The 55,904-nt window shown below is 71.9% G+C and carries 53 protein-coding genes (2 of these 53 cut by a window edge); 34 read left to right on the forward strand and 19 right to left on the reverse strand.

The genetic code is table 11. The features are described 5' to 3' along the window. Together ACM9LD_RS06330 and rfbA are read right to left on the reverse strand one after the other, a co-directional pair. Positions 1-51 carry the 5' end (the start) of a dTDP-4-dehydrorhamnose 3,5-epimerase family protein gene (locus ACM9LD_RS06330; RefSeq protein ID WP_415675888.1) on the reverse strand. It extends 522 nt beyond the left edge of the window, so only the first 51 of its 573 coding nucleotides appear in the window; it begins with the start codon at positions 49-51; its stop codon lies off the left edge, out of view. Next, entirely contained in the window at positions 48-917 is an 870-nt protein-coding gene (rfbA, locus tag ACM9LD_RS06335) for a glucose-1-phosphate thymidylyltransferase RfbA (RefSeq protein WP_415675889.1), read from the reverse strand. The genes ACM9LD_RS06330 and rfbA overlap by 4 nt, the downstream gene beginning before the upstream one ends. A gap of 65 nt (positions 918-982) precedes the next feature. Here rfbA and ACM9LD_RS06340 point away from each other — a divergent pair, with 65 nt between their 5' ends. The 16 genes from ACM9LD_RS06340 to ACM9LD_RS06415 all read left to right on the forward strand — a co-directional run bounded on the left by ACM9LD_RS06340 (position 983) and on the right by ACM9LD_RS06415 (position 17,003). Beyond that, positions 983-2,047, forward strand: a complete 1,065-nt coding sequence (locus ACM9LD_RS06340; protein WP_415675890.1) for an alpha/beta hydrolase family protein — start codon at positions 983-985, stop codon at positions 2,045-2,047. Continuing rightward, on the forward strand, positions 2,044-3,216 hold the full coding sequence (locus ACM9LD_RS06345) for a saccharopine dehydrogenase family protein (protein ID WP_415675891.1): 1,173 nt from the start codon (positions 2,044-2,046) through the stop codon (positions 3,214-3,216). Before ACM9LD_RS06340 ends, ACM9LD_RS06345 begins: the two co-directional genes overlap by 4 nt. Next, positions 3,201-4,040, forward strand: coding sequence for a PaaX family transcriptional regulator C-terminal domain-containing protein (locus tag ACM9LD_RS06350; RefSeq protein ID WP_415675892.1), 840 nt, complete (start codon positions 3,201-3,203; stop codon positions 4,038-4,040). The genes ACM9LD_RS06345 and ACM9LD_RS06350 overlap by 16 nt, the downstream gene beginning before the upstream one ends. 9 nt (positions 4,041-4,049) lie before the next feature. Further along, positions 4,050-5,051 carry a dTDP-glucose 4,6-dehydratase gene (rfbB, locus tag ACM9LD_RS06355; RefSeq protein ID WP_415675893.1) on the forward strand — a complete coding sequence of 334 codons (1,002 nt, stop codon included), beginning with the start codon at positions 4,050-4,052 and terminating at the stop codon, positions 5,049-5,051. 144 nt (positions 5,052-5,195) lie between these two features. After that, positions 5,196-5,819, forward strand: a complete 624-nt coding sequence (gene kstR, locus ACM9LD_RS06360; protein ID WP_415675894.1) for a cholesterol catabolism transcriptional regulator KstR — start codon at positions 5,196-5,198, stop codon at positions 5,817-5,819. Between the two features lie 128 nt (positions 5,820-5,947). Next, positions 5,948-6,766 carry an MlaE family ABC transporter permease gene (locus tag ACM9LD_RS06365; RefSeq protein WP_224645323.1) on the forward strand — a complete coding sequence of 273 codons (819 nt, stop codon included), beginning with the start codon at positions 5,948-5,950 and terminating at the stop codon, positions 6,764-6,766. Next, positions 6,766-7,629, forward strand: coding sequence for an MlaE family ABC transporter permease (locus ACM9LD_RS06370; RefSeq protein WP_415675895.1), 864 nt, complete (start codon positions 6,766-6,768; stop codon positions 7,627-7,629). The genes ACM9LD_RS06365 and ACM9LD_RS06370 overlap by 1 nt, the downstream gene beginning before the upstream one ends. A 10-nt stretch (positions 7,630-7,639) precedes the next feature. Next, positions 7,640-8,671 carry an MlaD family protein gene (locus tag ACM9LD_RS06375; protein WP_415675896.1) on the forward strand — a complete coding sequence of 344 codons (1,032 nt, stop codon included), beginning with the start codon at positions 7,640-7,642 and terminating at the stop codon, positions 8,669-8,671. Between the two features lies 1 nt (position 8,672). Beyond that, complete coding sequence (locus tag ACM9LD_RS06380; protein ID WP_415675897.1) at positions 8,673-9,677, forward strand: MlaD family protein; 1,005 nt, start codon at positions 8,673-8,675, stop codon at positions 9,675-9,677. After that, on the forward strand, positions 9,674-10,666 hold the full coding sequence (locus ACM9LD_RS06385; protein WP_415675971.1) for an MlaD family protein: 993 nt from the start codon (positions 9,674-9,676) through the stop codon (positions 10,664-10,666). Before ACM9LD_RS06380 ends, ACM9LD_RS06385 begins: the two co-directional genes overlap by 4 nt. An 8-nt stretch (positions 10,667-10,674) precedes the next feature. After that, positions 10,675-11,751, forward strand: coding sequence for an MlaD family protein (locus tag ACM9LD_RS06390; protein WP_415675898.1), 1,077 nt, complete (start codon positions 10,675-10,677; stop codon positions 11,749-11,751). Next, positions 11,751-12,776: an MlaD family protein gene (locus ACM9LD_RS06395; protein ID WP_415675899.1), complete on the forward strand. Its 1,026-nt coding sequence runs from the start codon at positions 11,751-11,753 to the stop codon at positions 12,774-12,776. The genes ACM9LD_RS06390 and ACM9LD_RS06395 overlap by 1 nt, the downstream gene beginning before the upstream one ends. After that, on the forward strand, positions 12,773-13,852 hold the full coding sequence (locus ACM9LD_RS06400) for an MlaD family protein (protein ID WP_415675900.1): 1,080 nt from the start codon (positions 12,773-12,775) through the stop codon (positions 13,850-13,852). The genes ACM9LD_RS06395 and ACM9LD_RS06400 overlap by 4 nt, the downstream gene beginning before the upstream one ends. Before the next feature lie 19 nt (positions 13,853-13,871). Beyond that, positions 13,872-15,962 carry an acyl-CoA dehydrogenase family protein gene (locus ACM9LD_RS06405; RefSeq protein WP_415675901.1) on the forward strand — a complete coding sequence of 697 codons (2,091 nt, stop codon included), beginning with the start codon at positions 13,872-13,874 and terminating at the stop codon, positions 15,960-15,962. 44 nt (positions 15,963-16,006) lie between these two features. Beyond that, complete coding sequence (locus ACM9LD_RS06410; protein WP_415675902.1) at positions 16,007-16,792, forward strand: 2-keto-4-pentenoate hydratase; 786 nt, start codon at positions 16,007-16,009, stop codon at positions 16,790-16,792. A 22-nt stretch (positions 16,793-16,814) separates the two neighbouring features. Next, the gene (locus tag ACM9LD_RS06415) at positions 16,815-17,003 is read left to right on the forward strand and encodes a ferredoxin (RefSeq protein WP_013128373.1); all 189 of its coding nucleotides are present in this window, start codon (positions 16,815-16,817) and stop codon (positions 17,001-17,003) included. Between the two features lie 165 nt (positions 17,004-17,168). Here ACM9LD_RS06415 and dmpG read toward each other — a convergent pair whose 3' ends face one another. Continuing rightward, entirely contained in the window at positions 17,169-18,218 is a 1,050-nt protein-coding gene (gene dmpG / locus ACM9LD_RS06420; RefSeq protein ID WP_415675903.1) for a 4-hydroxy-2-oxovalerate aldolase, read from the reverse strand. Beyond that, positions 18,215-19,123, reverse strand: coding sequence for an acetaldehyde dehydrogenase (acetylating) (locus tag ACM9LD_RS06425; protein ID WP_415675904.1), 909 nt, complete (start codon positions 19,121-19,123; stop codon positions 18,215-18,217). The genes dmpG and ACM9LD_RS06425 overlap by 4 nt, the downstream gene beginning before the upstream one ends. A gap of 150 nt (positions 19,124-19,273) precedes the next feature. Here ACM9LD_RS06425 and ACM9LD_RS06430 point away from each other — a divergent pair, with 150 nt between their 5' ends. The 3 genes from ACM9LD_RS06430 to ACM9LD_RS06440 are packed head-to-tail and all read left to right on the forward strand — an operon-like array spanning position 19,274 to position 21,845. Continuing rightward, on the forward strand, positions 19,274-20,491 hold the full coding sequence (locus ACM9LD_RS06430) for a cytochrome P450 (protein WP_415675905.1): 1,218 nt from the start codon (positions 19,274-19,276) through the stop codon (positions 20,489-20,491). Positions 20,492-20,496: 5 nt separating this feature from the next. Continuing rightward, the gene (locus tag ACM9LD_RS06435; RefSeq protein ID WP_415675906.1) at positions 20,497-21,069 is read left to right on the forward strand and encodes a TetR/AcrR family transcriptional regulator; all 573 of its coding nucleotides are present in this window, start codon (positions 20,497-20,499) and stop codon (positions 21,067-21,069) included. A 23-nt stretch (positions 21,070-21,092) separates the two neighbouring features. Beyond that, entirely contained in the window at positions 21,093-21,845 is a 753-nt protein-coding gene (locus ACM9LD_RS06440; protein WP_415675907.1) for an IclR family transcriptional regulator, read from the forward strand. A 49-nt stretch (positions 21,846-21,894) separates the two neighbouring features. On the opposite strand, the gene ACM9LD_RS06445 is transcribed toward ACM9LD_RS06440, so the two are convergent. Genes ACM9LD_RS06445 through ACM9LD_RS06455 form a run of 3 tightly spaced genes read right to left on the reverse strand, consistent with a single transcriptional unit; the run spans position 21,895 to position 24,251 of the window. After that, complete coding sequence (locus ACM9LD_RS06445) at positions 21,895-22,584, reverse strand: nuclear transport factor 2 family protein (protein WP_415675908.1); 690 nt, start codon at positions 22,582-22,584, stop codon at positions 21,895-21,897. Then, positions 22,585-23,358 (reverse strand): glucose 1-dehydrogenase, encoded by a 774-nt coding sequence (locus tag ACM9LD_RS06450; RefSeq protein ID WP_415675909.1) that lies wholly within the window; start codon positions 23,356-23,358, stop codon positions 22,585-22,587. It lies immediately after the preceding gene. Positions 23,359-23,360: 2 nt separating this feature from the next. Next, positions 23,361-24,251 (reverse strand): 3-oxoacyl-ACP reductase, encoded by an 891-nt coding sequence (locus ACM9LD_RS06455; protein ID WP_415675910.1) that lies wholly within the window; start codon positions 24,249-24,251, stop codon positions 23,361-23,363. A 121-nt stretch (positions 24,252-24,372) separates the two neighbouring features. Here ACM9LD_RS06455 and ACM9LD_RS06460 point away from each other — a divergent pair, with 121 nt between their 5' ends. The 4 genes from ACM9LD_RS06460 to ACM9LD_RS06475 are packed head-to-tail and all read left to right on the forward strand — an operon-like array spanning position 24,373 to position 29,846. Next, on the forward strand, positions 24,373-25,554 hold the full coding sequence (locus ACM9LD_RS06460; RefSeq protein ID WP_415675911.1) for an acyl-CoA dehydrogenase family protein: 1,182 nt from the start codon (positions 24,373-24,375) through the stop codon (positions 25,552-25,554). Positions 25,555-25,571: 17 nt separating this feature from the next. Beyond that, positions 25,572-26,654, forward strand: coding sequence for an acyl-CoA dehydrogenase family protein (locus ACM9LD_RS06465; RefSeq protein ID WP_415675912.1), 1,083 nt, complete (start codon positions 25,572-25,574; stop codon positions 26,652-26,654). Further along, positions 26,651-28,294: a GMC family oxidoreductase gene (locus ACM9LD_RS06470; protein WP_415675913.1), complete on the forward strand. Its 1,644-nt coding sequence runs from the start codon at positions 26,651-26,653 to the stop codon at positions 28,292-28,294. The genes ACM9LD_RS06465 and ACM9LD_RS06470 overlap by 4 nt, the downstream gene beginning before the upstream one ends. A gap of 1 nt (position 28,295) precedes the next feature. Further along, entirely contained in the window at positions 28,296-29,846 is a 1,551-nt protein-coding gene (locus ACM9LD_RS06475; RefSeq protein WP_415675914.1) for an AMP-binding protein, read from the forward strand. Here the strand turns inward: ACM9LD_RS06475 and ACM9LD_RS06480 are convergent. After that, complete coding sequence (locus tag ACM9LD_RS06480; RefSeq protein WP_415675915.1) at positions 29,832-31,349, reverse strand: ATP-dependent DNA ligase; 1,518 nt, start codon at positions 31,347-31,349, stop codon at positions 29,832-29,834. The genes ACM9LD_RS06475 and ACM9LD_RS06480 overlap by 15 nt on opposite strands. A gap of 108 nt (positions 31,350-31,457) precedes the next feature. On the opposite strand from ACM9LD_RS06480, the gene ACM9LD_RS06485 reads away from it, so the two are divergent. Together ACM9LD_RS06485 and ACM9LD_RS06490 are read left to right on the forward strand one after the other, a co-directional pair. Continuing rightward, the gene (locus ACM9LD_RS06485; RefSeq protein WP_336670918.1) at positions 31,458-32,474 is read left to right on the forward strand and encodes an ATP-binding cassette domain-containing protein; all 1,017 of its coding nucleotides are present in this window, start codon (positions 31,458-31,460) and stop codon (positions 32,472-32,474) included. After that, positions 32,471-33,292 (forward strand): ABC transporter permease, encoded by an 822-nt coding sequence (locus ACM9LD_RS06490; protein ID WP_415675916.1) that lies wholly within the window; start codon positions 32,471-32,473, stop codon positions 33,290-33,292. The genes ACM9LD_RS06485 and ACM9LD_RS06490 overlap by 4 nt, the downstream gene beginning before the upstream one ends. 40 nt (positions 33,293-33,332) lie before the next feature. On the opposite strand, the gene ACM9LD_RS06495 is transcribed toward ACM9LD_RS06490, so the two are convergent. After that, a complete protein-coding gene (locus tag ACM9LD_RS06495; RefSeq protein WP_415675917.1) occupies positions 33,333-36,560 on the reverse strand; it encodes a BTAD domain-containing putative transcriptional regulator in 3,228 nt (1,075 codons plus the stop codon). Positions 36,561-36,612: 52 nt separating this feature from the next. Continuing rightward, positions 36,613-38,193 (reverse strand): succinic semialdehyde dehydrogenase, encoded by a 1,581-nt coding sequence (locus ACM9LD_RS06500; protein ID WP_224645347.1) that lies wholly within the window; start codon positions 38,191-38,193, stop codon positions 36,613-36,615. A gap of 45 nt (positions 38,194-38,238) precedes the next feature. Between ACM9LD_RS06500 and ACM9LD_RS06505 the strand changes: the two genes are divergently transcribed. Then, on the forward strand, positions 38,239-39,258 hold the full coding sequence (locus ACM9LD_RS06505; protein WP_415675918.1) for an LLM class F420-dependent oxidoreductase: 1,020 nt from the start codon (positions 38,239-38,241) through the stop codon (positions 39,256-39,258). A 3-nt stretch (positions 39,259-39,261) separates the two neighbouring features. On the opposite strand, the gene ACM9LD_RS06510 is transcribed toward ACM9LD_RS06505, so the two are convergent. From ACM9LD_RS06510 to ACM9LD_RS06520, 3 genes are read right to left on the reverse strand one after another with little or no spacing between them, the layout of a single operon-like run. After that, a complete protein-coding gene (locus tag ACM9LD_RS06510) occupies positions 39,262-39,948 on the reverse strand; it encodes a hypothetical protein (RefSeq protein WP_415675919.1) in 687 nt (228 codons plus the stop codon). Between the two features lie 9 nt (positions 39,949-39,957). Then, positions 39,958-40,455, reverse strand: a complete 498-nt coding sequence (locus ACM9LD_RS06515) for a pyridoxamine 5'-phosphate oxidase family protein (RefSeq protein ID WP_415675920.1) — start codon at positions 40,453-40,455, stop codon at positions 39,958-39,960. Positions 40,456-40,459: 4 nt separating this feature from the next. Next, positions 40,460-41,563: an NAD(P)H-dependent flavin oxidoreductase gene (locus tag ACM9LD_RS06520; protein ID WP_415675921.1), complete on the reverse strand. Its 1,104-nt coding sequence runs from the start codon at positions 41,561-41,563 to the stop codon at positions 40,460-40,462. 117 nt (positions 41,564-41,680) lie between these two features. Here ACM9LD_RS06520 and ACM9LD_RS06525 point away from each other — a divergent pair, with 117 nt between their 5' ends. Further along, positions 41,681-42,475, forward strand: a complete 795-nt coding sequence (locus ACM9LD_RS06525; RefSeq protein ID WP_326481207.1) for a crotonase/enoyl-CoA hydratase family protein — start codon at positions 41,681-41,683, stop codon at positions 42,473-42,475. Between the two features lie 74 nt (positions 42,476-42,549). Here the strand turns inward: ACM9LD_RS06525 and ACM9LD_RS06530 are convergent, their stop codons facing one another. Beyond that, positions 42,550-44,103, reverse strand: a complete 1,554-nt coding sequence (locus ACM9LD_RS06530) for an AMP-binding protein (protein ID WP_415675922.1) — start codon at positions 44,101-44,103, stop codon at positions 42,550-42,552. 162 nt (positions 44,104-44,265) lie between these two features. On the opposite strand from ACM9LD_RS06530, the gene ACM9LD_RS06535 reads away from it, so the two are divergent. From ACM9LD_RS06535 to ACM9LD_RS06545, 3 genes are read left to right on the forward strand one after another with little or no spacing between them, the layout of a single operon-like run. Continuing rightward, positions 44,266-45,195 (forward strand): Zn-ribbon domain-containing OB-fold protein, encoded by a 930-nt coding sequence (locus ACM9LD_RS06535; RefSeq protein WP_415675972.1) that lies wholly within the window; start codon positions 44,266-44,268, stop codon positions 45,193-45,195. Further along, positions 45,192-46,271, forward strand: coding sequence for a thiolase domain-containing protein (locus ACM9LD_RS06540; protein ID WP_415675923.1), 1,080 nt, complete (start codon positions 45,192-45,194; stop codon positions 46,269-46,271). The genes ACM9LD_RS06535 and ACM9LD_RS06540 overlap by 4 nt, the downstream gene beginning before the upstream one ends. Further along, positions 46,271-47,443, forward strand: a complete 1,173-nt coding sequence (locus ACM9LD_RS06545; RefSeq protein ID WP_415675924.1) for a thiolase domain-containing protein — start codon at positions 46,271-46,273, stop codon at positions 47,441-47,443. Before ACM9LD_RS06540 ends, ACM9LD_RS06545 begins: the two co-directional genes overlap by 1 nt. Here the strand turns inward: ACM9LD_RS06545 and ACM9LD_RS06550 are convergent. The 3 genes from ACM9LD_RS06550 to ACM9LD_RS06560 all read right to left on the reverse strand — a co-directional run bounded on the left by ACM9LD_RS06550 (position 47,440) and on the right by ACM9LD_RS06560 (position 50,616). After that, entirely contained in the window at positions 47,440-47,934 is a 495-nt protein-coding gene (locus ACM9LD_RS06550; protein ID WP_415675925.1) for a GNAT family N-acetyltransferase, read from the reverse strand. The genes ACM9LD_RS06545 and ACM9LD_RS06550 overlap by 4 nt on opposite strands. Positions 47,935-47,996: 62 nt before the next feature. Continuing rightward, entirely contained in the window at positions 47,997-49,136 is a 1,140-nt protein-coding gene (locus ACM9LD_RS06555; protein ID WP_415675926.1) for an MFS transporter, read from the reverse strand. A gap of 256 nt (positions 49,137-49,392) precedes the next feature. Further along, entirely contained in the window at positions 49,393-50,616 is a 1,224-nt protein-coding gene (locus ACM9LD_RS06560) for a cytochrome P450 (RefSeq protein ID WP_415675927.1), read from the reverse strand. Positions 50,617-50,862: 246 nt separating this feature from the next. Here ACM9LD_RS06560 and ACM9LD_RS06565 point away from each other — a divergent pair, with 246 nt between their 5' ends. Further along, positions 50,863-52,023: a steroid 3-ketoacyl-CoA thiolase gene (locus ACM9LD_RS06565; RefSeq protein WP_415675928.1), complete on the forward strand. Its 1,161-nt coding sequence runs from the start codon at positions 50,863-50,865 to the stop codon at positions 52,021-52,023. Between the two features lie 4 nt (positions 52,024-52,027). Next, positions 52,028-53,014 carry an NAD-dependent epimerase/dehydratase family protein gene (locus ACM9LD_RS06570; protein WP_415675929.1) on the forward strand — a complete coding sequence of 329 codons (987 nt, stop codon included), beginning with the start codon at positions 52,028-52,030 and terminating at the stop codon, positions 53,012-53,014. A gap of 90 nt (positions 53,015-53,104) precedes the next feature. Here the strand turns inward: ACM9LD_RS06570 and ACM9LD_RS06575 are convergent, their stop codons facing one another. Both ACM9LD_RS06575 and ACM9LD_RS06580 read right to left on the reverse strand, forming a co-directional pair. After that, complete coding sequence (locus tag ACM9LD_RS06575) at positions 53,105-54,010, reverse strand: SDR family oxidoreductase (RefSeq protein WP_415675930.1); 906 nt, start codon at positions 54,008-54,010, stop codon at positions 53,105-53,107. A 28-nt stretch (positions 54,011-54,038) separates the two neighbouring features. After that, the gene (locus ACM9LD_RS06580; protein ID WP_415675931.1) at positions 54,039-54,836 is read right to left on the reverse strand and encodes an SDR family oxidoreductase; all 798 of its coding nucleotides are present in this window, start codon (positions 54,834-54,836) and stop codon (positions 54,039-54,041) included. A gap of 105 nt (positions 54,837-54,941) precedes the next feature. On the opposite strand from ACM9LD_RS06580, the gene ACM9LD_RS06585 reads away from it, so the two are divergent. Together ACM9LD_RS06585 and ACM9LD_RS06590 are read left to right on the forward strand one after the other, a co-directional pair. Then, entirely contained in the window at positions 54,942-55,748 is an 807-nt protein-coding gene (locus tag ACM9LD_RS06585) for an enoyl-CoA hydratase family protein (protein WP_415675932.1), read from the forward strand. Next, a protein-coding gene (locus tag ACM9LD_RS06590; RefSeq protein ID WP_415675933.1) for a CoA transferase subunit A crosses the window boundary here: on the forward strand, positions 55,745-55,904 show its 5' portion. 710 nt of this gene lie beyond the right edge of the window; only the first 160 of its 870 coding nucleotides appear in the window; it begins with the start codon at positions 55,745-55,747; its stop codon lies off the right edge, out of view. Before ACM9LD_RS06585 ends, ACM9LD_RS06590 begins: the two co-directional genes overlap by 4 nt.

Raw genomic sequence — 55,904 nt, forward strand, 5'->3', positions numbered from 1 at the left:
GATCGGGTCCAGGACGAAGGCGCCGGCGATGGGCAGCGGCGCGACGTTCATCGGCCCTCCTCGAGCAGTCCGTGCAGGTAGGTGCCGTAGCCCGACTTGACGAGGCGATCCGCATGGTCGCGCAGCTGCGCGTCGTCGATGAAGCCGCTGCGCCACGCCACCTCCTCGGGGGCGCCGATCTTGGTGCCCTGCCGCTGTTCCACGGCGCGCACGTAGCCGGTGGCGTCGGCGAGGGCGTCGAAGGTCCCGGTGTCGAGCCAGGCGGTGCCGCGCGGCAGCACCTCGACCGTCAGCCGCCCCTCCTCCAGGTAGTGCCGGTTGACGTCGGTGATCTCGAGTTCGCCACGCGGCGAGGGCTTCAGATTCCGCGCGACCTCGACCACCGACGGGTCGTAGAAGTACAGGCCGGGCACCGCGTACGGGGACCGCGGGTACTCCGGCTTCTCCTCGAAGCCCACGGCACGCCCGGCACCGTCGAACTCGATGACGCCGTAGGCGCGCGGATCGGCGACCCGGTACGCGAAGACCGCGCCGCCGTCGATCCCGTCGAAACGGCGCAGCTGGGTGCCGAGCCCCGGGCCGTAGAAGATGTTGTCGCCCAGGATCAGCGAGACCGTCTGGTCCCCAATGAAGTCCGCGCCGAGGACGAAGGCCTGCGCCAGCCCCTCGGGGCGCGGCTGCACCACGTACTCGATCCGGATCCCGAACTGCGAGCCGTCGCCGAGGAGCCGCCGGAACTGGTCGGCGTCGCCCGGCGTGGTCACGACCAGCACCTCGCGGATGCCAGCGAGCATCAGGGTCGAGAGCGGGTAGTAGACCATCGGCTTGTCGTAGACGGGGAGCAACTGCTTGCTGACGCCGACGGTGATCGGGTGGAGCCTGCTGCCCGTGCCGCCGGCCAGGATGATCCCTCGCATGCTGCGACTCTATCGGATCACATAACTATCTTTTCAATAACGGTCGTTCTTGCTACGATAGTTTTATGAGCAAGAAGACCTGGGCCCTCGCGGCCGTCGCACTCGTCGCCGCCCTCGTGGTGCCCCTGGGCGTCCGCATCGCGGTGGCGAACACCTTCGCCGTCGACGAGCACGCGGTGAGCATCCCCGTCACCGACGCCGTCGCGGCCGGCGGAACCGCGCCCGACGCGCACACCGGCGGCCGCCTCGACGGCGTGCTCACCACCCCGAAGGGGAGCACCGGCCGCCACGGCCTCGTCGTCTTCGTCCACGGCGACGGACCCGCGAACGCTTCCCGAGACGACGCCTACCGCCCGATCTGGGAGGCGTTCGCCCGCGCCGGCTACGCCACCCTGTCGTGGAACAAGGCCGGGGTCGGCGGCGCGCCGGGCAACTGGCTCGACCAGTCCCTCGCCGACCGCGGGGCCGAGGTCGCCGCAGCACTGGACTGGGCCCGCACGCGGCCCGAGATCGACACCGGCCGCATGGGCGCGTGGGGCGTCAGCCAGGGCGGCTGGGTGCTGCCGCCCCTGGCGGCACGCCGCCCGGATCTCCGCTTCCTCGTCCTCGTCGGCGCGGCGATCAACTGGCTCCGCCAGGGCGAGTACAACCTCCGGTCGGACCTGCGCGACGCCTCCGACGAGGAGAAGCAGCGCGCCTTCGCCCGCCGCACCGCGAACATCGCGCTGCTCGAGCGCGGCGCCACCTACCAGGAGTACCTCGCGGCGAAGGTGGACGAGAAGCCGATGACCGAGGAGCGCTACGGCTTCGTCCTGCGCAACTTCCGCGCCGACGTCACGCCCGACCTGGGACGCATCGCCGTGACCACCCTGCTGCTCCTCGGCAGCGCTGACCGCAACGTGGACACCACCGAGACCGCACGCGTCTACGCCGCGCGGATGCGCCCCGGCCTGCTCACCGAGCACACGTTCCCGGGCGCCACGCACAGCCTGACCCGCGACGACATCGAGTACCGCCCGGACGACCCCCGGGTCATCGCCCGGGCGGTCCTGGCGCCGCGCGACATCTACGCGCCCGGCTACCTCGACGCGCTCACCGACTTCGCGTCCCGGCAGGCGGCCGCGCGATGAGGGTCGCCGTCCTGGGCGCGGGCGCGATGGGGGCCCGCGCCGCCCGGACCTTGGCCGGCCTGCCCGGCGTGGAGGCGCTCGTGGTGGGCGACCTCGACGGGGACGCGGCTGCGCGGGTGGCGGCGGGGCTCCTCCCCGGGGCCACCGCCCGGCGGATCGACGTCACCGACGGGCCGGCCCTGCGCGGCGCGCTCGCGGGCGTCGACACCGTGCTCACCACCGTCGGGCCCTTCTACCGGTTCGGCGCCGGCGTCCTGCGCGCCGCGATCGAGACCGGGACGGACTACGTCGACATCTGCGACGACTGGGAGCCCACGCTGCAGTTGCTCGAGCTCGACGGTGCCGCCCGCGCGGCCGGGGTCTGCGCGATGGTCGGCGCCGGCGCCAGCCCGGGCCTGAGCACCCTGCTCGCCGGCGCCGCCGCCGGCCGCCTGGACCGGGTGCGCGACCTCTACACCGCCTGGCCCGTGGACGCTGTCGGACGGCCCTCCTCCTGCGACGCCCCGGCCGAGTCCATGGCGGGCGCCGCGGGCGTGCACTGGATGCACCAGTGCAGCGGCGCGGTCGCCGAGCTCTCCGGCGGCGCCGTCGCCCGCCGGGCCCCGCTGCGCCCGGTCGCCCTGCGGCTCCCCGGCGGGCGCCGCGGCACCGGCTGGACCGTCGGGCATCCCGAGCCCGTCACGCTGCGCCGGACGGTGGCACCGTCGGGCGAGTCGGCCTGCCTCATGCTGCTCCGGCCCGCCACGGCCGCCTACCTCGACGTGCTCCGGCGCGACATCGACGCCGGGCGACTCACCCCCGACGATGCCGCGGGCATGCTGGAACCACCCTCCCGGTCGCGCGTGCTCCGCTCGCTCTGCGGGGCGTTCACCCGCCCCGGCCCGGGTGACCTTCCGGCCTTCTTCGCCGCCGCGGACGGCACCGTCGCGGGGCGGCCCGTCCGGGTCTGCGCGCGCCTCGAGACCGACGGTGCGCTGCTGCACGACATGGCCGCCGTCACCGGCGTCCCCGCGGCGCTGGCCACGGTGCAGCTCTCGACCGTCCGACGGCCCGGCGTGCACCCGCCGGACGCCGTCCTCGACGGTCCGCGGCTGTTCGCCGACCTCGCGGTAGCGTTTCCGGGCACGCGCGTGATCGTCGAGGAGGAGGCGGGATGGCTGACGGACTGATCTCCACCCGCGCGCTCATCGAGGCGATGCTCCGCGAGGACGCGACGATCGACGCGGGCGAACTGTACGCGGTCGCCGACGCGCTCGGCATGGGCGATCAGCAGGTGCGCCTCGCGATCAAGCGGCTCGTGGCGGAGGGCCGGTTCACCGTCGCCGGGCGGGGCCGCACCGCTGTCCTCACCGCGACCGACGCCACCCGCGCCGGGATCGAACCGGACCGCGAGCACGTCCGGCTGATGTATGCGCAGGACCGCGGGGAGGCGCCGTGGGACGGCGTCTGGCACCTGGCCGGCTTCGCCGTGCCCGAGGCGGAACGGGAGGCGCGCGGCGCGCTCCGCGACGCCATCGTCGCCCTCGGCGGCGCGCCCGTGCAGGGCGGCCTGTACGCCTCCGCCCACGCCTGGGAGGAAGCGCTGCGGGAGACCGCCCGCGACGCCGGCGCTGCGACCTACCTCACCACCCTGAGCAGCACCGACCTCGACGTGGGTGGCGCCCGCGGCGCCGCCGCCGCGGCCCGCCTGTGGCCCCTCGACGAGCTGGCCGACGGGCACCGTCGGCTCGCGGACCGGGCGACCGAGGCCCTCGACCGGACCCCCGACGCGACGCACGCCGAGCGGCTCGCGCTGACGGTCGGCCTCGTCGCCGAATTCACCCGCGCGCACGAGCCCGATCCCCTGCTACCGCCGGAGCTGCTGCCGCCGAACTGGATCGGGGCGCGGGCCCGCGACAGCGCCGCGCGCGCGTGGGCGGCGCTCGCGGCCGCGGAGGCCGATTCGTCCCTGCGTCTCCTACGCTGGTTCGACGCGCCCTTGCAACCCCACTAACCTGATCCCATGCACATCGTGGTCACCGGCGGCGCCGGCTTCATCGGCGCGAACTTCGTCCGGCGCACCGCCCGGACCCGTCCGGACGTGCGGATCACCGTGCTCGACGCCCTGACGTACGCCGCGAACGAGTCCTCGCTCGACGACCTGCGCGAGCGGATCGACTTCGTCAAGGGCTCGATCGCGGACCCCTCCGTCGTCGACGAGGTGGTCGCCGGCGCCGACGCGGTGGTGAACTTCGCCGCCGACACGCACAACGACAACTCGCTCAGCGACCCGTGGCCCTTCCTGGACACCAACATCCGCGGCACGGCCGTGCTCCTCGACGCGGTCCGCCGGCACGACGTCCGGCTGCACCACATCTCGACCGACGAGGTCTTCGGCGACCTGCCGTTGGACACGCCCGAGCGGTTCACCGAGGACACCCCTTACCGGCCGTCGAGCCCGTACTCGGCGTCCAAGGCGTCGTCGGATCACCTGGTGCGGGCGTGGGTCCGCAGCTTCGGCGTGCGGGCGACGATCTCCAACTGCTCCAACAACTACGGCCCGTACCAGCACGTCGAGAAGTTCATCCCGCGGCAGATCACGAACATCCTCGCGGGCGAGCGGCCGAAGCTCTACGGCGCGGGCGCCAACGTGCGCGACTGGATCCACGTCGACGATCACAACGACGCGGTGTGGGCGATCCTGGAACGGGGCGCGATCGGCGAGACCTACCTGATCGGCGCCGACGGCGAGCGGTCCAACCGCGAGGTGCTCCGCACCCTGCTCGCCGTCATGGGCCGCCCGGCCGACGACTTCGACACCGTCCCCGACCGGCCCGGGCACGACCTGCGCTACGCCATCGACTCGAGCAAGCTCCGCCGCGAGTTGGGCTGGGCGCCGGCGCACGCCGACCTCGACGCGGGCCTGCGCGCCACCGTCGACTGGTACCGGGAGAACCGGGCGTGGTGGGAGCCCGGCAAGGCGGGGGTCGAGGCGACCTACGCGCGGCGCGAAGCCACCTCCTGACGCCGCGGATCGTGTGATCTTCGACCGAACCGGCGTAGAACGCACTGGTCCGGCACGAAAACCTGTTTCAATTGTCGCGACATCACATGCGACCGACCGTCCGGACACCTGCCGGCGGCCGAAGAGATTCCGAGGTGACCACCCATGCCGCCCGAAGGCACCCCCGCCGCTACCGCCACCGCTCCCGCCCCGTCGCGGGAGGACCTCGACACCGCGGGCCAGCGCGAGCGGCGCAAGCGCATCATCGACGCCACGCTGGCGCTCGCCCGCAAGGGCGGCTACGACGCGGTGCAGATGCGCGCGGTGGCGAAGAAGGCCGACGTCGCGCTGGGGACCCTGTACCGGTACTTCCCGTCGAAGGTGCACCTGCTGGTCGCCGGCCTCGTCAGCCAGTTCGAGCGCGCGGGCGAGCGGATCGGGAAGGCGCAGATCCCGGGCGACACCGCGGCGGAGCGCCTGATGTTCGTCCTGGACCGCAACACCGAGGCGCTGCAGCGCGCGCCGTTGCTCACCGAGGCCATGGTGCGCGCGTTCATGTTCGCCGACGCCACGGCGGCGGCCGAGGTCGAGCGGGTGGGCCGCCTCCTCGAGGACATGTTCGCGCACGCGCTCGGCGTGGCCGATCCGGACGAGCGTCAGCGCGATACGTTCCACCTGATCGCCGATGTGTGGATGGCGAACCTGGTCGCCTGGGTCACCCATCGCGCGTCGGCCACCGAGGTGCAGAAGCGCCTCTCCGTGGCCGTCGACCTCCTCATCAAGGACTGACAACCCCGCAGGTCACATCGGGTACATCAGGGAAAAACTGAAACACGTACTAGTTTTGCCCCGACAGTTGATACGCTCCTCTCGAAAATGAGGAGAGGACACCCGATGGTGGTATTCGGAGGCCCGGCGTGAGGGCCGCGGCGCTGTACCGGTTGTACCGGTTGGCCGCGATCTTCACCAAGAGCCTGTCCACGATCGGACGCTCGGTGGTGCTCGCCGGAGAGATCATCTCGTGGACCGTTCGCGGGATCCTGAAGCGGAACTTCGCGGTCGGCGAGATGATCACCCAGTCGGTGACGCTGCTGCGGGTCACCACGCTGCCGGCCATCCTGGTGGCGATCCCGTTCGGCGCGGTCGTCTCCGTCCAGGTCGGCGCCCTCGTCGACACGGTCGGCGCGAACTCGCTCGTCGGCGCCGCGTCGGGCATCGGCATCATCCGGCAGGGCGCCCCCCTGGCCACGGGCGTGCTGCTCGGCGGGGTCTGCGCCTCGGCCATCGCCGCCGACCTCGGCTCCCGGACGGTCCGCGAGGAGCTGCAGGCCATGCAGGTCATGGGCGTCGACCCGATCGCCCGCCTCATCGCGCCCCGCATGCTCGCGCTGATGATCATCGCGCCCATGCTGCTCGTCGCGATCGTGGCTGTCGCGATGATCGTCGCCCTCACCGTCTCCGTGTGGCAGTTCGGGCTCAGCTCCGGCGGCTTCTGGTCCTCCTTCGGCGCCTTCTCGGCACCGTCGGACCTGGCCTTCGCCGTGCTCAAGGCCGAGACCGGCGCGATGATCGTCGGCCTCGTCGCCGGCCTGCGCGGCCTCGAGGCCTCGGGCGGCCCGCGCGGCGTTGCGGACGGCGTGAACTCCTCGGTGGTCCTCTCGATCACCCTGATCTTCCTGTCCTTCCTCGGCCTCACGCAGCTGCAGACGATGTTCTTCCCGAGTCAGGTGGCCTGATGACCACCACGAACCCGCCCGCGCCGGCGCCGCCGAAGAAGAAGAGCTCCACCCTGGACTCGAAGCCCGCGAGCCTCATCGCGCGGATCGGCGAGGCCGTCGTCTTCGTCGCCCAGTCCATCTACCTCGTGCCCGTCGCGCTGATGAAGTACCGCGGCGAGACCTCGCGGGTGCTCAAACAATTGGCGTGGGGCCGCGGGTCCGTCGTGGTCGACGGTGGCGTGGTCGTCATGATGGTCATCCTGGGCGCGGCGAGCGGTGCGGCCGTCGCCATCGAGGCCTACGCGGGCCTCAACCTCATCGGCTTCGGTCCGCTCACCGGCGTCATCGGCGGACTCGCGAACATCCGGGAGATGATCCCGATCTCGGCGGGCATCGGCTTCGCCGCGCAGGCCGGCTGCCGCATGACCGCGCAGATCGGCTCGATGCGGATCGCGGAGGAGATCGACGCCGTCGAGGCCCTCGGCATCCGCTCGATCCCCTACGTCGTCAGCACCCGCCTCATCGCCGGCATCGTCGTGGTGATCCCGGCGTACATGCTCACGCTGCTGCTCGCCTTCCTCACCTGCAAGCTCATCGTTGTCGTCTTCCACGGGCAGGCACTGGGCACGTACAACCACTACTTCGAGCAGTTCCTCAGCCCGGGCGACATCGCGCTGTCGACGCTCAAGGCCGTGGTCTTCTGCGCCGCCGTCACGATCATCCACTGCTACTACGGGTTCTTCGCCAAGGGCGGCCCTGAGGGCGTGGGTCTCGCCAGCGGTCGCGCCGTGCGCGCCAGCCTGGTCACGGTGCTCACGCTGGACTTCATCCTGACCATCATGTTCTGGGGCATCACTCCCACGATCATCTTCAAGGGTTAGGGGGAGACCGATGTACGAACTGCTCGGCGGCACACCCGGTCGCCAACAACGCGTCTTCTTCACCGTCGGCGTCGCGGCGATCGCCGTCGTCCTGATCGCCGTCCTCGCGGGCGTCGTCTCCTCCCGCATCCCCGCGTCCGACCCGCGGCTCGCGCTCACCGTCGAATCCGCCGACGTCGGGCCCGGCGTCAAAACCGGCACCCGGGTCACGCTGCGCGGCGTGCCCGTCGGCGAGGTCGAGTCCGTCGTCATCCCGCGCGCGGGCCAGGCCCGCGTGGCGGTCCGCCTGGACCGCGGGAGCCTCCGCGGCCTCACCGACGCGCTGTCGGTGCGGTACCAGCCCGGCAACTACTTCGGCGTCACCGAGATGGCGCTGGTGCCCGGCCAGGGCGGCGCCGACCTCCGCTCGGGCAGCACGCTGCGCCCCCGCTCCAGCAACGACACGATCTCCGACCTGCTCACGCGCAGTGCGGTGTCGGTGTCGGGCGTGATGACGCCCAAGCTGATCGAGGTGACCCGGAAGGCCACCCAGTACACCCAGGCGATCACGCCGCTGCTGCAGGTGGCGTTCTCCGTCGAGCAGCAGAACGCGCGGTCGGTGAAGGTGCCGATCGGGACCACGCTGCGCACCGTCCGCACCACGCTCGACGGTGCGCCGGGCCTGGTCGAGGGGGCCTTCGAGGGCTGGTTCGTGCCGCAGATGCGGGGCGGCGAGGTCGCGGGCACGCTCGACTACACGGTCAACAACTACGACAAGATCGACAAGACGACCACGCTCCTCGGCACCGGGTTCTTCACGCCGCTGGCCGACATGTTCGGCTCGCACGAGACCGAGTTCACGCCGGGCACCGTCATGCTGCGGGTCATCATGGACAGCACCACCAAGGTGATGCGCACCGTGAGCGTCCCGCGCCAGATCGTCCCGCTGATCACCGGCGTCAACAGCGCCTTCATCACCGTCCCGGAGGGCACCGCACTGCGCATGAACGTCGTCGCCGATCGACTCCCGGGCGCCGCCTCGGTCCTCGAGGGGGGGCGATGACATGCGCGCCAAGAACACTCGCGCCACCATCACCCTCGCAGTCGCCCTGATCATCACGCTCGTCATCGCGGCGGGCATCTTCGCCGCGCTGCGCAACCCGGCCGGCGGCGAGACCCGCGACTACGAGGCGCACCTCTCCGACGCCTCCGGCCTGCGGGTGGGCAGCGACGTGCGGCTGCGCGGCGTGCTCATCGGGAAGGTCACGGCCGTCGAGGTCCGCGGCACCGCGGACGGGAACGGCAACGAGGCCGTGATCGGCTTCTCCGCGCAGGACGACCACCCCGTCACGTCGACCACGCGGCTCGCGGTGAAGTACCGCAACCTCACCGGTGAGCGGTTCATCGAGGTCCAGCCCGGCAGCTCCGCGGGCGGTGCACCCACCACGTCGATCCCGATGTCGCGCACCACCCCGTCGTTCGACATCACGACCCTGTTCAACGGGCTCGCGCCGGTGCTCCGCACCCTGAGCCCCGAGGACGTCAACGAGCTGACGCGGAACCTGTTGGGGCTGTTGCAGGGCGACGACACGACCGCCGCGCAGACCTTCGGATCGATCGACAGGATCACGGCGAATCTGGCCGACCGGCAGACCGTCATCAAGACGCTCATCGACAACGTCACGCGCGTCGCCAACATGATCAACGACTACTCGCCGCAGGTCGTGGAGTTCATCCTCAACTTCGACCTGCTGCTGACGAAGGTGCTGGAGAACCTCGACGAGTTCCGGCGCACCGCCACCTACGGCCCCGGATTCGGCGCCGCGACCAACCGGGTGCTCACCGCCCTCGGCCTGTCCAAGGACCTCGACGTGGAGAAGCTCATGCGCACCGCCTTCCAGGACCCGGGCGCCGCGGTGCAGGCGATGGGCAAGCTGCCCGGCCTGTTCACCGGCGTCGCCGCGCTGCTGGGCGCGCCGCCCGCGCCCTGCTCGAAGGGATCGGCGCCGCTGCCGAACAAGGTGACCGTGCTGACCGGCGGAACGAATGTGACGGTGTGCCTGAAATGATCTTCACCGGACGCCCGCCCTGGCGCGGACTCATCAACCGCAGCACCAAGCTCGGCGCGATCGCCGTCGCGGTGGCGCTGCTCATCACGGCCGTACTGGCCTTCGTCTACCTGCGCCCGCCGGGCCAGAAGGAACTGACCTTCGTCACGCAGGACGCCGCGCTGATCAAGCCGGGCGTGGAGGTGCGCGCCTCGGGCGTGCGCATCGGCTCCGTCTCCTCGGTCGAGCTCCGCAAGGACGACGTGCAGGTGACCACCCGCATCGACGACTCGGTCTTCGTCGGCGACCAGACCTCCGTCGCGGTCCGCATGCTCACGGTCGCCGGCGGCTTCTACGTGGCGGTGTCCTCGGCCGGACGGGCCGCCCTGGGCGACAAGCCGATCCCGCGGAACCGGGTGAGCCTGCCGTACAGCATCGGCGACCTGCTGCAGGACACCCCGGAGAAGCTCGAGCCCGTCGACCGCACGCAGCTCGCGTCCTCGATCAAGGCGCTGAGCACCGGGCTCGATGCGAACCCCGGCTCGGTGGACAACATCGTGGAGGGCGTGAACTCGCTCCTCGGCCAGCTCACGGAGCAGCGGGACCAGATCGGCCGCATCATCAACGTCAGCACCCAGTACGCGACCGGCTTCGCCGAGCAGCGCGAGACGATCATGAACATGATCCACAAGGCGTCGCTGGCGATCGTCACGCTCGACCAGACCGCCACCAACTTCGGCATCGCCTACCAGGGCCTCGCCGGGATGTTCGGCAAGATCAAGCCCTTCCTCGATCTGTATTGGAAGTACCGCGACACCCTCGGCGACGCCTTCGCGAAGATGGAGACGGCGCTGCAGACGACCAATGTCACCATCCCGGCCATGATCGGCGAACTCCAGAAGGCGATCGACACCATGCAGAAGAGCCTGGAGAAGCAGGGCAAGCCCATGCCCGCCGATACCGTGCTCGCCAGCCGCCTCTGCTTCCCGACGGCGACGGTGAGCTGCTGATGCGCCCGATGAGGATCTCCCTGCTCGCCGCCGCCGCGGCCCTGCTGGCGCCGCTCGTGCCCGCCGGGATCGGCACGGCCGCGGCCGCCGCCAGCACCCAGTGCGCGTACCTCGCCGACGGCATCGGCCTGTACCCCGACAACGACGTGACCCAGATGGGCGTCAAGATCGGCGCCGTCCGGAAGGTGGAGCCCTCCGGCGACGGGGTGAAGGTCACCTTCGACGTCTCCGGCCGCACCCTGCCCGCCACGGTGAAGGCCGTGACCCGCTCGACGTCGATCCTCGCTGACCGCTCGCTGGAGCTCGTCGGCAACTACTCGTCGGGGGCGACGCTCAACCCGGGCACCTGCATCACCCGCGAGAACTCGGCGACGCCGAAGTCGATCTCCGAGACCACCTCCGCCGCGACCCGCCTGGTCGACTCCGTCACCGAGGGCGGGGCATCCGCCGACCTCGGTCGGCTCCTCACCCGCCTCGATACCGAGGTCGGCCCGTCGGTGCCGCCGCAGGCCGCCCGCTCGCTGACGAACCTCTCCACCGTGCTCAGTGATCCGGCCGGCTTCCTCGGCGACGTGACCACGGTGGTGAGCAACGTCCGCCCGCTGATGCAGAGCATGGATCAGCAATGGGGAGAGCTGCTGCTCACCCTGCAGCACGTGGGCAACGTCCTCGACCAGTACGGCAAGATCACCTTCCCCGCCGTCTCCGAGATCTTCCAGACGCTGCCCGTGTTCTTCCTCGTCGGCGACGACATGATGCGCCGCTACGGCCACATCCTGCGGCCCGGCGGCACGATGGCGGCAGACGCGGTCAAGCTCGCAGCGACCGGCGTGAAGTCCAACGAGGCGCTCGCGCGCATGCTGCCGGTCTTCGGCTCGCAGATCGCTCCGTACCTCCCCCGCGGCGGTGACGAGGCGCCGGCCGCCGTCGCGGGCGTGCCCGTCACGACCGTCGCGACCCGCGATCCGAACGCCCTGTGCGCGCAGATCAATGCGCAGGCACCCGGCTCCTGCTCCGTGGTCGCGGGCAAGGCCCAGACCGCCACCGTCGACCTCGCGCAACTGCCCTTCCAGGGAGGCCGCTGATGACCCGCACCCGCAGCGCCGTGCGCTGGCTCCCCCGGCGCGTGTCCACCGCGATCGTGATCGGCGCGGCCGTCGTCCTCGCCGGCTGCGGCGTCAGCCCCGCCAATATGGACATGCGCAACCCGCTCGGCGACGGCGACCAGTACGACGTGCAGCTCCAGTTCGCCGACGTGCTGAACCTGCCCATCGGCGCACGCATCTCGCTCGGCGGCCTGACCGTCGGCCGGGTGAAGGCCGTGGACCTCGGCGAGGACGCAGCGACGGTGACCGTCCGCGTCGACAAGACCGTCTCGCTGCCCTCGGACATCCACGCCTCCGTCCTGCAGGACACCCTCCTCGGCGAGGCCTACGTCCGGCTGGAGACGCCCGAGAAGTCCACCGGCACCGCGGCACCGTTGCGCGCCGGTTCGGTGCTGCCGCTGAGCCAGACGAGCCCGCCCCGGTCGGTGGAGAGCACGCTCACCATCCTCGCCGACTACTTCGGCAGCGGATCGGTGCAGGACGTCAGCAAGACGATCACGCGCCTGAACACCGCGCTGCCCAAGGACCGTCCGCAGTTCGACCTGCTCTCCGCGCAGCTGAACCGCGACGTCACCGGCATCGGCGCCAGCACCGCGGAGGTCAACCGCCTGCTCGACTCCGCGACCGAGATGGCCGATCGGATCGCCAAGCAGGAGAAGAACTTCAAGGACACGCTCTCGCCGTACCACCTCAAGTACTGGTCGAACCAGGGCAAGCTGATGTCGAACATCGGCGTGCTGCTGCCGGCCGTCGGCGGTATGCTGCAGCAGGGCTCCTGGCTGATCCCGTTGATGAACTCGTCCTCCGACCTCTTCGAGCTGCTCACCGCCGACATGGTCTCGCTGGGCTCCGCCATCCACGGCGGCTCGATCCTGGTGAACAAGAACCTCGCCCCCTTCGTGAAGAAGCCTGTGGTGAAGGTCGACTCGGTGACCAACACCGCCGGGCAGGACGTCTCCCCCGGCGCACTCAAGGTGCTGCGACTGATCGGACAGGCACGATGACCCGCTCCGGACTGGCCTCCACCCTCGGCCTCATCGCGCTGGTCGTGGTCTCCGTGCTGCTCCTGGGCAACCAGGGCGTGCAGTGGTTCTCGCCCTCGGACGAGCGCACCGCGTACATCCGCCTCACCGACGCCAACGGCCTGCAGGAGGGCTCGCGCGTCCTCGACCGCGGCGTCGAGGTCGGCAAGGTCCGCGGGCTCACCGTCGACGCGGACCGCGTCGAGGTCGAGGTCGGCTACGCCAAGGACACCCGGATCACCCAGGGCGCCAAGGTCCGCGTGCAGAACCTCTCGGGCCTCGGCGAGACCTATCTGACCATCGCCCAGGGCGACGGTGCCGCCGTCCCCGACGGTGCGCGCCTCGAGGGCGTCGTCGACACCGCCGACTCCACGGTCGGCGCACTGTCGAGTTCCCTGTCCCGCCTGATGAAGCAGCTCGATCCCGCGACGGTGCAGCGCCTGCTCGCCCGCGCCGACGACGCCCTGCCGGACGGCGAGCGGACGGTGCCGACGATCGACGCCGGCGCGGTCCTCACCGCGACGTCGATCCTGCGCCAGCTGCCCGACATCAGCGATCTCTTGCAGTCCTTCAACTCGATCACGCCGCGCGCGGGCGACGTCGGCGCGCTGCTGCTCAGCCTCGACCAGCCGCTCCGCACGTTCGGCAAGGGCTATGGCGAGATGGCGCCCCACTCCGTCTCGTACATCAGCAAGGGCGACTATCCGAACGTCATCAAGGACGGCATGCTGGAGCTGTTCAAGGTGATCCAGGGCTTCGAGGACGGTGCCGCGCCGAGCGTGCAGTACCTGTCCGAGCTGATGCTCCCGTCGGTCCGGGCGATCGCCGATCCGCTGTCCACCATCAACGGCGGCCAGCTGCTCGACACCGCGCTCGCCTCGGTCCGCGGCCGCTCCGGCGCCGTCACCCTGCGCCTGGCGCCGTCCGACACCCGTCCCGCGGGCCCGTCGTCGGCGAAGCCGTCCGCCAAGCCCTCGGGCGCACCGTCGTCGAGCTCGAAGCCCGCGGCTCCGTCCAGCAGCACCGCACCGTCCAGTACCCCCGCGCAGCCCCGCTGACGCGGGCCGAAGGAGAACCGTGGCCCTCGCGATCACCGATGTCCAGACCGCCCTCGCCGAGTCGATCCGGGACTGGGCCGAGCGCGCGCACCCCGTCGACGCGGTCCGCTCCGGCGACACCGGCGCGGTCGAGAAGGCCTGGCGCGGCCTGGCGGAGATCGGCGTCTTCGGCATCACGCTGAGTGAGGACCTCGGCGGCTTCGGCGGCAGCCCGGACGACGCCGCGGCCGCCGTCGAGGCGGCGACCGCCGTCCTCGCCCCCGGCCCCGTGGCGGGTACCGTCGCCGTGGGCGTCCTGCTCGAGCGGTACCTGGGCGGGACGGACCGGCTCGCCGCGGTGCGGGCGGAACTCGCCAGCGGCGAGGCGCGGGCCGCGCTCGTCGTCGCCGGTGACGGCTCCCTCGCCCCGGACGCCACCCCGCAGTCGCACCTGCTCGTCGAGTCCCCCTCGGGCGCCTGGCACCTGCTCCCTCCGGGGCACCCCGGCGTGACGATCGAGCCGCTGCCCGGCCTGGACACCTCGCGGCCGCTCGCCCGGATCCACCTGGCGGAGGCCGACTTCGACGCTGATACCGAAGTTCCGGGGGTGACCGGCGACGACGCCCGCGCCGCGCTGGCGACCTTCGCCGCGGCCGAGGCCGCCGGCGTCGCGGCGTGGACGCTGCGCACCGCCGCCGAGTACGCGAAGGTGCGCGTGCAGTTCGGTAAGCCGATCGGCTCCTTCCAGGCGATCAAGCAGATCGTCGCCGACATGCTGTGCCGCGCCGAGCAGTCCGCGGCGCTCGCGTGGGACGCGGCCCGGTCCGTCGGGTCCGGCGCGGAGCACCACCTGGCGGCCGCGGTCGCCGCGGCCTGCGCACTCGACGCCGCCGTGGAGAACGCGAAGGACGCGATCCAGGTGCTGGGCGGCATCGGCTTCACCTTCGAGCACGACGCGCACCTGTACCTGCGGCGCGCCACCGCGCTGCGACTGCTGCTCGGCGACGCCTCCGGATGGCGCACGCGCGCCGCGGAACTCGCCCTGGCCGGCGTACGCCGCGGGCTCGACTACGAGGTGGAGGGCGACCACGGCGCGGCCGCGGCGGAGGCGGCGCGGATCGCCGCGATGACGGCGGACGAGCAGCGCCGCGCGCTCGCGGAGTCCGGTCTCCTCGTGCCGCACTGGGATCCGCCCTACGGCCGGGGCGCCGGCCCCGCGGATCAGCTCATCCTCGACGGCGCCCTGGAGGCGGCGGGCGTCGAGCGCCCGACGCTGGTGATCGGCGCGTGGGCCGCTCCCACGATCCTGGAGCACGGGACGCCCGAGCAGGCCGAGCGCTTCGTCTGGCCCACCCTGCTCGGCGAGATCACCTGGTGCCAGCTGTTCAGCGAGCCCGAGGCCGGATCCGACCTGGCCTCGCTGCGCACGAAGGCGACGCGCGCGGAGGGAGGGTGGTCGCTCACCGGCCAGAAGGTGTGGACATCGCTCGCGCACGAGGCCGACTGGGCCATCTGTCTGGCCCGCACCGACCCGGACGCGCCGAAGCACAAGGGCATCACGTACTTCCTCGTCGACATGCTCTCCGACGGCATCGACGTGCGGCCGCTCCGCGAGATCACCGGCGACGTGCGGTTCAACGAGGTCTTCCTCGAGGACGTCTTCGTGCCCGACGACTGCGTCGTGGGCGCGATCAACGGCGGCTGGCGCCTGGCCCGCACCACGCTCGCGAACGAGCGGGTCGCGATGAGCGGCTCCGGCCTCGGGGCTCGCCTCGAGGGCCTCCTCGCCGACCCCGGCCCCGATCCCGATCTGGCGGCTCTCGGCGGCCTCGTCGCCGAGGCCGCGTCGTGCACCCTGCTCGACCTGCGCGCCGTCATCGCGAGCGTCGGCGGCCAGGACCCGGGCGCGGCGTCCAGCGTGCGCAAGCTGGTCGGCGTGCAGCACCGTCAGGCGGTCGCGGAGGCCTGCCTGCGGCGCCTCGGGCCCGACGGTGCCGTCGCCGGCCCGGAGGACCCGGCCGACGCGCGGTACGAGTTCCTGCTCACCCGGTGCCTGTCGATCGCGGGCGGGACGTCACAGATCCTCCGGAACGTCGCCGCGGAGCAGCTCCTCGGGCTCCCCCGCTCCTGAGCCGTTCGCTACCGCAGGACTGAAACCTGTTCTAGTATTCGAGCATGGACGATTCCGCTGTCTCCGCCGCCGCCGACGCGCTGCTCGGCGCGTACGCCGCGTGCGCGCCGATCGACCCGATCATCGGCATGTTCCCCGACGCCACGATCACCGACGCCTACCGGATCCAGCAGGAGCAGGTGCGCCGCTGGGAGGCCTCGGGCGACGCCGTGAAAGGCCACAAGGTGGGGCTCGCCTCGCTCGCGATGCAGCGGCAGATGAACGTCTACGAGCCCGATTTCGGGCACCTCACCGCGTCGATGTTCCACCTGGAGCAGATGCCGATCGACACCTCGTCGTGGATGCAGCCGCGGATCGAACCGGAGATCGCCTTCGTCCTCGGCCGCGAGCTCCGCGGCCCCGGCGTCACGGTGGCCGACGCGATCCGCGCCGTCGACTTCGTGGTCCCGGCGCTCGAGGTGGTGGACTCGCGGATCAAGGACTGGAACATCTCCATCGTCGACACGGTCGCCGATAACGCCTCGTCCGGCGGGGTCGTCCTGGGCAGCCGCCCCACCCGCCTCACCGACGTCGACCTGCGCCCCGTCGGGTGCACGTTCCGGATCAGCGGCGAACAGGTGGGCACGGGCGCCGGCGGCGCCGTCCTCGGTTCGCCGATCAACGCGCTGGTCTGGCTCGCGAACACCGTCGGCCCGCTCGGCACCACGCTCGAGCCCGGCCACGTCGTGCTGCCCGGCTCCATGACGCGCGCCGAACCGGTGCGCGCCGGAGACATCGTCGTCGCCGACATGGGGCCGCTCGGCTCCGTAACGGCCGTCCTCGCCCCCTGACCGACCCCGAACGGAGAACATCATGAAGATCATCATCGGCGACGCCTGCACCGGCTTCGGTGTCTGCGAGGGCATCCGCCCCGACGTCTTCGAGGTCAACGACGAGGGCTTCGCCGAGGCCACCGACGAGGGCCTCACCGACGCCGACCGCGAGGACATCGAATACGCGGCCAGCCAGTGCCCCACGCAGGCCATCCGCATCGAGAACTGACTGCGCTGCCGCACCATCGACGCCTCGCTTCGCTCGACCGCGCTCCCTAGCGGGACGGCCACCTCCCCAGGTCCATGGACCTGGGGAGTGCACGCCACGCGGCGGCGCTGCACGTCCCGCTAGGGAGGGTCCGACGGTGCCGCTCCGGCACCGTCGGACCGCCTGTCAGACCTTCTGCGCCGCGGACATCTCCACCGCGATGGCGATGATCATGTCCTCCTGGCCGCCCACGTAGCCGCGGCGGCCGCACTCGTAGAGGATCTCGTACGCGGGCACGCCGTAGCGCTCCGCGGCCCGCTCCGCGTGCAGCAGGAAGCTGGAGTACACACCCGCGGCGCCCTGGACGATCGAGCTGCGGTCCATCACCGGCAGGCGCGTGATGTACGGCTTCACCACGTCCTCGGCGGCGGCCATGAGGGCGTCCTTGTCGGTGCCGGTCCGCACGCCGAGCTTCTCGAAGGCGGCGGAGAGGACCTCCGTCGGCGAATTGCCCGCGCCCGCGCCGAGGGCGAGCAGGGAACCGTCGATCTGCTTCGCGCCGGCGCGGTAGGCGAGCACCGAGTTGGCGACGCCGAAGCTGAGGTTCTGGTGGCCGTGGTAGCCCACCTGCGCATCCTCGCCCAGCTCGGCCACGAGCGCTGCGACGCGATCGCCGGCGTCCTCGAGGATCAGCGCGCCGGCCGAGTCGACGACGTAGACGCACTGACAGCCCGCGTCGGCCATGATCCGCGCCTGCTTCGCCAGCGCCTCGGGCGTGGACATGTGCGAGAGCATGAGGAAGCCGACGGTCTCGAGGCCGAGTTCCCGTGCGGCGCCGAAGTGCTGGATCGAGACGTCCGCCTCGGTGCAGTGCGTCGCGATGCGCAGCGCGCCCGCGCCGAGGTCGGCCGCCACGCGGATGTCCTCGACGGTGCCCAGGCCGGGGAGCATGAGCACGGCGATCTTCGCCTGCTGCGCCTCGTCGACCGCGGCGGCGATGAGCTTGCGCTCGTCGACCAGGGAGAAGCCGTAGTTGAAGGTGCTGCCGCCGAGGCCGTCGCCGTGGGTCACCTCGATGAGCGAGACTCCCGCGTCGTCCAGCGCGCGCACAGTGTCGCGCACGTTCTGCTCGGTGAACTGGTGCGCCATCGCGTGGCTGCCGTCGCGCAGCGACGTGTCGACGATGCGCACATCCCGGTTCGGATCGCTCCAGAGGTCGCCGTTGATGCCGGTCATGCGTTCACTCCTGCCAGGATGCGCTGCGCGAGCAGCTCGCCGGCGCGCGCGGCGGCGGCGGTCATGATGTCGAGGTTGCCCGCGTAGGTGGGCAGGTAGTCGCCGTTGCCCGCGACCTCCAGGAAGACCGCGACGCGCGCCTTGCCCTCCCAGCCGGGCCGGGGCTCGTCGTACTGCGGTGGAGCCTTGAGCGTGTAGCCCGGGACGTACGCCTGCACATCGGCCACCATCTTCTCGATCGAGGCGGTGATCGCGTCGCGATCGGCGTCGGGGTCGATGGCGCAGAACACGGTGTCACGCATGATCATCGGCGGCTCGACCGGGTTGATGATGATGATCGCCTTGCCCTTGGCGGCGCCGCCGACCTCCTCGATCGCGCGAGCGGTGGTCTCCGTGAACTCGTCGATGTTGGCGCGCGTGCCGGGTCCGGCCGAGCGCGAGGACACCGACGCGACGATCTCCGCGTAGCTCACCGGCGTCACGCGGCTGACCGCGTGCACGATCGGGAGCGTCGCCTGCCCGCCGCAGGTGATCATGTTGACGTTGGGCGCGTCCAGCTGGGACTCCAGGTTCACCACCGGGCACGCCAGCGGGCCGACGGCCGCGGGAGTGAGATCGACGGCGGCGATGCCCGCCTCCGCGTACCGGGGGGCGTTGGCGCGGTGCGCCTTCGCCGACGTCGCTTCGAAGACCAGCTGCGGCGGCTCGGGCCGGGCGAGCAGCCAGTCCACGCCCTCCGCCGAGGTCTCGAGCCCGAGCTCGGCGGCGCGCTTGAGGCCGTCCGATTCCGGGTCGACGCCCACCATGTAGCGCACGTCCACGTGCTCGCTCCGTCGCAGTTTCGCCAGCAGGTCGGTGCCGATGTTGCCGGGCCCGACGATCGCCGCAATCACTTTCTCCGTCATGCCGCCATCGTCGGCCGCGGGGCGCGGCCACGTCCACGCCCGCGTTCCGCTCAGCGGGACACCGAGGCGGTGGCTTCACCCCATTGACGATTTGCGTTGTTGGTCTTAGATTCGAGACGTTCTATTTCTTTTGTCTCATCAGGAGCTTCCATGCCCGCAGTCGCCTTCGCTCCCCGCTCCGCCGACACCTGGGCGGACCCGTTCGCCCTGTACCGCGACCTCCGCGCTGCGGGCGCGGTGCACCGGGCCGAGCCGCTGGACGGCGAGGAGCTCGAGTACTACGTCCTGCCCCGCCACGCCGATGTGTGGCGCGCGCTGCGGGAGCCCGGCGACTTCTCGTCCGCGCAGGGGCTCACGCTGCACTACGGCGAGTTGGAGAAGATCGGCCTGCAGGAGAACCCGCCCATGGTGATGCAGGATCCGCCGGTGCACACGGAGTTCCGCCGCCTCGTCGCGCGCGGCTTCACGCCGCGACAGGTCGCCGCGATCGAGCCCGATGTCCGCGCCTTCGTCGTGGAGCGGATCGAGCGCCTGCGCGCGCAGGGCGCCGGCGACATCGTGCAGGAGCTGTTCAAGCCGCTCCCGTCCATGGTCGTCGCGCACTACCTCGGCGTCCCCGCCGCGGACCGCGGGCGGTTCGACGGATGGACCGAGAGCATCGTCGCCGCGAACTCCGGCGGCGGAGACCTCGCCTCCGTGGTCGCCTCCGCCGCCGACGCCGTCGGCGAGCTCATGGCCTACTTCGCGGCGCTGATCGAGCGGCGGCGCGCCGAGCCCGAGGACGACGTGGTCTCGCACCTGGTCGCGGCCGGCGTCGGCGCGGACGGGGATCCGGCGGGCGTGGTCTCCATCCTCGGCTTCACGTTCACCATGGTCGCGGGCGGCAACGACACCACCACGGGTCTGCTCGGCGGCGCCGTCCAGCTCCTGCACCGGCACCCCGACCAGCGGCGACGCCTGATCGAGGACTCGACGCTGATCCCCGGCGCCGTCGAGGAGTTCCTCCGGCTCACCTCGCCGGTGCAGGGGCTCGGGCGTACCACCACCCGCCCGGTGGACGTCGACGGGACCACGATCCCCGCGGACCGTCGCGTGCTCCTGCTCTACGGCTCGGCGAATCGCGACGAGCGGGTCTTCGGCGCGGACGCCGACGAACTCGACGTCGCGCGGAACCCGCGCAACATCCTCACCTTCGCGCAGGGGCCGCACCACTGCCTGGGCGCCGCGGCCGCGCGCATGCAGTCGCGCGTCGCGCTCGAGGAGCTGCTGGCCCGCATCCCGGAGTTCGCCGTCGACCTCGACGGGGTGCGCTGGGCGCCCGGCGCGTACGTGCGCCGCCCGACGACGGTGCCGATCTCCGTACGATGACCGCCATGACCCCCACGACGCCGAACAGCTGGGCCGCCGCCGCCCGGTCCGGCGCGGCGGAGCGCATCCTCGACGCCGCGGCCGCACTGTTCGCCGAGCACGGCGTCGCCGCGGTGGGCATGGACGACATCGCGCGGGCCGCGGGCTGCTCGCGCGCCACGCTCTACCGGTACTTCGCCAACCGCGAGCTGCTGCGGTCCGCGTACGTGCTCCGCGAGATGTCCCGGGCCCTCGACCACCTCGCGTCGACCGCACCGCCCTCGGGATCCGCCCCGGAGCGGCTTGTCGCCGTGATCGAATCAGCGGTCGCCTACGTGCGGGACCGGCCGGAGCTGCTCGCATGGTTCTCCTCGGAGGACTTCGCCGTGGGTCCCGTCCTCGCCGAGAACGCCGGAGCGCTCGCCGCGGCGGCGTCGCGCTCCCGCGTCGCCGCGGACCTGCCCGCGCTCGGCGATCCGCAGGTCTTCGACTGGGTCGTCCGGGTCATCGTCGGGCTCCTAGGGCACCCCGGGGCGAGCGCCGCGTACGAACACGAACTCCTCGTCCGGTTCGTCGGGCCGATCGCCGACCACGGTTAGCCGAGGCCTGGCACACTGGGCGCATGTGTCCCGCTGAGCGGAACGACGGCGCCACCGTCGACCGGATCTCCGCGCTGCTCTCCGCGTACCGTCCCGGCGACGGCGGGCTCGGGGTGTCCGAGCTGGCGCGGCGCACGGACCTGCCCAAGTCGACGGTGCACCGCCTCACGGGGCACCTCGTTGCCGCGGGCCTGCTCGAGCGGTCGGGGACCGACCTGCGGCTGGGCGTGCGCCTGTTCGAGATCGGCCAGCTCGCCACGGGCCACCGCGATCTCGTCGACGCGGCGCGACCGGTGCTCGCGGATCTGCGCTCCGCGACCCGCAACACCGTCCACCTCGCGCGCCTCGAGGGCACGGAGGTCGTCTACTTCGAGGTACTGCCCGGCCCGGACGCGCCGGACCTCCCGTCGCGTGTGGGTGGCCGCATGCCGGCGCACGCCACGGGCGTGGGCAAGGCGATCCTCGCGTTCGCCGACGATGCCGTCGTCGAGGGCGTCATCGCCACGGGCCTGCCGCGGCTGAGCACCCGCACCATCACGTCCCCCGCGATCCTGCGCCGCCAGCTGCAGCGGGTCCGCGACGAGGGCGTGGCCTACGAGCGGGAGGAGTCCGGCAACGGCACCGTCTGCGTGGCCTGCCCCATCCTCGACGCCGACGGTGCTCCCGTCGCCGCGATCTCCGTGGCGGGCTGGAGCAACCGCATGCGCCCGGAGCGCGTCGGCCCCGCCGTCCGCGCCGCCGCCCTCACCCTCTCCCGTGTCACCGCCCCCAATTGAACGATGTTTTGGAGAGCATTTCCGCAGGTCGCGTTCTCCAAAACATCGTTCAATCGGGGAGGTGGAGGGTGAGTGCCGGTTCGGTGCCGGTGAGGTCGACGACGGCGAGGCCGCGGCGGTCACCGTCGTAGACGGTGGCGGTGACGGTCCGGCCCGAGGCGAGCACCTTGCCCACTTGCAGCCCTCGCACGTGCAGCAGGTCGGCGGCCCGGCGGCGGCCCCTGCCGCCGACGCCACGGATCCCGCCGAGGAAGCCGAGGGCGGCGCGCGTCCCGAGGGTGCGGAACAGCCTGGGACCGAGGAGCGCGCCCGCGGCGAGCCCACGCGGACCGGAGAGCAGCAGCGCGGCGATCATCCCCCGCAGCTCCCAGTGCGCGTACAGCCCGGTGATCGTGGCGCCCTCGGGCCCGTCGGTCACGGTGTAGCGCAGGTGCATCGGGATGTGCAGCGTGACGCCCGTGCTCATCGTCGTGTGCACCGTGAGGTCGCGGATCATGAGGCCGGTGCCCTCGCCCGGGACGATCAGGTCGTGCTCGACGTCGAAGACGATCCGGTTGGGCGCGATGAACATGTCGTAGAACCGCGCGATCGCGGCCGGATTCGTCTGCGGCGGCGGGCCCACTGGGTCGTGCACCGCGCCTTCCGGCGCGAACAGCGCTGTCCAGGCGTCCTTGTCGTGCGCGGCGACCGCGGCGGGGGACGCCTCCACCACCCGCCGGATGTCCTCGGTGCCCGGCATTTACAGCTTCAGCGCGTGCGTCGCGGTGGCGCCGCCGTCGGCCACGAATTCTGCGCCGGTGCTGTAGCTCGCCTCGTCGGACGCGACGAAGAGCACCAGCGCCGCGATCTCGTCGGCGCTGCCCTGCCGCCCGATGGGCAGGCGCTGCTTGAGCCAATCGGTGGGCGGCTCGTTGCCGCCCAGGGCGTCGGCGACCATCGCGGTGTCGATCATGCCGGGGTGCACCGAGTTGACGCGGATACCGTACTGCCCCAGCTCCATCGCGGCCGACTTGGTCATGCCGCGGATCGCGAACTTGCTGGCGGTGTATGCGGTCAGGTACGGCATGCCGCCCAGCCCCTCCACCGACGACGTGTTGACGATCGACCCGCCGCCCGCGGCCTTCATCGGCTCGACGGCGGCGCGCATGCCGAGGAAGCAGCCGAACTGGTTGATCCGGATCACGCGCTCGTAGTCGGCGAGGGCGGTCTGCTCCAGGGCCGAGAAGAAGAGCACGCCGGCGTTGTTGACCAGCACGTCGAGGCCGCCGAAGCGCTCCTGCACCTCGGCGACCGCGGCGGCCCAGTCGTCCTCGCTCGTCACGTCGAGGTGGCGGTAGACGGCCGCGTCGCCGAGCTCGGTGGCGAGGGCCTCACCCTGCTCGTCCAGCACGTCGCCGAGCAGCACCTGCGCGCCCTCCGCGACGAACCGTCGCGCGACGGCGGCGCCCTGTCCGCGTGCGGCGCCCGTGACGAGCGCCCGCTTCCCACTGAGTCTCCCGGTCGTGCTCGTCATGATCAGCCCTCCAGCTGTGCTGCGACGAACATGCGGTCGTCGCGGTCCGCGAAGTAGTCGCCGACGGCGGCGGCGAGCCCGGCGTCGTCCCACTGGCCGCCGTCGGCGTCGAAGCGTGCCTCCAGGCTCGGCGGCGCCATCAGCGCGACCATGCCGCCGTGCACGACGAAGACCTGCCCGTTGACCTTCGCGGCTTCCGGCCCGGCAAGGAACCGCACGAAGCGCGCGACGTGGTCGACGGACAGCGGGTCGACGGCACCGTCGGGCGCGTCGCCGAAGACGCCCTCCGTCATGGCGGTCCGTGCACGCGGGCAGATGGCGTTGGCGCGGACGCCGTAGCGGCCGAGGCCGCGCGCCGTGGCGATGGTGAGCGCGGCGATGCCGGCCTTCGCGGCGGCGTAGTTGGGCTGCCCGACGGAGCCGAGCAGGAACGCCTCCGAGGACGTGTTGATCACGCGGCCGTAGACCTCTCCGCCCGACGCCTTGGCCGCGTCGCGCCAGTACGCCGACGCGTTCCGGGAGAGCAGGAAGTGCCCGCGCAGGTGCACCCGGACCACCGAGTCGAACTCCTCGTCGGTCATCGAGAAGATCATCTTGTCCCGGCAGAAGCCGGCATTGTTGACCACGATGTGCAGGCCGCCCAGACCCTCGGCGGCGGCCATCAGCGCGTCGGCCGTCTCCCGGTCGCCGGAGTCGCCGAGCACGAGCTCGGCGCGGCCCCCGTTGGACCGGATCTGCGCGACGACCTCCTCGGCCGCGGGCGAGACGTCGCCCACCACGACGGCGGCGCCGCCGCGGGCGAGCGCCAACGCCTCGGCCCGGCCCAGGCCGGCCCCCGCACCGGTCACGATCGCGACCTTGCCGTCCAGGCTCTCCGTCTCTGCCCGCGTCATGTGCCACCCTTCGATGTAGGAACCTGTTCCACCGGGGAGCGCGCGCTCCCTCCTTCAAGGAAAATACTGCCGAGACCGCGGTTTCGTTCCGCTTTTCTAGAACTTGTTCTACAGTGGCGCCATGCGGATCGACTATGCGCCGGAACAGCAGGAGCTGCGGGCCGAGCTGCGCGCGTACTTCGCCCAGCTGATGACGCCCGAGCGCCGCGAGGCCCTGCTCGGGCCGGGCGGCGAGTACGGCGACGGGGAGGTGTACAAGGAGATCACCCGCACTCTCGGCAAAGACGGCTGGCTCGCCATCGGCTGGCCCGAGGAGTTCGGCGGCCAGGCCCGGCCCATGCTCGACCAGCTCATCTTCACCGACGAGGCCGCCGTCGCCGGCGTGCCCGTCCCCTTCCTCACGGTGAACACCGTGGGCCCCGCCATCATGGCGGGCGGCACCGCGGAGCAGAAGGCCGAGTTGCTGCCGGGCATCGCCGCCGGCGAGACCCACTTCTCGATCGGCTACTCCGAGCCGGAGGCGGGCACCGACCTCGCGGCGCTGCGCACGCGCGCGGTCCGCGACGGCGACGACTTCGTCATCAACGGCCAGAAGATGTGGACCTCGCTCATCGAGTACGCGGACTACATCTGGCTCGCGGCGCGGACGGATCCCGAGGCGCAGCGCCATCGCGGCGTCTCAATCCTCGTGGTGCCCACCGATGCCGAGGGCTTCTCCTGGACGAAGGTGCACACCGTCGCCGGGCCGGGCACCTCCGCCACGTACTACCAGGACGTCCGGGTCCCGGTGACCTCGGTCGTCGGCGACCTGCACGGCGGCTGGAAGCTCATCACCAACCAGCTCAACCACGAGCGCGTGGCCCTCACGTCCGCGGCGCCCCTGCTCGACTCGGAGCGGCAGGTGCGGCACTGGGCGCAGAACACCAGGCTGGCCGACGGCTCTCGCGTGATCGACGCCGAGTGGGTGCAGACCCACCTGGCCCGCGTGTACGCCCACGCCCAGTACCTCAAGCTGCGGAACTGGAAGATCGCCTGGGCCGCCGACCACAGCGAGCTCGGCCCCGCCGACGCCTCCGCCACCAAGGTCTTCGGCACCGAGTACGCCACCGAGGGGTACCGCCTATTGATGGAGGTGCTGGGCAGCGCGGGGATCATCCGCGCCAAGTCGCCGGGCACGCTGCTGCGCGGGCGGATCGAGCGGCTGCATCGCAGTTCGCTGATCCTCACGTTCGGCGGCGGCACCAACGAGATCCAGCGCGACCTGATCGCGGGTGCCGGACTGCACCTGCCCGTGAGCCGCTGAGCGAAGGAGAGGCACCCATGGACTTCACCGTTCCCGAGGCACAGACCGACCTCGCCTCGCTCACGCGCCGGATCGCCGAGGACTGGGCTGAGAAGAATCCCAAGCCCGGCGATTCGGGCCTGTCCCGCGACTTGTGGGCCGCGCTGGCCCGGTCCGGCGTCCTCGACGCCGCGCTGCCCGCGTCGGTCGGCGGCGGCGGTCTCGGCGTCACCGCCCACGCCGCGGTGCTGGCCGAGCTCGGCCGCACCGTCGCCCCCGCCCCGTACCTGGACACCGTCCTCGTCGGCGCCGAGATCCTCGCCGAGTACGGCACGCCCGAGCAGATCGAGACGTGGCTCGTCCCGGTGCTGCGGGGCGAGGACACCGTCGCCGTCGTCTTCGGCGACGACCACACCGGCTTCACGGCGACCGTCTCCCCCGACGGGTGGCGACTCAACGGCGCCCAGACCGCGGTCTCGTCGGCGGCCTTCGCCGACACCCTGCTGATCGAGGCGACCACGCCGGAGGGGCCCGCGCTGTTCCTGCTGCCCCGGGACGCCAAGGGCATCAGCATCACCCGGCAGCACGTGGTGAACGGCTCCGACGCCGCGCTCGTGGAGGCCGCGGCCGTACCGCTCCCGCGCGGGGCCCGTCTCCTCGGCGACGGCGCCCCCGCCCGGGCCCGCCGCCTCGCGACCATCGGCTGGTGCGCCCTGCAGGCCGGCATCACCGAGCGGGCACTCGAACTGACCGCCGACTACGCCCGCACCCGGGAGCAGTTCGGCAAGCAGATCGGCAGCTTCCAGGCGGTGCGGCAGCGCCTCGCCGACGCCTACATCGACGTCGAGGCCGTCCGCCTCACCGTGCTCGAGGCGGCCTGGCGCGAGTCCGAGGGACTCGACGCGACCGCCGAGATCGCCACCGCCAAGTTCTGGGCCGCCGAGGCCGGACATCGGGTGGCGCACACCACCGTCCACGTGCACGGCGGCGTCGGCATCGACACCGATCACCCCACCCATCGCTACTTCGTGGCGGCCAAGCGCGCGGAGTTCGCGCTCGGCGGCGCGACGGCCCATCTCCGCGCCCTCGGCGCGACCCTCGCCGGAAGGAACCCCGCATGATCCGCAAGCTGTACAAGACCGCGACCACCCCGCTGTCGCCGAACGAGGCCGTCGACTACGTCGTGATCGGCTCGGGCAGCGCGGGTTCCGTCGTGGCGGGCCGGCTGGCCGACACCGGCGCCACCGTCGCGCTGCTCGAGGCCGGCAAGGCCGACAACACCCGGATGACGCAGGTGCCGGGCATGATCACGATGGTGCACACGGTGCCGCAGATGAAGTCGCGAGTGGCGTGGAAGCAGTACTCCGTGCCGCAGAAGTTCGCCAACGACCGCAAGATCCCGATGACCCGCGGCAAGATCCTCGGCGGCTCCAGCTCGATCAACGGCATGCTCTTCGTGCGCGGCAACCGCGCCAACTACGACTCGTGGGCCGCCGAGGGCGCCACCGGCTGGGACTACGAGGGCGTGCTGCCCGCGTTCAAGCGCCTCGAGAACTGGGAGGACGGCGCGAACGACCTGCGCGGCACGGGCGGTCCGATCGAGGTGACCCGCCAGCGCGACCTCACCGAGGCCACGAAGTCCTACATGGACGCCCTGTCCGGCACGCTGAACACGCCGATCATCGACGACTACAACGGCCCGTCGCAGGAGGGCGTCAGCGTCTTCCAGCAGAGCGCCGCGGGCGGCACCCGCTACAGCTCCGCGCAGGGCTACCTCCGCGAGGCCCGCCCCAACCTGCGCGTGCACGTCAACGCCCACGTCAAGCGCGTCGTCATCGAGAACGGCCGCGCCACGGGCGTCGAGGTGCTCGACGGGAACTCCGTCACCACGATCCGCGCCAACCGCGAGGTCATCGTCTCCGCCGGCGTCATCGGCACCCCGCAGATCCTCATGCTCTCGGGCGTCGGTCCCGCGGCGCACCTGCGCGAGAAGGGGATCGACGTCGCCGCCGACCTGCCCGTCGGCCAGAACCTGCACGACCACCTGTTCGTCCCGATGACCTTCCTCATGAAGGACGCGGTGAACAAGGGCACCCCCGCCTACTTCGCGAAGGGCGTGGCTGCCGAGGTCCGGAAGCCCGGAACCACGTGGATGGCGCGCACCGTCTTCGACGCGGCCGCGTTCGTGCGCACGTCCTACGCCAAGGACATCCCGGACCTGCAGATCCACTGTCTGCCGTGGAACTACCCGGTGCCCAACCAGGACGCCGACAAGCTGCACATGGTCGACCCCCGCCCGGGCCTGACCATCCTGCCCACGCTGATCTACCCGCAGAGCCGCGGCGAGCTGCGGCTGAACTCCGCGAACCCGCTGGAGCAGCCGTCGATCGATCCCGGCTACCTCAGCGACCCGCAGGACACCGAGGTCCTCATGGAGGGCATCGGCATGATCCGCGAGGTGATGCAGCACCCCGCCGTGCGCGGCAAGGTCAGCGAGGAGTTCACGCCCGGCGCCTCGCTCATGGACGAGACGGCGCTGCGCCGCGAGCTGCCGAACCGCGTGCACTCGGTGTACCACCCGGTGGGCACCTGCCGGATGGGCACCGACGAACGCGCGGTCGTCGACCCCGAGCTCAAGGTCATCGGCGTCGAGGGTCTGCGCGTCGCGGACGCCTCGATCATGCCGTCGATCACGGGCGGCAACACGAACGCACCGTCGTACATGATCGGCGAGATGTGCGCGCGGTTCCTCGGCGCCTGAGATGACGGCTCCGCTCCCCACGGTCGCCGACCTGCTCCGTGCCCGCGCCGACGATCCCGGCGCGGGCCTGCGGGCCGGCGACCGCACGTGGAGCTGGGCGGAGCACGTCGCGGCGTCCGCGGTCCGCGCGTCCGCCCTGCGGGAGCTCCTCCCCGACGGCGCGCCGCAGCACGCCGGCGTGCTCGCCGACAACGTCCCCGAGTTCTCGCTGCTGCTCGGAGCGGCGGCGCTGTCGGGCGCGGTCGTGGTGGGGCTCAACCCGACCCGCCGCGGCGACGCCCTCGCCCGGGACGTCGCGCTCGCCGACTGCGGCGTCGTCCTCGCGCAGGGCCGGCACGCCGCGCTCCTCGACGGCCTCGACCTGGGCGTCCCGGTCATCGATCTCGACGGTCCGCGGTGGGCCGCGCTCCTCGACGCCCACGCGGGCGCACCGCTGCCGACCGCCGACGTGACCGCCGACAGCCTGCTCGCCCTCGTCTTCACGTCCGGGACCAGCGGCGAGCCCAAGGCCGTGCAGGCCACCCACGGCAAGTTCACCGGCGCGGGAATGATGCTGGCGCAGCGGTTCGGGCTGGGCGGTGCCGACACCGCCTACGTCGCGATGCCGCTCTTCCATTCCAACGCGCTCCTCGCGGGCTGGGCGGTGGCCGTGGCCGCGGGCGCGACCATCGCCCTGGCCGAACGCTTCTCGGCGTCCGGCTTCCTCGCCGACGTGCGCCGGTACGGCGCCACCTACGCGAACTACGTGGGAACGCCGCTCTCCTACATCCTCGCTACCGAGGAACGCCCCGACGACGCCGACAACCCGCTGCGCGTCCTGTACGGGAACGAGGGACGCGCCGAGGACGTCGCCGCCTTCGCCCGGCGCTTCGGCTGCCACGTCCAGGACGGCTACGGCTCATCGGAGAACGGCGTCGCCATCGCCCGCACCCCGGACACCCCGCCCGACGCGCTCGGCCCGCTGCCCGACGGGGTCGCCGTCTGGAAACCCGGCACCTCGATCGAATGCCCGCGTGCCGAGACCGCTCCGGACGGGACGGTCCGCAACGCCGACGAGGCGATCGGCGAGCTGGTGAACACCGGCGGCACCGGCGGGTTCTCTGGCTACTACAACGATCCCGCCGCGGACGCCGCGCGCTCCGACGGTGGCGTCTACCGCACCGGCGATCTGGCGTACGTCGACGCGGCGGGCTACGTCCACTTCGCCGGCCGCACCGGCGACTGGATGCGGGTGGGCGGCGAGAACCTGGGCGTCGCGCCGATCGAGCGCGCGCTCCTGCGTCACCCCGCGGTCGCGGAGGCCGCGGTGTACGGACTGCCGGACCGCGTCGGCGACCAGGTGGCGGCGGCGCTCGTCCTCGCGCCCGGCGCGGACCTCGACCCGGCGGACTTCGCGGCGTTCCTGAGCGCACAGCCCGATCTCGGCCCGCGACAGTACCCGCGCCGCTGGCGCGTCGTGGACGAGCTGCCTCGGACCCCGTCCTTCAAGGTCCTCCGGCGCGCCCTCGTCGCCGACGGGATCGACGCCACCGCACCGCTACCCGGGCAGTAGGGCCCGGACCGCGTCGATCGTGTCCGCGTCCGCCGCGGATTTGTCCGGACGGTAGCGCAGCACGCGGGCGAAGCGCCGCGCGACACCACCGGGGTAGCGGCGCGAGACCTGCGCGCCGTCCAGCTCGATCTCGACGACGATCTCGGGCCGCAGGTAGACGGTGTGCTCGTCACGAGCACGCTCGTGCAGCGGGAACTCGTCGGTCTGCCACCGCAGCAGCGCGTCCGTGAGCCCCTTGAAGGTCTTGCCCACCATGACCGGAGCGCCGCCGTCCGGGTCCCGGGCACCGAGGTGCAGATTCGACAGCATCCCCGTGCGGCGGCCGTAGCCCCACTCGGCACCGAGCACCACCAGGTCCAGGGTGTGGGTCTGTTTGACCTTCTGCCACGCGCGGCCGCGGCGGCCCGCGGCGTAGGGCGAGGCGAGCGCCTTGACCATGACGCCCTCGTGTCCTGCTGCGAGGGCGGCCTCGTAGTGGGCGACGGCCTCGTCCGGGGTGGGCCGGGCCAGCGCGGGAATGCGCAGCTCCGCGGCCACCGTCCGGAGCGCGTCGAGCCGGACGGACAGCGGCTCGTCGAGCAGGTCGCGGCCGTCGAGGTGCAGGCAGTCGAAGAAGTACGGGCGCAGCACCGTCTCTCCGGACTCGGTCGACCCGAACCGGCTCATCGTCTCCTGGAAGGGCCGCGGCCGCCCCGCATCCGTGAGGGCGAGCGACTCCCCGTCGAGCACGACGGACCGGCACGGCAGTTCCCGTGCCAGTGCGACGATCTCGGGCACCGCGTCGGTGATGTCGCGGAGCGTGCGGGTGTAGACGCGGACCTCGTCGCCGAGGCGGTGCACCTGAATCCGGGCGCCGTCGAGCTTGAACTCGACGCTCACGTCGGTGCCCAGGTCGGCGAGCGCGGCGTCCACGCCCTCCGACGGCGAGGCGAGCATCGGCGAGACGCCGCGCAGCACCTCGAGGCCGAAGCCCGCGAGCTCGTCGGCGCCGCCGCGCAGGGCCGCGGCGGCGGTGTCGGGCAGCGAGCCGGAGAGCATCGCCGCGCGCCGCACCGTCTCGAGCGGGACATCGGCGGCGCGGGCGACCGCGTCGGTCACGACGCCCGCGAGGGCGCCCTGGCGCAGCTCGCCCGTGATGAGTCCGACGAGGAACCGCTGTTCCGCCGCCGTCGCCCGACCGAACAGGCCGGTGAGGGCGGCGTCCCGTCGGGCGACGGAGCCGGCGCCCGAGGTGCCGGCCAGCTCGTCGAGCGCAGCGGTCACCTCCTCGACCGTCAGCGCCGGGTCCGCCGCCGGGGCGAGCCCGTCGACGGTCCGCGCGACCGTGCGCCATCCCGCGCCCAGGCGGCCCTGCAGCAACTCCCCCGACAGCCACGCGACGACGGGCCGCACGTCCGCAGCGCCGGCGGCGCGGATCACCGCGGCCAGCGCGGCGATCTTCGCGGTGCGCGAGCGCGTGCCCGCGACCTCGGTGGACACGGCGACGGCCTCGGCGAACAGCACCCCGTCATTGTGGCGCAGACCCCTGACAAGCGCGGCGCGACCGAGCGCGACGGTCCACGTCAGCGTCACGACAGTCCCACGACAGCGGGGCGATGCATCGTGATGGCCATGACGATCACACAGATGAGGACCGGCCAGAGCCCGTCCTCCCCCACCGACCTCGCGATCGACGCCCGCGGCCTGGTCAAGCACTTCGGTGCGACCCGCGCGGTCAACGGCGTCGACCTCCAGGTGCCCACCGGCACCGTCTACGGCGTCCTCGGCCCCAACGGCGCCGGCAAGACGACCACCATCAGCATGCTCGCGACGCTGCTCAAGCCGGATGCGGGCAGCGCCCGCGTCTTCGGGCACGACGTCGTCGCCGAGTCCACCACGGTGCGCTCGCTCATCGGCGTCACCGGCCAGTACGCCTCCGTCGACGAGGACCTCACGGCGCGGCAGAACCTCGTGCTCTTCGGCCGGCTGCTCGGCAAGAGCCGCGCCGAGTCCCGGTCGCGCGCCGAGGAGCTCCTCGGCGCCTTCGGCCTGGAGGACGCGGCGAACCGCCCGCTCAAGGAGTTCTCCGGCGGCATGCGGCGGCGGCTCGACCTGGCCGCCAGCCTCATCGACACCCCGCCGCTGCTGTTCCTCGACGAGCCGACCACGGGCCTCGACCCGCGCACGCGCTCGCAGATGTGGGACACCATCCGTGAGCTCGTCGCCCAGGGCTCGACGGTGCTGCTCACCACGCAGTACCTCGACGAGGCCGACCAGCTGGCCGACCGCATCGCGGTGATCGACCACGGCCTCGTCATCGCCGACGGCACCGCCGACGAGCTCAAGGCCTCGGTCGGCTCCTCGACGCTGCAGCTCACCCCGGCCGACCGCGCCGACGCGCCGGTCGTCGCGCGCACCGTCGAGAAGATCCTCACCGAGACGGCGGCGTTCAGCCCCGAGGCGGCCCGCGTGACCGCCCCGCTGCACCGGCCCGACCTGGTGCCCGACCTGCTCATCGCGCTGCGCGAGCAGGGCGTCGCCATCGAGGAGATCACGGTCTCCAAGCCCAGCCTCGACGAGGTCTTCCTCACCCTCACCGGCCGCCCCGATGACGCGGCCGCCACCGATTCCGCCCAGGAGGCGTCATGACCACCACCCTCACCCGCGCCCCCGGCCGCACGCCGGACCGCGCGGCTCCGAACCACATCGGCCTCGCCGAGACCGTCCGGCAGTCCTTCACGATGGGCTGGCGCGGCGTGCTCAAGATCCGGCACAACCCGGAGCAGCTCTTCGACGTCGTGCTACAGCCCGTCGTCTTCACGCTGATGTTCACGTACATCTTCGGCGGCGCGATCAGCGGCGACGTGCACAGCTACCTGCCGGTCATCATCCCCGGCATCCTCGTGCAGACCGTGATCGTCGCGTCGATCGTCACGGGCACCCAGCTCCGCGAGGACATGAACAAGGGCGTCTTCGACCGGTTCCGGTCGCTGCCGATCGCCCGGATCAGTCCCCTCGCCGGCGCACTGCTCGCGGACGTCGTGCGCTACCTCATCGCCACGGTCATCACGTTCATCGTGGGCATCGCGATGGGCTGGCGCCCGGATCCGGTGGGCGTCCTCGCCTCAACCGGGCTGATCCTGTTCTGCAGCTTCGCCGTGTCGTGGATCTTCGCGCTCATGGGCTGCCTCATGCAGAAGGCCACCGCCGTGCAGGGCGTCTCGATGATGATCATGTTCCCGCTCACCTTCCTGTCCAACGCCTTCGTCCCGGTCGAGACCATGCCGGGCTGGCTGCAGGCCTTCGTGAACGTGAACCCGATCAGCCACCTGGTCTCCGCGATCCGCGAGCTGTGCAACACCGGCCACGCGGGCATCCACGTCGTGTGGAGCCTCGTCGGCGCGCTGGTGATCATCGCGATCTTCGCGCCGCTCGCCGTTCGGGCCTACATCCGCAACGCCCGCTGACGGGACCGCCCGCAGCAGCCGCCGGCACCCGCCCGCCGCGCTACGCCCTCCGGCGGAGCGCGGCGGTGGTGTCGCGGAGCAGACTCACCGCAAGCGATCGGGATAGGCCGGCGATGCGTTCGCCCTGATCGCGCCACGCCGCCTCCGGGGCGCCCTCCGGCGGAGCGGCGAGCCGTCGCATCGTCTCGAACATCACCGGATAGTCCTGGCGCGCGCCGAGCCTGCGGGCGAGCCCCACCATGATCGAGGCCTCCTCGGAGGCGGGGTCGACGGCCGCCAACTGTGCCCCGACGGCGAGGGCCATCGTCGCCGCCTGGGGCAGGTCCCAGTAGCCGGTGATCCCGAACATGGCCTCGTCGCCGGCGATCAACGCGGACACGAGCTCGCCGCCCGTCTCGGGGGCACCGCACGCCACGACACCGAGCAGCGCGATCGCGACGAGCATCTCGCCGCCGGGATCCCTGCTGCCGTTAGGGATCCGGCGCACCAGCAGCTCGCCCGCCCGCCGGTACAGGGCCGCGTCGGGGGCGCCCCGCAGCCGTGCCAGCTCGGCCGCCCCGATCATCATCGCGGCCACGACCTCGGGCCCGCCGTCGGGATCGGGGTCCGTGGGCAGCCACGCCTCCTGGAGGGTGCGTTGCAGCGCCTCCGCCTCGTCGATCCGGCCGAGCGAGCACAGGCTCGCGACGAGGTACGCCATCGCCTGCTTCGCGTCCTCGTCGGCGCCGATCGAAGCCAGCTTCTCCGTGGCCGTCCGATAGCGCCGCTCCGCCTCCTCCCACCGGGCCTGCTGGCCGAAGATGCTCGCCGTGCTCATGGCGAGCATCGCCTCCGTCCAGGCGTCGCCCGGTTCACCGATCGCGCCGATCGCGGCGGAGTCCTCCAGGGCGCCCGCCAGATCACCGCAGTTCTCCCGCAAGTTCATCCGCGCCGCCAGCGCGTGCAGGCGGACGTCGTCCGCGGGCGAGCTCACCCCGGCGAGCACGAGACGGAGGAGTCCGTACACCGAACGCTGGAGGAAGAAGGCGCTGAAGTAGTCGGCCGGCTCGAGCAGCGTCCGCTCGGGTCGGTGCAGCCGGCGGATCATGGTGCGACCGCGCGCGACGTGGCGCGACGTCGGATCCGCCCCGGGCGCGGCGCACGCCGCGAGCACCGTGCCCTGCCACAGCTCGCGATCCTCGTCGGCGAGCCCCGCGGCCAGCGCCTCGCGCGGGTCGGGCAGGGCGTGGACGATCCGAATGCCGATCTCCTGCACCTGCGCATGCAGGCTCCGCATGGACCAGAGGCCCGCGAGCAGTGGGAAGACCCGGATCACCGTCCACGCCGCGTCGCGGTCGCCGGCGACGAGCGCGTCGACGGCGCCGCGGAGCACGAACGCCAGGTTCTCGAGGTCCTCCGCAAGGCGCCCGATCACCGCATAACCACCGACGGAACGGTATTCGCGCCACATCGCGGAAGCGAGATCGGCGGCCCAGGACGCCATGGCCGAGTCCACGAAACAGCTCTCGGGCGTCCCGCCGGCGGACGTCGGCGCCTCCGTGAGCCGCTCCTCGCCGAACTCGCGGACCGTCTCGAGCATCCGGTAGCGGGTGCGGCCCGCGCTCTCGGCGACGTGCACGAGGGACTGGTTCGCGAGCGAGATCAGCGCGTCGTCGAGCGCGACCGGATCCAGCCCCGTGGTCGCGGCCGCGGCCCCGGTGTCGAAACCCGCGGGGAAGCGGCAGAGCCGGCGCAGGGCGAGCTGCGCGTCGGGTTCCAGGAGGTCCCAGCTCCATTCGATCACCGCGTGCAGCGTGCGGTGGCGGTCGGGTGCGGACCGGTCGGCGGAGCGCAGCAGGGCGAACCGCTGTTCCAGCCGGTCGGTGATCTCCTCCACGCTGAGGGTGCGCACGCGGGCGGCGGCCAGCTCGATCGCGAGCGGCAGGCCGTCGAGCCGCCGGCACAGCTCCGCGACGGCGTCCTCCGGCAGCGCCACGCCGGGACGCACGGCGCGGGCGCGCTGCACGAACAGTTCGACAGCGGCGGAACTCGCGCCGTCGGTCGCCAGGACGGGCAGCGGGTGCACCCGCTCCGCCCGGATCTGCAGGGGCGAGCGGCTCGTCGCGAGCACCGTGACCCCGGGCGCCCCGGCCACGAGGTCGGCCACCACGTCGGCGCAGGCGTCCACGACCTGCTCGCAGTTGTCCAGGACGACGAGGCAGCGGCGCCGCCCCAGCGCCTCCAGTACGCGGGCGCCCAGGTCCCGGATCACCCTGCGCGGCATGCCGTCCGCGCCGAGGTCCGACTCCGCCAGGCCGAGGCCGCGGGAGATCGCGGGCAGCACGCCCGCCGCGGATCGGACCGCCGCGAGGGGTACGTAGTAGACCGGCGTGCCGGCGTCCGCAACGGCGGCGCCGACCGCCTCGGCGATGCGGGTCTTCCCCACTCCGCCGGGCCCGAGCACGGTCACGACCCGCGCCTCGTCGACCAGGCGCACCAGGTCGGCGACCTCCGCAGCGCGCCCGATGAGCGGCGTCACCTCGGCCGGAAGTCCCACGGCCGCGGCACGAGCGGGCTTCGCCGGCGCCGGCCCCGTGCCCGCCAGCAGCTCGCAGTGCAGGCGCGTCGCCTCGTCGCCGGGCTCGGTGCCCAGCTCGGTGATCGACGTCCGCCGCAGGTCCGCGTAGGCGGCGAGGGCCTCGGCGGTCCGCCCCGATCCGGCGAGCGCCCGCATGAGCACCACCCGCGCGGGCTCGTCGAGCGGGTCGGCGGCGATGCGCCGCTGGGCGATCGCGTGCGCCGCGTCGAAATCGCCGGCGGCCAGCGCCCCGGCGGCCCGCCGCGCCTCGAGCCGGTCGAAGACGCCGGCCGCCCGCCGCGCCAGCTCGTCCGCGGGCCCACCGTCGTCGAGGTCGACTCCGGGGGCGCCGCGCCACAACCGCAGCGCGTCCGCCTCGTCGCCCGAATCGCGGAGAGCGGTCTCGGCCCGGGCGAGGTCGGTGTCCGCGTCGAGGCGGTAGCCGCCGGCCACGGCCTCGAGGACGGCGGGCCGGATGAGCGCACGGACGCGCGAGATCTGCGTGTGCAACGCGGCGTTCGGCGACTTGGGCGGCTCGTCTCCCCACACCTCGTCGACGAGACGGTCGGCACTGACCGGGCGACCGTCGGCGAGCACCAGGGCGACGAGGAGCCGCCGGGCCCGCACGCCGGGCACGGGCCGACCGCCGGCGACGACCGGTCCGAGGACGCCGATCATCGCCGCGTCGTCGGGGGCGCTGCCGTCGTGCACCCGGCCAGCGTAGTCGCGGACGGTCCGCCGGTCCGCGGTCGCGGTGGCCCGATCAGCGGATGCGCAGCTTGCGCATCCAGCGCAGGACCTGCTTCGTCTGCTGGGCGTACTGCTCGTAGCTCTGCCCCGGGCGCGGGTTGTACACCTGCTGCTTCAGGGTCGCGAGGTTGGTGGTGTCGGTGTACTTGAGCAGGCCAGCGTCGCCGTGGCGCACGCCGACGCCCGACGCCTTCCAGCCGCCCGACGGGGTGCCCTTGCTCGCGAAGGAGGCCGCGAAGCCGTCGTTGACGTTGACGTTGCCCGCCTCGAGCTGCGCGCCGATCCGCGCCGCTCGGCGCAGGTCCTTGCCCCACACGCTGGCGTTGAGGCCGTAGCGGGTGTCGTTGGCGAGGCGGATCGCCTCGTCGTCGCTCGAGTACCGGAACAGGGCGACGACGGGGCCGAAGGTCTCGGCAGAGGCGAGGTGCATGTCCGGGGTGACGCCGGTGAGGATCGTCGGCGCGTAGAAGGCGGGGCCGACGTCGGTGCGTTCCCGCCCGCCGCACAGCACGGTGGCTCCCTTGGCCCGCGCGTCCTCGACGTGTGCGGAGACGCGGCGCAGCTGGTCGGGCGAGGCCAGCGAGCCCATGTCGGGCTCGTAGTCGTAGGTGGCGCCGAGCTTGAGCGCTCCCGCGGCGGCGACGAACCGGCGGGAGAACTCGTCGTAGATCTTCTCGTGCACGTACATCCGCTCGATGTGCATGCACGCCTGGCCGGCGTTGGCGAAGACCGCGAAGATCGCCGACGGGATGGCCTCGTCGAGGTCGACGTCGTCGAGCACGATCATCGGGTTCTTGCCGCCCAGCTCGAGGCTGCAGCCGATGAGGTTGCGCCCGGCCCGCTCGCCGACGGTGACGCCGGTGGCGGACGAGCCGGTGAACATGACGAAGTCTGACTCGTCGATGAGCGCGGGGCCCACGTCCGGCCCCTGCCCACAGACCACCTGGAACAGGCCCTCCGGCGCGCCGGCGCGGCGCAGCAGCTCCACGCCGTAGAGGGCGGCCAGCGCGGTCTTGTTGTCCGGCTTGAGGACGACGCCGTTGCCGGCGATGAGGGCGGGGATCGCGTCCGAGAGCGCCATCGCGAACGGGAAGTTCCACGGCGCGATCACGCCGATGACGCCCTTGGGCCGGTGCAGCTCCACGGAGTTGCTCACCACGGGGACGGGTCCGCCGCGGCGACGCGAGCGGAGCAGCTTGGGCGCGGACTTGAGGTAGTGGCTGATCACCATCGGGACGTCGCAGGACTCCTCGAAGGCCATCCGCCGGTTCTTGCCGGTGCCGCTCTGGATGAGGTCGACGAGCAACTCGTTGTTCTCGAGGATCAGCTCGTGCAGCCGCCGGAACACGGCGAGGCGCTCCTCGAGGGAGCGCTGCGCCCACTGCCGCTGCGCCTCCCGTGCGGTGGCGAAGGCCGCGACCACGTCGCTCGGGGTGGACTGCGGGAGCGCGCCGATGGCCGCGCCCGTGAACACCTCGCTCATGGTGAACGGTTCGCGACTGCCGTCGGCCACCACCAGCGCGGTGAGGCGCTCGATCAGCTCGTCGGTGATGCGCGCGGGCAGGGTGCTGTCGATCTGCGTGGGCGAAGCCATACCGAACTGTAACCCAAACCCTAGAACTTGTTCTAGATTTGAGGAATGGTCAACGATCTCAATCTGGGCATCAACCTCGGCTACTGGACCCGTGGGCCGGAGGACCACACCGCGGCCGTGGTCGCCGCCGACGAGCTCGGCTACGACTACGCCTTCACCGCCGAGGCCTACGGCTCCGACGCCTTCTCGACGCTCGCCTGGTACGGATCGCGCACGAAGCGGATCAAGCTCGGCACCGCCGTCGCGCAGATCCCCGCGCGCACGCCCACCGCGACCGCCATGCACGCCCTGACGATCGACGGCCTGTCCGGCGGCCGCATGGTTCTCGGCCTCGGCGCCTCGGGGCCGCAGGTCGCCGAGGGCTGGTACGGGAACCCGTTCCCCAAGCCGCTCGCCCGCACCCGCGAGTACGTCGACATCGTGCGCCAGGTGATCGCCCGCGAGGAGCCCGTGACCAGCGCGGGCCCGCACTACCCGCTGCCGCTGCCGGGCGGCACCGGACTGGGCAAGCCACTCAAGTCCATCGCCCTGCCCGTGCGGCCGCGGATCCCGATCTTCCTCGGCGCGGAGGGACCGAAGAACGTCGCGCTGTCGACCGAGATCGCCGACGGCTGGCTGCCGCTGTTCGTCGATCCGCAGCAGGTCGAGTCGGTCTTCGGCGAGTCCCTGGCCGGTCGCTCCGCGGACTTCGAGATCGCCGCGACCGTCTCGGTGATCGTCTCCGACGACCTCGACGCCGCGCTCACCCAGGCGAAGGTCCCGCTCGCCTTCTACATCGGCGGCATGGGCCACAAGTCGACGAACTTCCATCTCGACCTCATCGGGCGGCTCGGTTTCGCCGACGCCGCGGTCGCGGTGCAGGAGAAGTTCCTCGCGGGCGACCGCGCGGGCGCCATCGCCGCCGTCCCCGACGAGCTCGCCGATTCCATCGCCCTGCTCGGGCCGATCGACCGGATCGCCGAGCGCCTCGCACTCTGGCGGGACTCCCCCGTGACGACGGTGCTGTTCAGCGGCGTGCGCGACGAGCCCACGCTGCGCGCGCTGGCCGAGGCGGCCCGGGGCTGAGCGTCAGCGCCGGCCGAAGGTGAAGGCGAGGTCCCACGGATCGGCGTCCCAGCGGCTGATCGCCTCGATCATCACGGTCGGGGCGGTCGACACGGTCTCGGGATTCGACGGTGCGCTGATGGTGGCGGTCCGGTCCCAGTCGTCGATGTAGGGCGCCCAGAGGTCGGAGTCCCGCGGCGGCGGCGCCGTCTCGACGACGGTGACGAAGACGCCGGGCTCGGCGCCCGCCGGGAGCACCGCGAAGAGGCAGAAGGGCTCGCGCTTCGCGTCGCGCGCGCCCCGTTCCACCACGAGGTACTCGTCGGTGGCGGCGCAGTGCTCGACCGCCCGGGTCAGCACCTCACGGAAGTCCTCGAAGGTCGAGCGGGAGGGCCGCTTCTCCGGCGCGAGGGCGATGGACTGCGCCTCCATCGTGAGGCTCCCGTCGATCGCCCGGAGCGGGACGCGGGGCCGCACGAGGAGCGCACCATCGGCCTCGGACAGCCGCGCCGCCTCGCGGTACCGACCCTCCTTCCGGGAGACGCGGCCGACACGGCCCGTCGCCTGGACCTCGCGGAGCCAGGCGTCGTCGGGCACCGCCCAGAGGCGGGAGGCACCGTCGTCCGACCAGGTCCGGACGAGGCCCCCGACGCAGGGGCTGATCTCGACGAACCCCTCGGAATCCTCCGACTGCGCATGCGATCCGGGCATCGTCCGCCCCTACAGGTACGCCGCGGTGCTTCCGCCGACCGGCAGCTCGGGCATGCCGAGCTTGCGGTGGTCCCAGGAGCGCACGCGGCCTCCGCGCAGGCGCACGGCGACGCGCTTCTTCATCATCTCGTCGATCGCGGGCCTGAGCTCCTCGGAGTACGGACCGAAGTAGCGCTCGTAGACCTGCTCGCAGACCGCGCGCACCGTCGCCTCGTCCTCGACGATCTCGGCGGTGCCCTCGATGGTGACGCCGCGCAACTGGTCGTACGACTGCCCGGCCTCGATCGACGCGCTCATGAGCGGATTACGGCGCAGGTTCACGACCTTCTGCGACTTGGCCTTCGTCTCGATCCACAGGTCGCCGTCGATCACGGCGTACCACATGGCGACGAGGTGCGGCGCCCCGCTCGCGCCCAGGGTGGCGATGGTGGCGGTCCGGCTGCGCTCGAGGAAGTCCCCGATCTCCGCCTCGGTCATCTGGATCGTGCCGCGCTGATTCGTTCCCATGAGGTCAGCGTGCCAGGTTCAGGCGGTCGACGGCATCCTCGAACTCGCCGACCAGCTCGGCCATGATCTCGGCGACGGGCCGCACCGCGTTCATCCGGCCCACGATCTGGCCGACCGGCATCGCGACGACCGAGGGGTCGCCCGAGGCGTGGATCCGGCTGTGCGCCTCCCCCACCAGCAGGTTCTGCAGGGGCATGGGCAGGGCCGACGGTGCGCCGGGCTGCTCCCAAGCCTCCGTCCACCGGGTCTTGAGCAGGCGAGCGGGCTTGCCGGAGAAGATCCGCGTGCGCACGGTGTCGGCGCTCGTCGCGGCGACCAGGGCGTCCTGCATGGTCTGCGATTTCGTGTGCGTCTCGAGGTACTCGGTGGTGGTGAGCCAGTAGGAGCCCATCCACACCCCCTCGGCGCCGAGGGTCAGGGCCGCGGCGATCTGCCGGCCGGAGCCGATGCCACCCGCGGCGACGACCGTCCCGTCGTCGCCCACCTCGTCGACGATCTCGGGGAGCAGCACCATGGAGCCGATCTCGCCGGTGTGGCCGCCCGCCTCGTAGCCCTGCGCGATGACGATGTCGACGCCGTTGTCGACGTGGGCGCGGGCGTGCTTGGCGCGGCCGGCGAGCGCGGCGACCTTGACGCCGTGCTCGTGCGCTGCGTCGATGACGTCCTTCGGCGGCGAGCCGAGGGCGTTGGCGATCAACGCGATCCGATGCTTGAGTGCGACGTCGACGTGCGAGCGGGCCACCGAGTGCAGCCAGCCGAGCACGCCCGCGCCGGCGGCACCGTCGGGCAGCTCGGGCACGCCGAGCTCGCGGAGGGTCCGCTCGACGAAGGCCCGATGCTCCGCGGGGATGAGCTCGGTGAGGTCGCCAGCGCTGCCCTCGGTGGGCACCTTGTTGGGCATGACGATGTCCACGCCGTAGGGCCGGCCGTCGGTGTTGGCGTCCATCCAGTCGAGGACGGCGTCGAGCTCCGCGGGATCGTTGAACCGGACGCAGCCGAGGACGCCGAGGCCGCCGGCCCGGGAGACGGCCGCGGCCACGTGCTCCGACGGGGTGAAGGCGATGACCGGGTACTGGATGCCCAGGTCCTCGCACAGGGGTGTGCGCATGAATCCTCCTGAAGACTTCTTTCCTCCAAACTAGAACCTGTTACTGTCCGGGGAGGCGGATTCCCGCAATTGCCGATCCTCGTCTCGGCGAGGGTCCTCGACCCAGGAGCCTCAGTCATGACAGACGCCCCGCACGCCCTCGTCGAGCAGCGCGGCCACACGCTGCTCATCACCATGAACCGGCCCGAGCGCAAGAACGCGCTCACCGGCGAGATGCTGCAGATCCTCAGCGACGCCTGGGACCGCATCGACGCCGACCCCGAGATCCGCAGCGCCGTGCTCACCGGCGCGGGCGGCGCCTTCTGCGCCGGCGCGGACCTGAAGAACATGGCGAAGTCGAACCCCGGCGAGGCGATGAAGGAGGGCAGCGCCTTCGATCCGGCCCGGATCCCCGGCCTGATCAAGGGCCGCCGCCCGGGCAAGCCGCTCATCGCCGCGGTCGAGGGCGCCGCCATCGCCGGCGGCACGGAGATCCTGCAGGGCACCGACATCCGCGTCGCGGGCGAGAGCGCGAAGTTCGGCGTCTCCGAGGCGAAGTGGAGCCTCTACCCCATGGGCGGCTCCGCCGTCCGGCTGCCGCGCCAGATCCCGTACACGGTGGCGGCGGACCTGCTGCTCACCGGCCGGCACATCACCGCGGCGGAGGCCAAGGAGTACGGGCTGATCGGCCACGTCGTGCCCGACGGCGGCGCGCTGGACAAGGCGCTGGAGCTGGCCGAGCTGATCAACGCGAACGGCCCACTGGCCGTGCAGGCGATGCTGCGCACCATGCGCGCCACCGAGGGCATGCACGAGGAGGAGGCCTTCAAGGTCGACGCGAAGGAGGGCCTGCCCGTCTTCCTCTCCCGCGACGCCAAAGAGGGCCCGCGCGCCTTCGCCGAGAAGCGCACCCCGGTCTTCGAAGGCCGCTGACCCTGCAATTGAACGACGTTCTGGAGAATCCGACCTGCGGGTTTGCTCTCCGGAACGTCGTTCAATTCAGGCAGTCAGGCGTACTGGGCGCGGAGGGCCTTCTTGTCCGGCTTGCCGAGCGGGCTGACGGGGATGGACTCGACGAGGTCGACGGTCTTGGGTGTGTAGACGGCGCCCTTGCGGTCGCGGACCAGGTCGCGGAGCTCCTCGACGTCGACGGTCGCGCCGGCGCGAGGCACCACCACGGCCTTCACGGCCTCGCCCCACTTCTCGTCGGGCACGCCGATCACCGCGACGGACGCGACGGACGGGTGCGTCGAGATGACGTCCTCGACCTCGCGCGGGAAGACGTTGAAGCCGCCGGTGACCACCATGTCCTTCTTCCGATCGACGATGTAGAGGTAGCCCTCGTCGTCGAACCGGCCCACGTCGCCGGTGTGCAGCCAGCCGTGCTCGGTGGCCTCGGCGGTCTGCTCCGGCTTGTTCAGATAACCCTGCATCACCAGCGGCCCGCGCACGCAGATCTCCCCCGGCGCACCGGGTTCGACAGGGCGCCCGGCATCGTCGAGTAGGGCGACGTTCACCCACGGGACGGGCTTGCCGCAGCTCGCCAATCGCTCCGGCTTCGACGGGTCGTGGTCGCCGCGGCGCAGCACGGAGATGGTCATGGGGCACTCGGCCTGGCCGTAGAACTGGAAGAACACGGGCCCGATGCGCTCGATCGCCTCCGTCAGCCGGGTGGGCGAGATCGCGGACGCGCCGTAGAAGACGGTCTCCAGGCTGGAGAGGTCGTAGTCGTCGAACTTCGGGTGATCGAGCAGCGCGTAGATCATGGTGGGCACCAGCATCGTCGCGGTGATCCGGTACTTCTCGATCGCCGCGAGCACGGCCTCGGGCTCGAACCGGGGCAGCACGACCATCGACCCGCCGGTCATCGACGTCGGGTTCCAGAAGGCGCCACCGGCGTGGCTGAGCGGCGCGCACACGAGGAACCGGATCTCCTCCGGCCATTCCCATTCCGTGCGCTGGATGCGCAGCAGCGCCGCGCCGCCGGAGTAGCTGAGCATGACGCCCTTGCTCTTGCCGGTGGTGCCGCCGGTGTACGCGAGGCTCGCGGTCGACGACGGGTCGGCGGTGTGCGCGGCGAGCGGTCCGGGCTCGAAGCCGGCCGCGACGGCGGTGAGGTCGACGCCCGCGTCCGTGGGCCCGAGGGAGAGCAGTGTCTTCAGTCCCGGCACCCGATCCCGCAGGTCCGCGGCGCGCTGCTCGTACAGGCGCGGGTCGTAGACGAGGGTCTCGATCCCCGCATCCTCCATGACGTAGACGTGATCGTCGAGCGAGCCCATCGGGTGCAGCGCGGCGAAGCGGACGCCGGTGATCAGGTTGGTGGACTGGGCGATCAGCACCTCGTGCCGATTGCCCGAGAGCATCGCGACGGGGCTGCCCACGCCGAGCCCGACGGAGGCGTACGCCTGCGCGTAGCGACTGACCTCGTCGCGCACCTGCGCGTAGGTCAGCACGGAGTCACCGTCGGCTCCGGTGACGTGGACGGCGACGCGGTCGGGAAAGGCGGCGAGGGAGCCGAGCAGGATGTCGCCGGCCAGCGGCTCGCGGTGCAGATCGTCCATGGAACACCTCGTGGATCGTTGCGGGAATACCGGCGCGGAACGCGGTAGGAACTTTTTCCACGGTAAGGGCTGATCGCCGTTTCCGGGATACCCTTGCGCCAAAAAGTTAGAACATGTTTCACTCGTGAGGTGACCGCAGAAACGCAGACCCTCTCGGCGCCGATGCACCTGTCCTTCGACTACACCCGGTCGCTCGGACCGGTCCTGGGCGCGTTCATGACGAACCTCCGCGAGCGCCGCATCGTCGGCACCCGCGACGCGGCCGGGCGGGTGCACGTGCCCCCGCTGGAGTTCGATCCCGACACCACGGCCGCCCTCAGCGAGATCGTTCCGGTCTCGGACACCGGCACGGTGACCAGCTGGAGCTGGAACGCGCACCCCGTCGACGGGCAGCCCTTCGACCGGCCCTTCGCCTACGCCCTCATCAAGCTCGACGGTGCCGACACCTCCCTCCTGCACGCCGTCGACGTCGAGGGCCCCGAGGACATCTCGACCGGCATGCGGGTGCACGCCCGCTGGGCCGCCGAGACGACCGGCGCGATCGGCGACATCACGCACTTCGTCCCCGGCGAAGGCGACGGCGTCCCTGCGGTCGCCGCACCGGCGGGCGACCCGATCGAGGTCCTCGTCACCCCGGTCGCGCTGCGGCTCGAGCACTCCGCCTCCGTGCCGGAGACCCGCTACCTGCAGGCCCTGGCCGAGGGACGGCTGCTGGGCCAGCGGTGCGGGACGTGCGGCAACGTTTACGTCCCGCCGCGCAATGCCTGCCCGATCGACGGCATCCCCACGACCGAGGAGGTCGATCTGCCGGACACCGGCGTGGTCACCACCTTCTGCGTGGTCAACGTGCCCTTCCAGGGGCAGCGGATCAAGCCCCCGTACGTCGCCGCCTACGTGCTGATCGACGGCGCCGACATCCCGTTCCTCCACCTCGTGCTCGGCTGCGACCCGTCCGAGGTGCGGATGGGCATGCGGGTGCGGGCCGTGTGGAAGCCGCGCGAGGAATGGACCGAGAGTCCCGGCAACATCTCGCATTTCGAACCGACCGGTGAGCCGGACGCCCCCTACTCCAGTTACGAGAAGCACCTGTGAGCACACGCACCTGCACCGATCCGGACGGCTCCGTCGCCGTCGTCGGCTACGCCGCCACCCCGTGGCTGCGCGCCGCCGAGACCACCACCAACGGCGTGGAGATGCTGATCCCGCTGTTCGCCGACGTCTTCGCCCAGACGGGCCTCACCAAGTCCGACATCGGATTCTGGTGCTCCGGTTCGTCGGACTACCTGGCGGGACGGGCCTTCTCGTTCATCGCCGCGATCGACTCCATCGGCGCCGTGCCGCCGATCAACGAGTCGCACGTGGAGATGGACGCCGCGTGGGCGCTGTACGAAGCCTGGGTGAAGATCCGCACCGGCGAGATCGACACCGCACTCGTGTACGGCTTCGGCAAGTCCTCCGCCGGCGTGCTGCGCCGCACGCTGACCATGCAGCTCGACCCGTACATCGTCGCGCCGCTGTGGCCCGATTCGGTGTCGGTCGCCGCGCTGCAGGCCCGCGCGGGCATCGACTCCGGCGCGTGGACCGAGGCCGACATGGCCGCGGTCGCCGCGCGCAGCCTCACCGACGCGACGGCGAACCCGGCGGCGCAGGTGTCGCGCACCGTCGACGCGGAGACGCTCCTGGGCGAGCCGCTGTGGGCGGATCCCCTGCGCCGGCACGACATCGCGCCCGTCACCGACGGTGCCGCCGTCGCGATCCTCGCCTCCGCCGAGCGCGCCCGCGAGATCCGGGAGAACCCCGCGTTCATCACCGGCCTCGAGCACCGGATCGACTCACCCGCACTGGGCTCGCGCGACCTCACCCTGTCACCGTCGACCACCGCCGCGGCCCGCGCCGCCGGAGCGGACGGCGTGCAGCTCGCCGAGCTCCACGCGCCCTTCACCCACCAGGAACTGATCCTGCGCACCGCGATCGGCCTCGGCGACGACGTACGGATCAACCCGTCCGGCGGTGCGCTCGTGGGGAATCCCATGTTCTCCGCGGGTCTCGCCCGGATCGGCGAGGCCGCCCGCGCCGTGTGGAACGGCGACGCGGAACGCGTCCTCGCCCACGCCACCGGCGGACACGCCCTGCAGCAGAACCTGATCGCCGTGATGGAGGCCAAGTGATGGGCAAGCCCACCGCAGTACTCGGGACGGGCCAGACCCGCCACCGCGCCAAGCGCACCGACGTCTCGATGGCCGGCATGATCCGCGAGGCCGTCGACGCCGCGCTGCTCGATTCCGGCGCCACGATGGCCGACATCGACGCCATCGTGATCGGCAAGGCGCCCGACATGTTCGAGGGCGTCATGATGCCCGAGCTGTTCCTCGCCGACGCGCTGGGTGCTGTCGGCAAGCCGCTGCTGCGCGTGCACACCGCGGGCTCGGTCGGCGGGTCCACCGCCGCCGTCGCCGCCGCCCTGATCAAGTCGGGCGTGCACAAGCGGGTGCTCACGGTGGCGTGGGAGAAGCAGTCGGAGTCGAACGCCATGTGGGCGCTGTCGATCCCGGTCCCGTTCACGGTGCCCGTCGGCGCCGGCGCCGGCGGCTACTTCGCACCGCACGTCCGCTCCTACATCCGGCGCTCCGGCGCGCCGGACCACGTCGGCGCGATGGTGGCGGTCAAGGACCGCCGCAACGGCGCCCGTAACCCGCTGGCGCACCTGCACCAGCCCGACATCACCCTCGAATCGGTGCAGGCGTCCCAGATGCTGTGGGACCCCATCCGCTTCGACGAGACCTGCCCGTCGTCCGACGGCGCCTGCGCCATCGTGCTCGGCGACGAGGAGGCCGCCGCGGCATCGGAGGCGGCCACCGGCAACCGCGTCGGTTGGGTGCTCGCGACCGCGATGCGCACCGAGCCGCTGGCCTACGCGGGCCGCGAGCACGTCAGCCCCCGCGCGGGTCAGGACGCCGCGGCCGCGCTGTGGCGCGACGCCGGCATCACCGACCCGCTGCGGGAAGTGGATGCCGCCGAGATCTACGTGCCCTTCTCCTGGTTCGAGCCGATGTGGCTGGAGAACCTGGGGTTCGTCCCCGAGGGGCAGGGCTGGAAGCTCACGGAATCCGGGGGCACCGAGATCGGCGGGGAACTGCCCGTGAATCCGTCCGGCGGCGTGCTCTCCTCCAACCCGATCGGCGCGTCCGGCATGATCCGGTTCGCCGAGGCCGCGAAGCAGGTCATGGGGCGGGCCGGGGACTACCAGGTCGACGGTGCCCGCAAGGCACTCGGGCACGCCTACGGCGGCGGTTCGCAGTACTTCTCCATGTGGCTGGTGGGCGCGGACAAGCCGAGCTAGCAACGCCCGGCCACTGCGTCTACATCGAGCACGAACACCACCGTGTTCCCGACGAACCTGCCCACCGTGCCGCGGTCCAGGGATGCGACGAAACTGCGCGCTCCATCGTTGTCCTCCTGCACCGTCGCTCGGAATGAACGGATCCCGGCTTCGCCCGCGAGGACTGCCAGGCGCGCCATCAGGTCACGTCCCAGACCTCCGCGTTGTCGGTCATCGGCGACGATGATCGCCACCTCCGCGGTGTCGCTCGACGGATCTCCACAGGCGTCCCGGGCGAAGCGGGCCACCGCGGCGAGACCTCGGTCGTCGACCGCCACCAGCGCCTCCCGGCAACCGGGTTCCAGGTTCAGCAGCAGGTCCAGCGTGGGAGCGGTCAACAGCTTCATCGGACCGTGGAACCGCGTCCGCGCCGTCTCAGCCGACACCCGGTCCGGGAAGGCCGCCAACGGTGCACGGTCCTCGGGGAGAAGCCGGCGGATGGACGTCGTCATGCCCTGAGTACATCCCATCGGCGCGGCCGTCGACGGGATAACGCGCGACTCCTCCCCTGGGGTCACCCCAGCGTTGATCTGAACATCACACCTCCCACGATCGCCGCGGCCACGACGGCCGCGGCGAATCCGGCCGGCCCCGCGATCCCGCCGAGGCGGTCGAGGGCGGCGCCCGCGCCGATGGGGCCCGCCACCGCGCCCACGTTGAGCGCGGCGGTGGCGTACGAACCTGCCATCGTGGGTGCAGTCTCCGAAGCGGACCCGATCGAGAGAGCGATCAGCGTCCCGCCGACGGCGAATGCGAGGAGGCCCGACAGGGGCACGATCGCCAGCAGGAGGAGCGGGTCCCGTCCGCCGGAAGCGAGCATCACCCACACGCCCACCAGGAGCGGCGCTCCCGCGGCGAGGAGGGCTCGCGGTCGGGCGTCGGCGACGCGGCCGACGAGCGCGACGCCGGCGCACGCACCCGCCCCGAAGAGCATCAGCACCAGCGGGATCCACGCCGCCGACAGCACTTCCGCCACCGGGACCGCGAGGTAGGTCAGGACGCCGAAGGTGCCCGCGTTCACCAGCGCGGTGAGTATGAGCACGGCCGCCGTCCGACCGTCCCACAGCGCGGCGAGTTCCGTTCGGAGTGAGCGGCGCCTGCTGTCGACGGGATCGAGGGGAGCCGCGCCGAGGATCGCGAGGAAGGGCGGCACGCACACCATCGCGACCGCCCAGAACAGGGCGCGCCATCCCGCGGCGGCGCCCACGACGGCGCCTGCCGGAACGCCCGCGACCATGGCGACGGTGGTCCCCGCGAGCAGCATCGACAGCGCCCGCGCCCGACGGTCGGGGCCGACCGCCGCGGCCGCCACGGTGAACGCGACGGCGAGGAAGCCCGCATTGGCGAAGGCGGCCACCACGCGGGTCCCGACCAGCACCGGAAGGGAGACGGTCAACGCGCCGACGACGTGCGCCGCCGCGAACAGTGCGAGGAAGCCGAGCAGGGCCGAGCGGGGCGCCCACCGTCGGGCGAGGGCTGCGGTGACCGGGGCACCGACGACCATCCCGACCGCGAACGCGGAGACGAGGCTTCCCGCGGCGGACGGGGCGACGGCGAGGTCGTCGGCGAGGGCCAGCAGCACGCCGGCGAGCATGAATTCGGAGGTGCCCATCGCGAAGACGGCGAGGGCGAGGAACAGGACGAGTCGAGGCACGGAGCACTCCTGGGACGACGGGAAACGTGGGATCGTCTCCGGTCGCCGCGGCCGACTCGGGCCCGCGGATCAGCGCATGACGGCGCGGTTCTGCACGGGGTCGGCGGCGGGACCGGCGACCCCTTCCTCATGCGATTCCGGCGTGCTCACCCGACCACGCTAACGCCACTACCGTCCCGGGGCCACCGGGTTTCCGGACCGCACCACGACGAGGCCCCCGGGAGAATCCCGGGGGCCTCGTCAGTGAGTTCCGTGCCTACTCGTAGGCGACCTTCCAGTGCTTGATGCCGTTGAGCCAGCCCGACCGCAGGCGCTGCGGGGGCTCCAGCTCACGCAGGTTCGGCATGACGTCCGCGATGGCCTTGAACATCAGGTCCATCTCGAGGCGGGCGAGGTTCGCGCCCACGCAGTGGTGGGTGCCCGAGCCGCCGAAGCCGACGTGTGGGTTCGGGTCGCGCAGGATGTTGAAGGTGTAGGGATCCTCGAAGGCGTCCTCGTCGAAGTTGGCCGAGGCGTAGAACAGCGCGACACGCTGGCCCTTCTTGATCGTCTGCTCGCCGAGCTGGACGTCCTCGAGCGCGGTCCGCTGGAACACTGAGACGGGCGTCGCCCAGCGCACGATCTCGTCGGGCGCGGTGCGCGGCCGCTGCTCCTTGTAGATCTCCCATTGGTCGGGGTAGTCGACGAACGCCTTCATGCCGTGGCTGATGGCGTTGCGGGTGGTCTCGTTGCCGGCGACCGCGAGCAGCAGCACGAAGAACGCGAACTCGTCACTGCCGAGCCCGTCGCCGTCGATGTCCGCCTGCACCAGGGTGGTCACGATGTCGTCCATCGGACACTTGCGGCGCTCCTCGGCGAGGTTCCACGAGTAGCCGGTGAACTCGGTCATGGCGGTGAGGTAGTCGCCCTCGAACTCGGGGTCGTCGTAGGCCATCATCGAGTTGGACCAGTCGAAGAGCTTCTTGCGGTCCTCCTGCGGCACGCCCAGCAGCTCGGCGATCGCCTGCAGGGGGAGCTCCGAGGCCACCTGCTCGACGAAGTCGCCGCCGCCGGCCTTACGCGCCTCGTGCACGATCTGCTCGGCCCGCTCCGCCAGCGCGTCGTGCAGGGACTGCACCGCCTTCGGCGTGAATCCGCGCGAGATGATGCGCCGCGTCTTGGTGTGCTGCGGCGGGTCCATGTTGAGCAGCAGCATCCGCTGCATGTCGATCTGCTCGCGCTCGATCTCCGGTCCGAATCGGACGATCGCGCCGTTCTCCCAGTTCGAGTACTGCTTCGGGTTCCGCGAGATGGCCTTGATGTCCTCCAGCTTGGACACCACCCAGAAGCCACCGTCATCGAACCCGGTGGTCCCGGGCGGGATGTCCTGCCACCACACCGGCGCCGAACGCCGCAGCTCGGCGAACTCGGCCTCGGGCCGCCGCTCCGACCACAGGTCGGGGCTGGTGAAATCGAACCCCGCGGGGAAGTGCACGCTCACGCCGCCTCCTCAAGCGTCTCCACCCGGTCTCTGGCCAGGCGTATCTGAAACATGTTCTACTCATTGAAGCACAGACGCTCCGCTCGTGAGCTAGATTGCGAAGGACGCTGGTTGCACAGCAGTTACACAGGGACGAACCCGTTGCAGCGCCACCACAGGAGGCTCGACAGAGCCGGAGATCGGCGCAACAATCGAGAACGTGCTCTACCCGCTCGGGTCGAGCCGAGAATGTGAGGAACGATCGATATGGGCATCCCCGTCATCGTCGACGCCGTCCGCAGCCCCATCGGCAAGCGGGGTGGCTGGCTGAGCGGACTGCACCCCGCCGAACTCCTCGGCGGCACCGTCACCGCCCTCCTCGAGCACGCCGGCGTCGATCCGGCACAGGTCGAGCAGATCATCGGCGGCAACGTCACCCAGGCCGGCGAGCAGGCCGGCAACATCACACGCACGGCCTGGCTCAACGCCGGCCTGCCCGAGCTGACCGGCGCCACCACGATCGACGCGCAGTGCGGCTCCGCGCAGCAGGCCACCGGCCTGATCGCGGGCCTCATCGCGACCGACGCGATCGAGGTCGGCGTCTCGTGCGGCGTCGAATCCATGAGCCGCATCCCGCTGGGCGCGAACCGGCCGGAGGGCCTCGGCACCTCCCGGCCCCCGTCGTGGACCGTCGACATGCCCAACCAGTTCCTCGCCGCAGAGCGGATCGCCGAGCGCCGCGGCCTCACCCGCGAGGACATCGACGCCTTCGGCCTCGCCTCCCAGCGCAAGGCCCTGCAGGCCTGGCAGGAGGGTCGGTTCGACCGCGAGGTCGTCTCGCTCAAGGCGCCCGCCATGGCCGACGGTGCGCCCACCGGCGAGACGATCGAGGTCTCCCGCGACCAGGGCCCGCGCGAGAGCACCGCGGAGGGGCTCGCCAAGCTCAAGCCCATGCTCGACGGGGGCCGGCACACCGCGGGAACCTCCTCCCAGGTGTCCGACGGTGCCGCCGCTGTCCTGCTCATGGACTCCGACCGCGCCGCCGCGCTCGGCCTGAAGCCGCGCGCCCGGATCGTCTCGCAGGCCCTCGTCGGCGGAGAGCCGTACTACCACCTCGACGGCCCGATCCGCGCCACCGAGCGCGTGCTCGAGCGCTCCGGCCGCTCGCTGAGCGACATCGACCTGTTCGAGGTCAACGAGGCCTTCGCCTCCGTCGTGCTGTCCTGGCAGCAGGTGATCGGCCCCGACCCGGACAAGGTCAACGTCAACGGCGGCGCCATCGCGCTCGGTCATCCGGTCGGCTCCACCGGCGCGCGGCTCATCACCACCGCTCTGCACGAGCTGGAGCGTCGCGACGCGTCGACCGCTCTCATCGCGATGTGCTGCGGCGGCGCGATGGCGACCGGCACCATCATCGAGCGGATCTGAGCCGATGCGCGTAGCAGTCACCGGCGCGGCCGGATTCGTGGGCGGAAACCTCCTGCAGCAGCTCGTCGAGCAGGGGCACGAGGTGGTCGCGATCGACCGCACCAGCTCGCCGCACGCCCCGGATGGTGTGCGCTGGGTGCAGGCCAGCGTGCTCGAGCCCGCGGAGATGCGTGCGGCGTTCGAGGGCGTGGAGGTGGTCTACCACCTGGTCGCCATGATCACCCTGCGGATGCAGGACGAGGCCGCGTGGCGACTGAACACGGAGGGCGTGCGCGTGGTCGCGCGCGCGGCGCTGGACGCGGGCGTGCGGAAAATGGTGCACCTCAGCTCCATCCACGCCTTCGATCAGGACCTCGTCGACGTCATCGACGAGACCGCGCCGCGCTCCGAGCGACCCGAGATCCCCGTCTACGACCGGTCCAAGTGGGCGGGCGAGCAGGAGCTCCGCAAGGTCATCGACGACGGCCTCGACGCCACCATCTGCAACCCCACGGGCGTGTGGGGCCCGGCCGATCACGGCGCGGCCCTCTCCCGGCTGAATCGGCTCGCGCACACCGCGGCCCGCGGCCGGATGCCCGCCTTCGTATCCAAGGCCGGCTTCGACCTGGTCGACGTGCGCGACGTCGCGACGGGCGTCATGCTCGCGGCGGAGAAGGGGCGCACGGGCGAGAACTACCTCCTCGGTGGGGAATTCGCGCCGATCATCGACGCCATGCGGCTCTCGGCGCAGGCCGCAGGGAAGTCGGGACCGCGGGTGGCGGTGCCGATCGGGGCGCTCGCCGCGATCATGCCCGTGCTCGAGCCGATCAACACCCGGCTCGGGTCGGACGTGCTCTCGAAGGCGGCCCTCGGGCCACTCTTCGCCTCTCCGCTGGTCGATATCAGTAAGGCCCGCAACGAGCTCGGCTACGCCCCGCGGTCGATGGCGACCACCGCCACCGAGCTGGTGCGCTTCTTCGCGGAGTCCGGCCGCCTCGGCGCCCGGGCCTGAGCCCCCACAGACTCGGCACCTCCCCTCGCCGAGACGCGGCCGGCCGCACGGAGATCCCCTCCCCGTGCGGCCGGCATCGTCGTCTCGGGGTCAGGCCCCGTACACGGGCTCCGGCTCCGGCCCCTCGGCGATCAGTTCGCGCACGACGGTACCCAGCTCCGACGGCACCCAGCGGGCGCCCTTGTCGCGCTGCGGGCCGTGCCGCCAGGCCTGCGCGACGGACACCTTGCCGCCCTCGACCTCGAACACCCGGCCCGTGACATCGGCGGACTCGACGCTGCCGAGCCACACCACCAGCGGCGAGATGTTCTCGGGCGCCATCGCGTCGAAACCGCCCTCGGGCGCGGCCATGTCGTCGGCGAAGGTCACCTCGGTCATGCGGGTGCGCGCGGCGGGCGCGATCGCGTTGACGGTGATGCCGTAGCGCCCCATCTCAGCGGCGGCCTGGATCGTCATCTCGGCGATGCCCGCCTTGGCGGCGGCGTAATTGCCCTGGCCCACGCTGCCGAGCAGGCCGGCGCCGGAGCTGGTGTTGATGACTCGGGCATCGGGCTGCCGCCCCGCCTTGGACTCGTCGCGCCAATAGCCCGCCGCGTGGCGCAGCATGGCGAAGTGCCCCTTGAGGTGCACCCGGGTCACCGCGTCCCACTCCGCCTCGGACATGTTCACCAGCATCCGGTCGCGGAGGAAGCCCGCGTTGTTCACCAGCACGTCCAGCCGGCCGAACTCGTCGATCGCGCTGCGCACCAGCGCCTGCGCGCCGTCCCAGTCCGCGACGTCGGAGGCGTTCGCGATCGCGCGGCCGCCCGCGGCACGGATCTCATCCACGACCTGCTGGGCGGGGCCCGACGAGGCGTCCGCGCCGTCGAGCCCGACGCCGTAGTCGTTGACCACCACGGCCGCGCCCTCCGCGGCGTAGGCGAGCGCGTGCGCGCGGCCGATGCCGCGGCCCGCGCCGGTGACGATGACGACGCGACCGTCGACGATTCCTGCCATTGTTCTTCTCCTCGTTCGTGGTTCGGATCTACCGCGCGTCGCGCTCGGCGTTCGCCGCGGCCAGGAAGGCGGGGCGTTCGCCGCCGCCGTGGACGAGCAGTGTCGCGCCGCTGACGTAGGACGCGAGCGCCGAAGCCAGGAAGGCGGCGCACGCCCCCACCTCCTCGGGGTCGGCGAGCCGGCCCAGGGGCACGGTTGCGCCGATCGCCGCGATCCCGGCGTCGTCGCCGTAGTGCTGCTCGGCGGCCTCGGTGCGCACCATGCCCACATCGAGCGCGTTCACGCGCACCGCGGGCGCCCACTCCACCGCGAGGCTCGCGGTGAGCGAGTCGAGACCGGCCTTCGCCGCCCCGTAGGCGGCCGTGCCGGGCGACGGACGCGTGGCGCTGACGCTCGAGACGTTGACGATCGCCCCGCCGCCGGCCTCCTGCATCACCGCGTTCGCGCGCTGCGCGACCAGCAGCGGGGACAGCAGATTGAGCCCGACGACCTTCTCGTGGAACCGGGGCGACGCCGTGGCCGCGTCCGAGAAGGGCGCTCCCCCGGCGTTGTTGACGAGCACGTCGAGCCGGCCGTGCCGCTCGACGATGCCCGCGATCAGAGCGTCGACCTGCTCGGGCTCGCGGACGTCGGCGGCCACGAATTCGGCGACGGCACCGTCGGCCTCGACCGGGCTCTCGGGTTCCCTGCGGGCGCACACCACCACCGTGGCGCCCTGCCGGAGGAAGACGCGGGCGATGCCCGCGCCGATCCCCCGGACGCCGCCGGTGACCAGCACCACCGCGCCGTCGAGTCCGAGATCGCGCCCCGCAGGTGCGTTCGCCACAAGATTCACCACTTCCCATTCCGGTCGGCCGGGCTTCGGTGGTAGCGTACCAAGCAATTGCTAGGTTTAGATCACGTTCTACCTGTCTACCTCGAAGGAGTCGGTGTGCCTTCACCGATCACGACCACCGTCGACGAGCCCGGGATCCATACGATCACCGTCGACGCGCCGCCCGTCAACGCCCTCACCGTGCAGGGCTGGTTCGACCTCGCGAGCGCCATCACCGAGGCCGGGCGCGACCCGTCGTGCCACGTCGTGGTGGTGCGCGCGGAGGGCCGCGGGTTCAACGCCGGCGTCGACATCAAGGAGATCGACGCGGCGCAGGCCGCCGGCGACGGCTACGGCGCCCTCATCGGTGCGAACCAGGGCTGCGCCGCGGCCTTCTCCGCGGTCTACGACTGCGCGGTGCCCGTGATCATCGCGGTGAACGGCTTCTGCCTCGGCGGCGGCATCGGCCTCGTCGGCAACGCGGACGTCGTGGTCGCCTCCGACGACGCGACCTTCGGCCTGCCCGAGGTGGACCGCGGCGCGCTCGGCGCCGCGACGCACCTCGCCCGGCTCGTGCCGCAACACCTGATGCGCACCCTGTACTTCACCGCCGGGACGATCACCGCCCAGCAGCTGCATCATTTCGGCTCGGTGTACCGCGTGGTGCCCCGCGCCGAGCTCGACGGCGCCGCCCTCGAGGTGGCACGGGCCATCGCCGCCAAGGACACCCGCGTGATCCGCAAGGCGAAGGAGGCGATCAACGGGATCGACCCGGTGAACGTCCACACCAGCTACCGGTTCGAGCAGGGCTTCACCTTCGAACTCAATCTCGCGGGCTACTCGGACGAGCACCGCCGCGAGTTCGTCTCCACCGGCCGCACGGTCGGCGAGGCGAACGACGACGCAGCACAGGAGAACGCATGACCGACAAGACCATGACCGCCGAGCAGGTGGTCGCCGAACTCGAGGACGGCATGACGCTGGGCATCGGCGGCTGGGGCTCGCGGCGCAAGCCGATGGCCCTGGTGCGCGCGATCCTGCGCTCCGACCTCAAGGACCTCACCGTGGTGTCCTACGGCG

Origin of the sequence: Tsukamurella hominis, assembly GCF_965137015.1 — a bacterium.
In the GTDB taxonomy this organism is placed as follows: domain Bacteria; phylum Actinomycetota; class Actinomycetes; order Mycobacteriales; family Mycobacteriaceae; genus Tsukamurella; species Tsukamurella hominis.

Bases quoted from the DNA above. Each gene is read 5' to 3' on its own strand.
- rfbA (WP_415675889.1), bottom strand. From the start codon at position 917: ATGCGAGGGATCATCCTGGCCGGCGGCACGGGCAGCAGGCTCCACCCG.
- ACM9LD_RS06340 (WP_415675890.1), top strand. From the start codon at position 983: ATGAGCAAGAAGACCTGGGCCCTCGCGGCCGTCGCACTCGTCGCCGCC.
- ACM9LD_RS06345 (WP_415675891.1), top strand. From the start codon at position 2,044: ATGAGGGTCGCCGTCCTGGGCGCGGGCGCGATGGGGGCCCGCGCCGCC.
- ACM9LD_RS06350 (WP_415675892.1), top strand. From the start codon at position 3,201: ATGGCTGACGGACTGATCTCCACCCGCGCGCTCATCGAGGCGATGCTC.
- rfbB (WP_415675893.1), top strand. From the start codon at position 4,050: ATGCACATCGTGGTCACCGGCGGCGCCGGCTTCATCGGCGCGAACTTC.
- kstR (WP_415675894.1), top strand. From the start codon at position 5,196: ATGCCGCCCGAAGGCACCCCCGCCGCTACCGCCACCGCTCCCGCCCCG.
- ACM9LD_RS06370 (WP_415675895.1), top strand. From the start codon at position 6,766: ATGACCACCACGAACCCGCCCGCGCCGGCGCCGCCGAAGAAGAAGAGC.
- ACM9LD_RS06375 (WP_415675896.1), top strand. From the start codon at position 7,640: ATGTACGAACTGCTCGGCGGCACACCCGGTCGCCAACAACGCGTCTTC.
- ACM9LD_RS06380 (WP_415675897.1), top strand. From the start codon at position 8,673: ATGCGCGCCAAGAACACTCGCGCCACCATCACCCTCGCAGTCGCCCTG.
- ACM9LD_RS06385 (WP_415675971.1), top strand. From the start codon at position 9,674: ATGATCTTCACCGGACGCCCGCCCTGGCGCGGACTCATCAACCGCAGC.
- ACM9LD_RS06390 (WP_415675898.1), top strand. From the start codon at position 10,675: ATGAGGATCTCCCTGCTCGCCGCCGCCGCGGCCCTGCTGGCGCCGCTC.
- ACM9LD_RS06395 (WP_415675899.1), top strand. From the start codon at position 11,751: ATGACCCGCACCCGCAGCGCCGTGCGCTGGCTCCCCCGGCGCGTGTCC.
- ACM9LD_RS06400 (WP_415675900.1), top strand. From the start codon at position 12,773: ATGACCCGCTCCGGACTGGCCTCCACCCTCGGCCTCATCGCGCTGGTC.
- ACM9LD_RS06410 (WP_415675902.1), top strand. From the start codon at position 16,007: ATGGACGATTCCGCTGTCTCCGCCGCCGCCGACGCGCTGCTCGGCGCG.
- ACM9LD_RS06415 (WP_013128373.1), top strand. From the start codon at position 16,815: ATGAAGATCATCATCGGCGACGCCTGCACCGGCTTCGGTGTCTGCGAG.
- dmpG (WP_415675903.1), bottom strand. From the start codon at position 18,218: ATGACCGGCATCAACGGCGACCTCTGGAGCGATCCGAACCGGGATGTG.
- ACM9LD_RS06425 (WP_415675904.1), bottom strand. From the start codon at position 19,123: ATGACGGAGAAAGTGATTGCGGCGATCGTCGGGCCCGGCAACATCGGC.
- ACM9LD_RS06430 (WP_415675905.1), top strand. From the start codon at position 19,274: ATGCCCGCAGTCGCCTTCGCTCCCCGCTCCGCCGACACCTGGGCGGAC.
- ACM9LD_RS06435 (WP_415675906.1), top strand. From the start codon at position 20,497: ATGACCCCCACGACGCCGAACAGCTGGGCCGCCGCCGCCCGGTCCGGC.
- ACM9LD_RS06440 (WP_415675907.1), top strand. From the start codon at position 21,093: ATGTGTCCCGCTGAGCGGAACGACGGCGCCACCGTCGACCGGATCTCC.
- ACM9LD_RS06445 (WP_415675908.1), bottom strand. From the start codon at position 22,584: ATGCCGGGCACCGAGGACATCCGGCGGGTGGTGGAGGCGTCCCCCGCC.
- ACM9LD_RS06450 (WP_415675909.1), bottom strand. From the start codon at position 23,358: ATGACGAGCACGACCGGGAGACTCAGTGGGAAGCGGGCGCTCGTCACG.
- ACM9LD_RS06455 (WP_415675910.1), bottom strand. From the start codon at position 24,251: ATGACGCGGGCAGAGACGGAGAGCCTGGACGGCAAGGTCGCGATCGTG.
- ACM9LD_RS06460 (WP_415675911.1), top strand. From the start codon at position 24,373: ATGCGGATCGACTATGCGCCGGAACAGCAGGAGCTGCGGGCCGAGCTG.
- ACM9LD_RS06465 (WP_415675912.1), top strand. From the start codon at position 25,572: ATGGACTTCACCGTTCCCGAGGCACAGACCGACCTCGCCTCGCTCACG.
- ACM9LD_RS06470 (WP_415675913.1), top strand. From the start codon at position 26,651: ATGATCCGCAAGCTGTACAAGACCGCGACCACCCCGCTGTCGCCGAAC.
- ACM9LD_RS06475 (WP_415675914.1), top strand. From the start codon at position 28,296: ATGACGGCTCCGCTCCCCACGGTCGCCGACCTGCTCCGTGCCCGCGCC.
- ACM9LD_RS06485 (WP_336670918.1), top strand. From the start codon at position 31,458: ATGACGATCACACAGATGAGGACCGGCCAGAGCCCGTCCTCCCCCACC.
- ACM9LD_RS06490 (WP_415675916.1), top strand. From the start codon at position 32,471: ATGACCACCACCCTCACCCGCGCCCCCGGCCGCACGCCGGACCGCGCG.
- ACM9LD_RS06500 (WP_224645347.1), bottom strand. From the start codon at position 38,193: ATGGCTTCGCCCACGCAGATCGACAGCACCCTGCCCGCGCGCATCACC.
- ACM9LD_RS06505 (WP_415675918.1), top strand. From the start codon at position 38,239: ATGGTCAACGATCTCAATCTGGGCATCAACCTCGGCTACTGGACCCGT.
- ACM9LD_RS06510 (WP_415675919.1), bottom strand. From the start codon at position 39,948: ATGCCCGGATCGCATGCGCAGTCGGAGGATTCCGAGGGGTTCGTCGAG.
- ACM9LD_RS06515 (WP_415675920.1), bottom strand. From the start codon at position 40,455: ATGGGAACGAATCAGCGCGGCACGATCCAGATGACCGAGGCGGAGATC.
- ACM9LD_RS06520 (WP_415675921.1), bottom strand. From the start codon at position 41,563: ATGCGCACACCCCTGTGCGAGGACCTGGGCATCCAGTACCCGGTCATC.
- ACM9LD_RS06525 (WP_326481207.1), top strand. From the start codon at position 41,681: ATGACAGACGCCCCGCACGCCCTCGTCGAGCAGCGCGGCCACACGCTG.
- ACM9LD_RS06530 (WP_415675922.1), bottom strand. From the start codon at position 44,103: ATGGACGATCTGCACCGCGAGCCGCTGGCCGGCGACATCCTGCTCGGC.
- ACM9LD_RS06535 (WP_415675972.1), top strand. From the start codon at position 44,266: ATGCACCTGTCCTTCGACTACACCCGGTCGCTCGGACCGGTCCTGGGC.
- ACM9LD_RS06545 (WP_415675924.1), top strand. From the start codon at position 46,271: ATGGGCAAGCCCACCGCAGTACTCGGGACGGGCCAGACCCGCCACCGC.
- ACM9LD_RS06550 (WP_415675925.1), bottom strand. From the start codon at position 47,934: ATGACGACGTCCATCCGCCGGCTTCTCCCCGAGGACCGTGCACCGTTG.
- ACM9LD_RS06565 (WP_415675928.1), top strand. From the start codon at position 50,863: ATGGGCATCCCCGTCATCGTCGACGCCGTCCGCAGCCCCATCGGCAAG.
- ACM9LD_RS06570 (WP_415675929.1), top strand. From the start codon at position 52,028: ATGCGCGTAGCAGTCACCGGCGCGGCCGGATTCGTGGGCGGAAACCTC.
- ACM9LD_RS06575 (WP_415675930.1), bottom strand. From the start codon at position 54,010: ATGGCAGGAATCGTCGACGGTCGCGTCGTCATCGTCACCGGCGCGGGC.